Annotated in this window: 58 protein-coding genes (1 of these 58 cut by a window edge); 40 read left to right on the forward strand and 18 right to left on the reverse strand. The window is 71.3% G+C overall.

What is annotated here, in order from left to right; translation table 11 throughout:
- Window positions 1-37: 37 nt before the first annotated feature.
- Window positions 38-826, reverse strand: a complete 789-nt coding sequence (locus ABD194_RS10720; protein WP_343991094.1) for a sigma-70 family RNA polymerase sigma factor — start codon at window positions 824-826, stop codon at window positions 38-40.
- Window positions 827-1,036: 210 nt separating this feature from the next.
- Here ABD194_RS10720 and ABD194_RS10725 point away from each other — a divergent pair, with 210 nt between their 5' ends.
- From ABD194_RS10725 to ABD194_RS10735, 3 genes are read left to right on the forward strand one after another with little or no spacing between them, the layout of a single operon-like run.
- Window positions 1,037-1,789 (forward strand): (Fe-S)-binding protein, encoded by a 753-nt coding sequence (locus ABD194_RS10725; protein ID WP_343991096.1) that lies wholly within the window; start codon window positions 1,037-1,039, stop codon window positions 1,787-1,789.
- Window positions 1,789-3,279 carry a lactate utilization protein B gene (locus ABD194_RS10730; RefSeq protein ID WP_343991098.1) on the forward strand — a complete coding sequence of 497 codons (1,491 nt, stop codon included), beginning with the start codon at window positions 1,789-1,791 and terminating at the stop codon, window positions 3,277-3,279. The genes ABD194_RS10725 and ABD194_RS10730 overlap by 1 nt, the downstream gene beginning before the upstream one ends.
- On the forward strand, window positions 3,276-3,860 hold the full coding sequence (locus ABD194_RS10735; RefSeq protein ID WP_343991100.1) for a LutC/YkgG family protein: 585 nt from the start codon (window positions 3,276-3,278) through the stop codon (window positions 3,858-3,860). Before ABD194_RS10730 ends, ABD194_RS10735 begins: the two co-directional genes overlap by 4 nt.
- Before the next feature lie 30 nt (window positions 3,861-3,890).
- Here the strand turns inward: ABD194_RS10735 and ABD194_RS10740 are convergent, their stop codons facing one another.
- Complete coding sequence (locus ABD194_RS10740; protein ID WP_343991102.1) at window positions 3,891-4,058, reverse strand: hypothetical protein; 168 nt, start codon at window positions 4,056-4,058, stop codon at window positions 3,891-3,893.
- 143 nt (window positions 4,059-4,201) lie between these two features.
- Between ABD194_RS10740 and ABD194_RS10745 the strand changes: the two genes are divergently transcribed.
- From ABD194_RS10745 to ABD194_RS10760, 4 genes are all read left to right on the forward strand, one after another.
- Window positions 4,202-4,813 (forward strand): hypothetical protein, encoded by a 612-nt coding sequence (locus ABD194_RS10745; protein ID WP_343991104.1) that lies wholly within the window; start codon window positions 4,202-4,204, stop codon window positions 4,811-4,813.
- Between the two features lie 546 nt (window positions 4,814-5,359).
- Window positions 5,360-5,560, forward strand: coding sequence for a hypothetical protein (locus ABD194_RS10750; protein WP_343991106.1), 201 nt, complete (start codon window positions 5,360-5,362; stop codon window positions 5,558-5,560).
- A gap of 205 nt (window positions 5,561-5,765) precedes the next feature.
- Window positions 5,766-6,386 (forward strand): DUF47 domain-containing protein, encoded by a 621-nt coding sequence (locus ABD194_RS10755; RefSeq protein ID WP_343991108.1) that lies wholly within the window; start codon window positions 5,766-5,768, stop codon window positions 6,384-6,386.
- 7 nt (window positions 6,387-6,393) lie between these two features.
- Entirely contained in the window at window positions 6,394-7,398 is a 1,005-nt protein-coding gene (locus ABD194_RS10760; protein ID WP_343991110.1) for an inorganic phosphate transporter, read from the forward strand.
- A gap of 83 nt (window positions 7,399-7,481) precedes the next feature.
- Here ABD194_RS10760 and pstB read toward each other — a convergent pair whose 3' ends face one another.
- From pstB to mshD, 7 genes are all read right to left on the reverse strand, one after another.
- Window positions 7,482-8,258, reverse strand: coding sequence for a phosphate ABC transporter ATP-binding protein PstB (gene pstB, locus ABD194_RS10765; protein ID WP_343991112.1), 777 nt, complete (start codon window positions 8,256-8,258; stop codon window positions 7,482-7,484).
- A gap of 19 nt (window positions 8,259-8,277) precedes the next feature.
- Window positions 8,278-9,294 carry a phosphate ABC transporter permease PstA gene (gene pstA, locus ABD194_RS10770; protein WP_343991114.1) on the reverse strand — a complete coding sequence of 339 codons (1,017 nt, stop codon included), beginning with the start codon at window positions 9,292-9,294 and terminating at the stop codon, window positions 8,278-8,280.
- Entirely contained in the window at window positions 9,291-10,298 is a 1,008-nt protein-coding gene (gene pstC / locus ABD194_RS10775) for a phosphate ABC transporter permease subunit PstC (protein WP_343991116.1), read from the reverse strand. The genes pstA and pstC overlap by 4 nt, the downstream gene beginning before the upstream one ends.
- A 128-nt stretch (window positions 10,299-10,426) precedes the next feature.
- Window positions 10,427-11,554 carry a phosphate ABC transporter substrate-binding protein PstS gene (gene pstS, locus ABD194_RS10780; RefSeq protein WP_343991118.1) on the reverse strand — a complete coding sequence of 376 codons (1,128 nt, stop codon included), beginning with the start codon at window positions 11,552-11,554 and terminating at the stop codon, window positions 10,427-10,429.
- A gap of 285 nt (window positions 11,555-11,839) precedes the next feature.
- On the reverse strand, window positions 11,840-12,793 hold the full coding sequence (locus ABD194_RS10785; protein ID WP_343991120.1) for an NUDIX hydrolase: 954 nt from the start codon (window positions 12,791-12,793) through the stop codon (window positions 11,840-11,842).
- Between the two features lie 142 nt (window positions 12,794-12,935).
- On the reverse strand, window positions 12,936-15,248 hold the full coding sequence (locus ABD194_RS10790) for an RNA degradosome polyphosphate kinase (protein ID WP_343991123.1): 2,313 nt from the start codon (window positions 15,246-15,248) through the stop codon (window positions 12,936-12,938).
- A 44-nt stretch (window positions 15,249-15,292) separates the two neighbouring features.
- Window positions 15,293-16,216, reverse strand: coding sequence for a mycothiol synthase (mshD, locus tag ABD194_RS10795; RefSeq protein WP_343991125.1), 924 nt, complete (start codon window positions 16,214-16,216; stop codon window positions 15,293-15,295).
- Window positions 16,217-16,458: 242 nt separating this feature from the next.
- Between mshD and ABD194_RS10800 the strand changes: the two genes are divergently transcribed.
- Window positions 16,459-18,273 (forward strand): bifunctional metallophosphatase/5'-nucleotidase, encoded by a 1,815-nt coding sequence (locus ABD194_RS10800; RefSeq protein ID WP_343991127.1) that lies wholly within the window; start codon window positions 16,459-16,461, stop codon window positions 18,271-18,273.
- A gap of 95 nt (window positions 18,274-18,368) precedes the next feature.
- Here ABD194_RS10800 and ABD194_RS10805 read toward each other — a convergent pair whose 3' ends face one another.
- Window positions 18,369-19,076 (reverse strand): response regulator transcription factor, encoded by a 708-nt coding sequence (locus ABD194_RS10805; protein ID WP_343991129.1) that lies wholly within the window; start codon window positions 19,074-19,076, stop codon window positions 18,369-18,371.
- Between the two features lie 66 nt (window positions 19,077-19,142).
- Here ABD194_RS10805 and ABD194_RS10810 point away from each other — a divergent pair, with 66 nt between their 5' ends.
- Both ABD194_RS10810 and ABD194_RS10815 read left to right on the forward strand, forming a co-directional pair.
- On the forward strand, window positions 19,143-19,445 hold the full coding sequence (locus ABD194_RS10810) for a MoaD/ThiS family protein (RefSeq protein WP_343991131.1): 303 nt from the start codon (window positions 19,143-19,145) through the stop codon (window positions 19,443-19,445).
- 6 nt (window positions 19,446-19,451) lie between these two features.
- A complete protein-coding gene (locus tag ABD194_RS10815) occupies window positions 19,452-20,351 on the forward strand; it encodes a hypothetical protein (protein ID WP_343991133.1) in 900 nt (299 codons plus the stop codon).
- A 44-nt stretch (window positions 20,352-20,395) separates the two neighbouring features.
- On the opposite strand, the gene ABD194_RS10820 is transcribed toward ABD194_RS10815, so the two are convergent.
- Window positions 20,396-20,767 (reverse strand): DsrE family protein, encoded by a 372-nt coding sequence (locus ABD194_RS10820; RefSeq protein ID WP_343991135.1) that lies wholly within the window; start codon window positions 20,765-20,767, stop codon window positions 20,396-20,398.
- A gap of 23 nt (window positions 20,768-20,790) precedes the next feature.
- Between ABD194_RS10820 and ABD194_RS10825 the strand changes: the two genes are divergently transcribed.
- The 9 genes from ABD194_RS10825 to ABD194_RS10865 all read left to right on the forward strand — a co-directional run bounded on the left by ABD194_RS10825 (window position 20,791) and on the right by ABD194_RS10865 (window position 27,547).
- The gene (locus ABD194_RS10825) at window positions 20,791-21,288 is read left to right on the forward strand and encodes a heme-binding beta-barrel domain-containing protein (protein WP_343991137.1); all 498 of its coding nucleotides are present in this window, start codon (window positions 20,791-20,793) and stop codon (window positions 21,286-21,288) included.
- A gap of 39 nt (window positions 21,289-21,327) precedes the next feature.
- Window positions 21,328-22,368, forward strand: a complete 1,041-nt coding sequence (ygfZ, locus tag ABD194_RS10830; protein WP_343991139.1) for a CAF17-like 4Fe-4S cluster assembly/insertion protein YgfZ — start codon at window positions 21,328-21,330, stop codon at window positions 22,366-22,368.
- Between the two features lie 67 nt (window positions 22,369-22,435).
- Window positions 22,436-23,290: a beta-keto acid cleavage family enzyme gene (locus ABD194_RS10835; RefSeq protein WP_343991141.1), complete on the forward strand. Its 855-nt coding sequence runs from the start codon at window positions 22,436-22,438 to the stop codon at window positions 23,288-23,290.
- A gap of 164 nt (window positions 23,291-23,454) precedes the next feature.
- Window positions 23,455-24,003, forward strand: coding sequence for a helix-turn-helix domain-containing protein (locus tag ABD194_RS10840; RefSeq protein WP_343991143.1), 549 nt, complete (start codon window positions 23,455-23,457; stop codon window positions 24,001-24,003).
- A gap of 1 nt (window position 24,004) precedes the next feature.
- Window positions 24,005-25,036 (forward strand): hypothetical protein, encoded by a 1,032-nt coding sequence (locus tag ABD194_RS10845; protein ID WP_343991145.1) that lies wholly within the window; start codon window positions 24,005-24,007, stop codon window positions 25,034-25,036.
- 87 nt (window positions 25,037-25,123) lie between these two features.
- The gene (locus ABD194_RS10850; protein WP_343991147.1) at window positions 25,124-26,155 is read left to right on the forward strand and encodes an asparaginase; all 1,032 of its coding nucleotides are present in this window, start codon (window positions 25,124-25,126) and stop codon (window positions 26,153-26,155) included.
- A 34-nt stretch (window positions 26,156-26,189) separates the two neighbouring features.
- Window positions 26,190-26,615 (forward strand): D-aminoacyl-tRNA deacylase, encoded by a 426-nt coding sequence (gene dtd, locus ABD194_RS10855; RefSeq protein ID WP_343991149.1) that lies wholly within the window; start codon window positions 26,190-26,192, stop codon window positions 26,613-26,615.
- An 81-nt stretch (window positions 26,616-26,696) separates the two neighbouring features.
- Window positions 26,697-27,011 (forward strand): DUF2516 family protein, encoded by a 315-nt coding sequence (locus ABD194_RS10860; RefSeq protein WP_343991152.1) that lies wholly within the window; start codon window positions 26,697-26,699, stop codon window positions 27,009-27,011.
- 74 nt (window positions 27,012-27,085) lie between these two features.
- Window positions 27,086-27,547 (forward strand): phosphomannose isomerase type II C-terminal cupin domain, encoded by a 462-nt coding sequence (locus ABD194_RS10865; protein ID WP_343991154.1) that lies wholly within the window; start codon window positions 27,086-27,088, stop codon window positions 27,545-27,547.
- A 92-nt stretch (window positions 27,548-27,639) separates the two neighbouring features.
- On the opposite strand, the gene ABD194_RS10870 is transcribed toward ABD194_RS10865, so the two are convergent.
- Complete coding sequence (locus tag ABD194_RS10870; RefSeq protein WP_343991156.1) at window positions 27,640-28,443, reverse strand: class I SAM-dependent methyltransferase; 804 nt, start codon at window positions 28,441-28,443, stop codon at window positions 27,640-27,642.
- Window positions 28,444-28,613: 170 nt separating this feature from the next.
- Here ABD194_RS10870 and mshA point away from each other — a divergent pair, with 170 nt between their 5' ends.
- From mshA to ABD194_RS10885, 3 genes are read left to right on the forward strand one after another with little or no spacing between them, the layout of a single operon-like run.
- Entirely contained in the window at window positions 28,614-29,900 is a 1,287-nt protein-coding gene (gene mshA / locus ABD194_RS10875) for a D-inositol-3-phosphate glycosyltransferase (RefSeq protein ID WP_425579976.1), read from the forward strand.
- Window positions 29,897-30,454, forward strand: coding sequence for a type III secretion system chaperone family protein (locus ABD194_RS10880; protein WP_343991160.1), 558 nt, complete (start codon window positions 29,897-29,899; stop codon window positions 30,452-30,454). The genes mshA and ABD194_RS10880 overlap by 4 nt, the downstream gene beginning before the upstream one ends.
- Before the next feature lie 24 nt (window positions 30,455-30,478).
- Window positions 30,479-31,222, forward strand: coding sequence for a phosphoglyceromutase (locus tag ABD194_RS10885; protein WP_343991162.1), 744 nt, complete (start codon window positions 30,479-30,481; stop codon window positions 31,220-31,222).
- 83 nt (window positions 31,223-31,305) lie between these two features.
- Here the strand turns inward: ABD194_RS10885 and phoU are convergent, their stop codons facing one another.
- Window positions 31,306-32,028, reverse strand: coding sequence for a phosphate signaling complex protein PhoU (gene phoU / locus ABD194_RS10890; protein ID WP_343991164.1), 723 nt, complete (start codon window positions 32,026-32,028; stop codon window positions 31,306-31,308).
- Window positions 32,029-32,266: 238 nt separating this feature from the next.
- Between phoU and ABD194_RS10895 the strand changes: the two genes are divergently transcribed.
- Both ABD194_RS10895 and ABD194_RS10900 read left to right on the forward strand, forming a co-directional pair.
- Entirely contained in the window at window positions 32,267-33,523 is a 1,257-nt protein-coding gene (locus ABD194_RS10895; protein ID WP_343991166.1) for a sensor histidine kinase, read from the forward strand.
- A 64-nt stretch (window positions 33,524-33,587) separates the two neighbouring features.
- On the forward strand, window positions 33,588-34,271 hold the full coding sequence (locus ABD194_RS10900; protein ID WP_343991168.1) for a response regulator: 684 nt from the start codon (window positions 33,588-33,590) through the stop codon (window positions 34,269-34,271).
- 107 nt (window positions 34,272-34,378) lie between these two features.
- Here ABD194_RS10900 and ABD194_RS10905 read toward each other — a convergent pair whose 3' ends face one another.
- A complete protein-coding gene (locus tag ABD194_RS10905; RefSeq protein ID WP_343991170.1) occupies window positions 34,379-34,900 on the reverse strand; it encodes a hypothetical protein in 522 nt (173 codons plus the stop codon).
- 323 nt (window positions 34,901-35,223) lie between these two features.
- Between ABD194_RS10905 and ABD194_RS10910 the strand changes: the two genes are divergently transcribed.
- The 11 genes from ABD194_RS10910 to ABD194_RS10960 all read left to right on the forward strand — a co-directional run bounded on the left by ABD194_RS10910 (window position 35,224) and on the right by ABD194_RS10960 (window position 44,653).
- Window positions 35,224-35,706, forward strand: coding sequence for a CarD family transcriptional regulator (locus ABD194_RS10910; RefSeq protein WP_030199704.1), 483 nt, complete (start codon window positions 35,224-35,226; stop codon window positions 35,704-35,706).
- Window positions 35,707-35,755: 49 nt separating this feature from the next.
- Complete coding sequence (gene ispD / locus ABD194_RS10915; RefSeq protein ID WP_343994109.1) at window positions 35,756-36,430, forward strand: 2-C-methyl-D-erythritol 4-phosphate cytidylyltransferase; 675 nt, start codon at window positions 35,756-35,758, stop codon at window positions 36,428-36,430.
- A gap of 97 nt (window positions 36,431-36,527) precedes the next feature.
- A complete protein-coding gene (locus ABD194_RS10920; RefSeq protein ID WP_343991177.1) occupies window positions 36,528-37,340 on the forward strand; it encodes an SDR family oxidoreductase in 813 nt (270 codons plus the stop codon).
- A 149-nt stretch (window positions 37,341-37,489) separates the two neighbouring features.
- Window positions 37,490-37,960, forward strand: a complete 471-nt coding sequence (ispF, locus tag ABD194_RS10925; RefSeq protein ID WP_343994111.1) for a 2-C-methyl-D-erythritol 2,4-cyclodiphosphate synthase — start codon at window positions 37,490-37,492, stop codon at window positions 37,958-37,960.
- 93 nt (window positions 37,961-38,053) lie between these two features.
- Window positions 38,054-38,557, forward strand: a complete 504-nt coding sequence (locus ABD194_RS10930) for a hypothetical protein (RefSeq protein ID WP_343991179.1) — start codon at window positions 38,054-38,056, stop codon at window positions 38,555-38,557.
- Window positions 38,558-38,693: 136 nt separating this feature from the next.
- On the forward strand, window positions 38,694-39,776 hold the full coding sequence (locus ABD194_RS10935; RefSeq protein ID WP_343991181.1) for an S-(hydroxymethyl)mycothiol dehydrogenase: 1,083 nt from the start codon (window positions 38,694-38,696) through the stop codon (window positions 39,774-39,776).
- Window positions 39,773-40,444, forward strand: coding sequence for an MBL fold metallo-hydrolase (locus ABD194_RS10940; protein WP_343991183.1), 672 nt, complete (start codon window positions 39,773-39,775; stop codon window positions 40,442-40,444). Before ABD194_RS10935 ends, ABD194_RS10940 begins: the two co-directional genes overlap by 4 nt.
- A gap of 109 nt (window positions 40,445-40,553) precedes the next feature.
- Entirely contained in the window at window positions 40,554-42,077 is a 1,524-nt protein-coding gene (gene cysS, locus ABD194_RS10945) for a cysteine--tRNA ligase (protein ID WP_343991185.1), read from the forward strand.
- Between the two features lies 1 nt (window position 42,078).
- A complete protein-coding gene (gene rlmB, locus ABD194_RS10950) occupies window positions 42,079-43,050 on the forward strand; it encodes a 23S rRNA (guanosine(2251)-2'-O)-methyltransferase RlmB (RefSeq protein ID WP_343991187.1) in 972 nt (323 codons plus the stop codon).
- Between the two features lie 216 nt (window positions 43,051-43,266).
- Window positions 43,267-44,118, forward strand: a complete 852-nt coding sequence (locus ABD194_RS10955; protein ID WP_343991189.1) for a DUF929 family protein — start codon at window positions 43,267-43,269, stop codon at window positions 44,116-44,118.
- Window positions 44,119-44,146: 28 nt separating this feature from the next.
- On the forward strand, window positions 44,147-44,653 hold the full coding sequence (locus tag ABD194_RS10960; RefSeq protein ID WP_343991191.1) for a vitamin K epoxide reductase family protein: 507 nt from the start codon (window positions 44,147-44,149) through the stop codon (window positions 44,651-44,653).
- Window positions 44,654-44,761: 108 nt separating this feature from the next.
- Here ABD194_RS10960 and ABD194_RS10965 read toward each other — a convergent pair whose 3' ends face one another.
- The gene (locus ABD194_RS10965; protein WP_343991193.1) at window positions 44,762-46,006 is read right to left on the reverse strand and encodes a DUF4032 domain-containing protein; all 1,245 of its coding nucleotides are present in this window, start codon (window positions 46,004-46,006) and stop codon (window positions 44,762-44,764) included.
- A 158-nt stretch (window positions 46,007-46,164) separates the two neighbouring features.
- The gene (locus tag ABD194_RS10970; RefSeq protein WP_343991195.1) at window positions 46,165-47,268 is read right to left on the reverse strand and encodes an ABC transporter ATP-binding protein; all 1,104 of its coding nucleotides are present in this window, start codon (window positions 47,266-47,268) and stop codon (window positions 46,165-46,167) included.
- Between the two features lie 279 nt (window positions 47,269-47,547).
- On the opposite strand from ABD194_RS10970, the gene ABD194_RS10975 reads away from it, so the two are divergent.
- From ABD194_RS10975 to ABD194_RS10995, 5 genes are all read left to right on the forward strand, one after another.
- On the forward strand, window positions 47,548-48,882 hold the full coding sequence (locus tag ABD194_RS10975) for a sugar ABC transporter substrate-binding protein (protein ID WP_343991197.1): 1,335 nt from the start codon (window positions 47,548-47,550) through the stop codon (window positions 48,880-48,882).
- Between the two features lie 147 nt (window positions 48,883-49,029).
- Entirely contained in the window at window positions 49,030-50,574 is a 1,545-nt protein-coding gene (locus ABD194_RS10980) for an ABC transporter permease subunit (RefSeq protein ID WP_343991199.1), read from the forward strand.
- On the forward strand, window positions 50,574-51,515 hold the full coding sequence (locus ABD194_RS10985; RefSeq protein ID WP_343991201.1) for a sugar ABC transporter permease: 942 nt from the start codon (window positions 50,574-50,576) through the stop codon (window positions 51,513-51,515). The genes ABD194_RS10980 and ABD194_RS10985 overlap by 1 nt, the downstream gene beginning before the upstream one ends.
- Window positions 51,512-53,398 carry a glycoside hydrolase family 13 protein gene (locus tag ABD194_RS10990; protein WP_343991203.1) on the forward strand — a complete coding sequence of 629 codons (1,887 nt, stop codon included), beginning with the start codon at window positions 51,512-51,514 and terminating at the stop codon, window positions 53,396-53,398. Before ABD194_RS10985 ends, ABD194_RS10990 begins: the two co-directional genes overlap by 4 nt.
- A 1-nt stretch (window position 53,399) precedes the next feature.
- Window positions 53,400-54,413, forward strand: a complete 1,014-nt coding sequence (locus ABD194_RS10995) for a LacI family DNA-binding transcriptional regulator (protein ID WP_343991205.1) — start codon at window positions 53,400-53,402, stop codon at window positions 54,411-54,413.
- A gap of 90 nt (window positions 54,414-54,503) precedes the next feature.
- Here ABD194_RS10995 and otsB read toward each other — a convergent pair whose 3' ends face one another.
- Window positions 54,504-55,307 (reverse strand): trehalose-phosphatase, encoded by an 804-nt coding sequence (gene otsB / locus ABD194_RS11000; protein WP_343991207.1) that lies wholly within the window; start codon window positions 55,305-55,307, stop codon window positions 54,504-54,506.
- Window positions 55,304-55,579, reverse strand: partial view of an alpha,alpha-trehalose-phosphate synthase (UDP-forming) gene (locus ABD194_RS11005; RefSeq protein ID WP_343991210.1) — the end only. The gene runs 1,302 nt beyond the window's last position; 276 of the gene's 1,578 nt are visible here — the last part of the coding sequence; its start codon lies beyond the right edge, outside the window; it ends in the stop codon at window positions 55,304-55,306. Before ABD194_RS11005 ends, otsB begins: the two co-directional genes overlap by 4 nt.

The raw sequence follows: 55,579 nt of genomic DNA on the forward strand, positions 1-55,579 counted from the left end.
TGCGGGCTCTCTAGCGTGTCGGCTCAGCCGCCGGCGATCATGCGCTGATGAGCTCGGTGGACTCGAGGTGCTGGCGCAGCTCGGCGAGCACGCGGCGCAGCAGCCGGCTGACCTGCATGGCGCTCAGCCCCATGGCCTGGGCGATCTCCGCCTGGGTCATGTCGTGCTTGAAGCGCAGCTCGACGATCTTCTGGTCGCGGGGAGGCAGGCGCTTGATGGCCGTGCGGACGACGATGTCGTCGTCGAGGCCGGGGTCGGACTGGTGCTCGGCGCGGGCGTCCACGAGGTCGAGGACCGGTCGACCGCCCTCCGTGGTGGTCGCGTCGAGGGAGGCGGGGCGAAGGTTTGTCGACGCTACCTGTGCCTCCTTGACCTCCTCGAGCGTCAGCCCCAGGGCTTCGGCGAGGTCGTTCTGGTCCGGCTCGTGGCCGAGCTGCTGCTCGAGCCGGGTGCGGGTCTCGGTCACCAGCTGGCGGCGCTCCTGCAGCCCGCGCGGCGGGCGGACGAGCCACCCGTGGTCGCGGAAGTGGCGTCGCAGCTCGCCGGTGATCGTGGGGGTCGCGTAGGCGCCGAACTCAGTGGCCTGCTCGAGGTCGAAACGCTGAATTGCCTTGAGCAGCGCGAGAAATGCGACCTGCTCGAGGTCTTCGCGGTCGAGTCCTTTGCCGGCGTAGCGGTGTGCGAGGGAACGAGCCAGTGGCATGTGCAGCCGGGTCACCGTCTCCAGGGCCTGTGACCGCTCGCCCTCGGACTGGGAGGTGCGGAAGGTCTTGATGAGCTCACGGGTGCGGGCGTCCTTGCGGGGACCGCGCGAGAAGTCGGTCATGTCTGCTCCATCGAGAGTGTGCGTTGCGGCGCCTTCTTGACCGACATCGGTAACCTTAGACAAAGCATCAACATTGCACAAGCCCTCGACATGGCGACGGTGGCGGAGAGCGTGCCCCCGTGACTCGACCGCCTTCCGCGGGTCGGCGGAGAGCGGGCACGATCGCGGCGCATCGGCCAGGACGGCGGCCGGTTGTGCGAGGGTGAACGCATGCGTGTGGCGTTGATGGTGACCTGCATCAACGACGCGATGTTCCCCGACGCGGGCAAGGCCGTCGTGCGGCTGCTGCGTCGGCTCGGCGTCGACGTCGACTTCCCTGTGGCACAGACCTGTTGCGGCCAGCCGATGGTCAACACCGGCTACCTCGACGAGGCCGTCCCCGTCGTCCGCACCTTCGTGCGCGCCTTCGAGGGCTACGACGCGATCGTCACGCCCTCCGGCTCGTGCGCCGGCTCCGCGCGGCACCAGCACTCGATCGTCGCCCGCCGGTCGGGCGACCCGGGCCTGGCAGCCGCCGTCGCCGAGGTGTCGCCCCGCGTCCACGAGCTGTCGGAGTTCCTCGTCGACGTGCTCGGCGTCGAGGACGTCGGAGCGTCCTTCCCGCACTCGGTCACCTACCACCCCACCTGCCACTCGCTGCGCATGCTCGGCGTCGGCGACCGACCGGAACGGCTGCTCCGCGCCGTCCGCGGTCTGCGGCTGCTCGAGCTGCCCCGCGCCGAGGAGTGCTGCGGCTTCGGCGGCACCTTCGCGGTCAAGAACGCCGACACCTCGGTCGCGATGGGCGCCGACAAGGCCCGCCACGTCAGGGAGTCCGGCGCGGAGGTGCTCGTCGCCGGCGACAGCTCGTGCCTGATGCACATCGGCGGCATGCTGACTCGCCAGCGAGCCGGGGTGCGCGTCATGCACCTCGCCGAGGTCCTCGCCTCGACCGAGGGCCCGGCCCAGACGGAGGTCCGGTGATGAGCCGCACGTTCGTGGGTATGCCGCCGTTCCCCACCGCCGCTCGCGCCGCCCTCGCCGACACCCAGCTGCGCAGCAACCTGGCGCACGCCACGACCACCATCAGGGCCAAGCGGGCCGCCGTCGTGGCCGAGGTCGACGACTGGGAGAGCTTGCGGCTGAGGGCCGCTGCCATCAAGGACGACGTCCTGCTGCACCTCGACGAGCACCTCGTGCGGCTCGAGGAGTCGCTGACGGCGCGGGGAGCGGTCGTGCACTGGGCGCGTACGGCCGAGGAGGCGTCGGACATCGTGGCGCAGGTGGCACGTGCCCACGGCGTCGACGAGGTCGTGAAGGTCAAGTCCATGGCCACCCAGGAGGTTGAGCTCAACGAACACCTTGCGGCGCAGGGCATCTCGGCCTGGGAGACCGACCTTGCCGAGCTCATCGTCCAGCTCGGCGACGACCTGCCGAGCCACATCCTCGTGCCGGCCATCCACCGCAACCGCGCGGAGATCCGCGCGATCTTCGAGCGGGAGATGGGGCGCGTCGGCCGGCCGGCGCCAGAGGACCTCACGGATGAGCCGGCACGCCTGGCCGAGGCCGCCCGCCTGCACCTGCGCGAGAAGTTCCTCCGAGCCAAGGTCGGCGTCAGCGGTGCCAACTTCGCCGTCGCCGACTCGGGCACCCTCGTCGTCGTCGAGTCCGAGGGCAACGGCCGCATGTGCCTGACCCTGCCCGAGGTGCTCGTCTCGGTCGTCGGCATCGAGAAGGTCCTGCCGTCGTGGGACGACCTCGACGTCTTCCTCACCCTGCTGCCCCGCTCCTCGACGGGGGAGCGGATGAACCCCTACACGTCGACGTGGTCGGGCGTGACGCCCGGCGACGGCCCGCAGGAGGTGCACGTCGTCCTGCTCGACAACGGCCGCACCCGCGCCCTCGCCGACGAGGTCGGCCGTCAGGCCCTGCGGTGCATCCGCTGCTCCGCCTGCCTCAACGTGTGCCCCGTCTACGAGCGGACGGGCGGGCACGCATACGGCTCGGTCTATCCCGGTCCGATCGGCGCGATCCTCAACCCGCTGCTGCGCGGTGTCGGTCACGACGAGCAGACCGACTCGCTGCCCTACGCGTCGTCGCTCTGCGGCGCCTGCTTCGAGGCGTGCCCGGTCCGGATCGACATCCCCAGCGTGCTGGTCGACCTGCGCGCCAAGGTCGTCGACGCCCACCGCTCAGGTGTGCCCAAGCCCGAGGCGCTCGCCATGCGGGCCGCGGCCGCGGCCTTCGGCTCGGGTGGCCGGCTGGGTGCCGTGGAGCGGGCCTCGAGCCTCGCGGGCCGCGCCCTCGAGGCGATGGCGGGGCTCACCGGTCGCGGCCGTCGGGCAGGCGGCCGGCGGCTGCTCGGGCGGCTGCCCGGCCCGGGCGCCGCGTGGACCGATGCGCGCGATCTGCCGGCCCCGCCGGCGGAGTCCTTCCGGGCCTGGTGGAAGCGGACGTCGGGAGGCACGCAGTGAGCGCACGCGACGAGATCCTCGCGGCCGTTCGCGACGCCGTCGCAACGGCGCGTCGGCCCGTGGCGGTGCCCCCGCTGGAGCGTCCGGAGCGTCCCGGCGACGTCGACCTCTTCGCCGAGCGGGTTGCCGACTACCGCGCCACGGTCGTGCGGTGCGGCCCCGACGAGCTCGAGCGCGCCATTGCGGCCGCGCTGCCCGCGGACGGCTCCGTCGTCGTCCCCGACGGGTTGCCGTATGTCGTCCCGGGCGCAGTCCGCGACGACGGCCTGGCCGCCGTCGAGCTCGACCGGGTGGCAGCCGTGGTGACGACCTCGACCGTCGCCGTCGCGACCACCGGCACCATCGTGCTGTCGCACGGCCCGGGGGAGGGCAGGCGGGCGCTGACCCTCGTGCCCGACCTCCACGTCTGCGTCGTCCGGTCCGACCAGGTGGTCGACGACGTCCCGGCCGCCGTCCGGCGGCTGGACCCCGACCGCCCGACGACGTGGATCAGTGGGCCCTCCGCGACGAGCGACATCGAGCTGAGCCGGGTCGAGGGTGTCCACGGCCCGCGTACCCTGCACGTCATCCTCGTCGGCTGACGGACGGCGCGCGGGGTCCGGCGGGAGGGCTCAGCCGATGGGAGTGAGCTTGTAGTGCAGTCGAACTGCGGTGGCGGACCACATGCCCAGCTCGTGGTCGGTGCGCAGCGCCCCCGCGCGGTCCACGTAGACGTGGAAGCGCTCGTGGCCCGGGGCGTGTGCGGCGTGGTCGCCGTGTGGGACCGCCGCGCTCGTCAACCACGCATCGCCGATGCGGCACCGTCGTGCACGGACGGGTGCATCGAGCCACGCGTGTTCGCCGCCGAGGTCGACGCGGCGTCCGGTCGCGCGCCAGAAGCTGCGGGAGACCCGGTCGAGGCAGCGGGGACTAGCCTGCTGGCATGACTGAGAGCGACCACCGCGGCCACAGGAGGCCCGCCTTCTTCACCGAGTCGGCGCTCGAGGCCCACGGTCCCGCCTACGACCCGACGGAGCAGATCCACGTCGCCCACGAGACGGCCCTGGCCCTGGTGCACGCCGGCCGCGCCGCTGCCGACCCGGCCGTCACGCGCAAGCTCGTTGCGCTCGTCGACGACATCGGCCTGTCGACGCTGGCGGAGCTGTGGTCACAGCGGCCCGCGCGTTCACTGCCCGGCGCCCTGTGGCGCCTCTACGTCCTGCGCGAGTGGGTGCAGCGCGCTCCCGAGGAGGCCAGCCGCCAGTATGCCGCGGGCATCCGGTTCACCGGCCCCAACCACGCCGTGGCCGGCGCTGCCGAGCCACCCGGACCGCAGGAGATGGGCCGGGTCATCGACGAGGTGCTGCGAGGTGTCTTCGAGGGAGACCTCGCCGTGGCGCTCGAGCGGGCCGCGGCCTTCTGCAGGGTCGTGTCCGCCGGTCGTGCCGACACCTCCACGGGTGACGAGTCCGCCGAGGCGGCGGCCAACGTCCTCGGCATGGGCGAGGACCTCATGGTGTGCGCCCGGCTGTGGCGGGCCGACGCCCTCGACTGACTCGACTGACTGGACCGACTGGACCGACTGGACCGACTGGACTTGTCTCGACAGGCTCGGGCGCTTCCTCGAGCGTGCCTGCGGGCTCGTCGGCACCGTGTTCCCCGTTCTTTGGCGATCTCCGATGACGGCTTTATCCTTGAGGGGCGTCGGGCCGCGGTAGCCCCGGGTCCCAAATTCAGCCGCTACGAGCGGCCCTGTGCCGAGAGGCGCTCCCGGCCCGACGCCCCTAACTGCAGATGGGTGCTGCTTGCGGCCGTGGCTCCGAGGCCGCCCCGACACAGACCGGGGTGTGGGCGAGCATGTCGGTCTCGACCGAGAAGCGGGCCCGCCTTGCGGAGGTCGTGAAGCCACAGGCCTCGCACCGGCCGAGGACGAAGCTGCCTCGCTGTTCGAGGACCCAGCTCCCGGCCGGGCCGTTCTCCGCGGTCGGATCCGCGTCGGTGGCCATGTCATCCATGATGCACGGACCGGTGGGAGCGACGAAGCGTGCTCCGATTACTCCATCGCTTACCAATGGAGCATTGTGGGACATAGGTTGGTCCCATGACGCCCGAGGAGGAGCGGTCCGGCGACCTGCTCGATGTGCAGCTGGCCGACGAGATCGAGCTCGTGAGCGACCTCGTGGTCGCGGCCTCCTCCAGCCCCCGTCACCTCACGCCGGAGGAGATCGACCAGCTGCTGGGCGTCAGCGGTGACCGCCCGGTGGACCCCCACGCGGGCGCGCTCCCGGACTCCGCCGGCTGACACTGCTCCCGGGCCAGGCGCGGCACAGCCGACGAGGGCCCCACTCCTGCCTGTCCGCGGCGCGACAGGGTGGTCGCTTCGCCCGTGTGGATGTCTGACTCATGGGTACACGGTGGACTGTGGGTGGACGGTCGGTTACGCCCGATTGACGCCGACGCCGTAGCATCTTCCCCGGACCAGCCCTCGAACCGACCGGAGCATCCCCGTGGGTTTTCGCCTCACACCCCAGGACACGAGCTTTTTCGCCCTCTTCACCTCCTCCGCACAACTCCTCGTCGAGGCGACCCGGGAGCTGACCCGCTTCCTCGAGGTCGAGCCGTCGCAGCGGCAGGCGGTGGCCGACCGGCTCAAGGACCTCGAGCACGCGGCAGACGATGCCACGCACGAGCTCATCAACAAGGTCAACAGCTCGTTCATCACGCCCTTCGACCGTGAGGACATCCACAACCTCGCGGCCTCGCTCGACGACTGCATGGACTACATCGAGGAGACCGCCGACCTCATCGTGCTCTACCGCATGGGAGAGATCCCCGAGGGCCTGGCCGAACAGTTCGAGATCCTCGCCCGGATGGCCGAGGTCACGGCCGAGGCCATGCCCCGCCTGCAGTCCATGAAGGACCTCAAGAGCTACTGGATCGAGATCAACCGTCTCGAGAACCAGGCCGACTCCCTCCACCGCAAGATGGTGGCCGCCCTCTTCAACAACTCGCCCGACCCGATCAACGTGATCAAGGTCAAGGCGATCGTCGACGGGTTCGAGAACGCCGCCGACGCGTTCGAGAAGGTGGCGCACGCGGTCGAGGGCATCGCCGTCAAGGAGTCCTGACCCGCTGATGGACACCACCATCCCCTTCGCCGCGGTCGTCGCGGTCATCGCGCTGGCGATGGCCTTCAACTACACCAACGGCTTCCACGACGCCGCGAACGCCATCGCAACCTCCGTCTCCACCCGGGCGCTCACCCCGCGAGTCGCACTCGCGATGGCCGCCGTGGCCAACCTCTTCGGCGCCTTCTTCGGCAGCAAGGTGGCAGCGACCATCGGGTCGGGCATCATCGCCCAGCCCGAGGGCGTCGACGGCATGTGGCTCGTCGTCGCCGCCCTCGTGGGCGCCATCGCCTGGAACCTGATCACCTGGTGGTTCGGGCTGCCCTCGTCCTCCTCCCACGCGCTCATCGGCGGCCTCTGTGGCGCCGCTCTCGTCGCCGGCGTCGCCGTGCACTGGAGCGTCGTCTGGTCCAAGGTCATCATCCCGATGGTGATCTCGCCGGTCGCCGGCCTGCTCATCGGCTACCTCGTCATGGCGGGGCTGTTCTGGATCTTCCGCAGGTCCAACCCCGGACGGGTGACACGTGGCTTCCGTCTGTCGCAGACCGCGTCGGCCGCCGCGATGGCGTTCGGCCACGGCCTGCAGGACGCCGCCAAGACCGCCGGCGTCGTGGTGCTGGTGCTCAACATCGCGGGCTACCACAACAGCAACGTGGTCCCGATCTGGGTGCTCGTGCTCTCCGCCGTCGTCATCTCCCTCGGCACGTATGCCGGTGGGTGGCGTGTCATGCGCACGCTCGGCCGCCGCATCATCGACCTGACGCCCCCGCAGGGCTTCGCATCCGAGACGACCGCCGCCTCGATCCTCTACGTCGCGGGCCTCGCCTTCGGTGCGCCGATCTCGACGACGCACACGATCACGGCGGCCATCATGGGCGTCGGGGCAACGAAGCGGATCTCCGCCGTCCGGTGGAGCGTGGCCAACAACATCGTGGGGGCGTGGTTCCTCACCTTCCCCGGTGCCGGGCTCGTGGCGGTCGCCACCTGGTACCTCACGTCCGTCTTCCGCTGACCGAGCAGCACGGCATACGACAGTGCCCACTCGACCTCGAGGTCGAGTGGGCACTGCGCTGCCCGGGGGCGGTGGAGAGGGGCTCAGCCGAAGCGGCCGGAGATGTAGTCCTCCGTGGCCTGCTCGCTGGGGTTGTTGAAGATGCGGGTCGTGTCGTCGATCTCGACGAGCCGGCCGGGATCGCCCGTCTTCCTGATGTTGAAGAAGGCGGTGCGGTCCGAGACCCGGGCCGCCTGCTGCATGTTGTGCGTCACGATGACGATCGTGTAGTCGCTCTTGAGCTCGTTGATGAGGTCCTCGACGGCGAGGGTCGAGATCGGGTCGAGCGCGGAGCACGGCTCGTCCATGAGCAGCACCTGCGGCTGCACGGCGATCGCCCGTGCGATGCAGAGGCGCTGCTGCTGGCCGCCCGAGAGGCCGGCGCCAGGCTTGCTCAGCCGGTCCTTGACCTCGTTCCAGAGGTTGGCGCCCTTGAGCGAGGTCTCGACGATCCCGTCCAGGGTCTTCTTCTTCTTGACCCCGTTGAGGCGCAGGCCCGCGGCCACGTTGTCGTAGATCGACATGGTCGGGAACGGGTTGGGCCGCTGGAAGACCATGCCCACCGTGCGGCGCACGGTGACGGGGTCCATGGAGCTGGCGTAGAGGTCCTGGTCGTCGAGCATGACCTTGCCCTCGACGCGGCCGCCGGGGATCACCTCGTGCATCCGGTTGAGGGTGCGCAGGAAGGTCGACTTGCCGCAGCCGGACGGGCCGATGAAGGCGGTCACGGAACGGGGCTCGACCGTCATCGACACGCCCTCGACGGCCTTGAAGGAGCCGTAGTAGACGTTGAGGTCGCTGACGTCGATTCGCTTTGCCATGTCAGGGTGTCGCTTTCTCTTACTTCTTGACCGAGCCGAAGTGCGCGATGACCCGGCCGATGACGTTGAGCAGCAGGACGAGGAGGATCAGGGTGAGGGCGGCGCCCCACATGCGCTCCGCGGCGGTCGTGAGGGCGAAGTCGCCGCGGTCCTGGTTGATCATCATCGGCAGCGTCGGGAAGTTGCCGTTGAAGAGGTCGCGCTGGAAGTTCTTCGTGTACGGCGCCAGGATCAGCAGCGGGGCCGTCTCACCCATCACGCGGGCGATCCCGAGGAGAACTCCGGTGATGATGCCGGAGTACGCCGTGCGCAGCACGACCTTGACGACGGTCACCCACTTGGGCACTCCGAGGGCGTATGCCGCCTCGCGCAGCTCGTTGGGCACGAGCTTGAGCATCTCCTCGGTCGACCGCACGACGACCGGGATCATCAGCAGCACGAGGGCGAGCGAGGCGGCGAAGCCCGAACGACCGAGCCCGAACGTCGTGACCCACACGGCGTAGATGAACAGCGCCGCCACGATCGAGGGCACGCCGGAGAGGATGTCGACGGTGAAGCTGATGGCCCGGGCGAGTGGCCCCCGCCCGTACTCCACGAGGTAGACCGCCGTCAGGATGCCGATCGGCACCGCGATGAGCGTCGTGAACGCCACCATCTGGAGCGTGCCCTCGATGGCGTGGCGGGCGCCGCCGCCGAAGTCGTCGGAGTTGATGTTGCGCTGGTTGCCGGTCCACCACGTCATCGTCGTGAGCATGTGCACGCCCTTGGCGACCACGGTGCCGAGGATCCAGACGAGCGGGACCATGGCCAGGGCGAAGGCCGCCCACATCACGCCCTTCGCCACACCGTTCTTGACGGCGCGGGCGCGGTGCGGGTGGCTCATCTCGGAGAGCGCCTCGCGGCCGGGCCCCTCGCCCGGTGGCGTCGCGCCGTCCGCAGGAACCGCTGGGGCCCCCGACCGGGCGGCGTCCCGGAGCCCGGAGCCCTCGGAGGAGGAGCGGTCGTCGGGCGTGCGGCGGTCGATGGCGGCGGTCATTCGGTGAAGGCCTTCCTGCGCTCGATGACGACGCGGGCGATGCTGTTGACGACGAAGGTCAGCACGAACAGGACCAGACCGGCCGCGATGTAGGCGCCGGTCTTCGTGGGGTTGCTGAACTCCGCGGCGTTGTTGGCGATCTTCGACGCGAACGTCTCGCCGCCGTTGAAGAGCGACCAGGTCCACGGGCTGCCGTCCGAGAGTGCCGAGACGAGGAAGGTCACCGCGATGGTCTCCCCGAGGGCCCGGCCGAGGGCGAGCATGGACGCCGAGATGACACCGGGTCGGCCGAAGGGCAGGACCGCCGTCCGGATCATCTCCCACTGCGTCGCGCCGAGGGCCAGCGCGCCCTCCTTGTGTGCGGTGGGCGTCTGGTCGAAGACCTCGCGCGAGAGGGCCGTGACGATGGGCAGGACCATGATGGCCAGCACGACGCCGATGAAGCAGATGGTGCCGCCGCTGATGCCGGTGGGGGCGAAGAGGGGGAACCAGCCGAGCTTGTCCTCGATCCAGCCCTGGACCGGCTTGAAGACCGGTGCGAAGGCGATCAGACCCCACAGGCCGTAGACGATCGACGGCACGGCGGCGAGGAGGTCGACCAGCGTGGCGGCCGGCCGGCGCAGCCACGCCGGCGCGTACTGGGTGATGAAGAGGGCCACGGCCACCCCTACCGGCACCGAGATGAACATCGCGATGGTGGACGCGGCGACCGTGGTCCACAGGAACTCGAGGATGCCGAAGGCGGGCTTGTCGCCGCCGGGAGCCCACACCCGGCTCGTGAAGAAGTTCGCCGAGTTGTCCATCAGTGCGGGCACCGCCTGCACGACGAGGAACACGGCGATGAGCGACACGATCGCGATGACGACGATGCCGGAGACGGTCGCGGCACCTCCGAAGATCCGGTCGCCGAACCGGCCGGTGGACGCCCGGTCCCCCTGCAGTGGCTGCTGACCGTCGGGTCCGGGTGTCTGGTCGGCGGTGGACACGCCCGTCACAGTGGACACGTGGAGGCCTCTTCCTTCGCTTGCGTGTTGCTGGCGTAGGGACGGACGCCGGGTGCCGGCGCCCGTCCCTGCGCTGTCGACCCCGCCGGAACGCTCCGGCAGGACCGGGTGGAGAGTCGGGAGATCGCTCAGGAGATCGCGTCGACGGCCGTCTGGACCTTGGTGGCGACCTCGGAAGGCAGCGGGGCGTAGCCCTTGGACTCGAGCTGCTTCTGCACGGCGTCGGAGGCGAAGGTCTTGAGGAAGCTCTTGACCTTCTTGCCCGTCTGGGCGTCGGCGTACTTCGAGCAGACGACCTCGTAGGTCACGAGGACGATCGGGTAGGCCCCGGCTTCCTTCGTGGCGTAGTCGATCTTGAGCGCGAGGTCGTTGCCCGTGCCCGTCTGCTTCGCCGTGGCGATGGTCTTGCCGGCCGACTCGGCGGTCAGCTGCACCGGCCCGGAGCCGGTGTCGATCTGGGCCATCGGCAGCTGGTTCTGCTGGGCGTAGGACAGCTCGACGTAGGTGATGCCGCCGTCCTGGCCCTTCACCGCGGTGGCGACACCGGCGGACTTCTCCTTGCCCTCGCCCTTGCCGGTCCACTTCTTGGCGGGGTCGTAGCTCCAGGCGTCGCCGGCGGCGGCCTTGAGGTACTTGGTGAAGTTCTCGGTCGTGCCGGACTCGTCGGAGCGGAAGTAGACCTTGATCGGCGTGGACGGAAGCGTGACGCCCTTGTTGAGCGCGGCGATCGCAGGGTCGTTCCAGGTGGTGATCTTGCCGTCGAAGATCTTCGCCGTGACCTCGGCGTTGAGCACGAGCTTGTCGACGCCCTTGACGTTGTAGGCGATGGCGATCGGGCCGGTCACCATCGGCAGGTTCCAGGCGTCGGAGCCGCAGGCGGTCTTGGCGTCCTGCGCCTCGACCTTGCCGTCCTTCGGCGTGGTCTTCAGGGCAGAGTCGGACCCGGCGAAGTCGACCTGCTTCGCGATGAACTGCTTGATGCCTGCGCCGGAACCGGTGGGCTGGTAGTCGATGTTGGCGTCGCCGCATGCGGTCTGGTACGCCTTGATGGCCTCGTCGATGGCGTTCTTCTGGGCCGTGGAGCCCTCCGCCTTGAGGTCGCCGGAGAAGCAGTCGCCGGACGCGCTGGAGCCGGCAGCGGCTCCGGCCGCGCCCGCACCGGGCGCGGCGCCGTTGTTCTCGGACGCGCAGGCCGAGAGCGCAAGAGCGCCGGACAGGGCGATGGCGCCGAGCGCGCTGATACGCGAAACAGACACGAGTGTGATCCCTCTCGATGGGGTGTTCCTGGTGGTCGTCCGGTCACTCCGGACGGCGTTGCTGGACGTTCATCCACCGCGAAGATAGGGCGGCCGGATGACCAACCGCCCACGTGCGGTGAACGCCAGGTGAACGAGGGACGACGTCTTGGGGAGGGCGGCCGGCTCGGGATGCGGGCGGCCGCCGGCAGACCGACGATGAAGGGTTCGAGAGGGCTCGGAGGCGCGCCAAGACGCCCGGATGTCCTGTCCCCGGCAGGTCGTGACGTCTTCCGGTGGGGACGCTCAGGTGTCGACGCGCTCGACGTCGACGACGCGCGCCTGCTCGCCGCGTCCGACGACGTGGCACACGAGGACCTCGCCCTTGCGCATCGACTCACCCGCTGCTGCACGCAGCCGTTGGGCGACGTGCTCCCCACGCTCGGGCGAGGCCTCCACCCGCGCGTGGAGCAGGCCGAGCAGGGCCGGCAGGACGGGACCGTGGCTGCACAGCGCCGCGGGCTCGCCCCGCTCGAGGAGCCGCCGGACCTGGCGCGTGGCGCCGTCGCCGCTCTCGGCGAAGCCCTCCTCGGAGAGGGAGTCGCGGGTGCGCACGCGCAGGCCGCGCGCGACGGCATACGGCTCGACGGTGGAGACGCAGCGTGTCGAGGACGACGACACGACCCGGGTGACGCCGTAGGCGCCGAGCACGGCCGAGACCGTGGCGGACTGGGCACGGCCCACGGCGTCGAGCGGTCGGCCACGGTCGTCCGCGCCGTCCCACGTGCCCCGCGGGACCGCCTTCGCATGCCGGACGAAGGCCAGCGGCCAGGTGCCCAGCTCGCCGGCCCGGTCGGCACGCACGAGGGCGAGCAGCTGCTCGCGGTCGCGCGCGTAGTCGAGGCGGTCGTGCGCCGCGCGGACGTCGACCCACGCCACCTCGTCGATCTCGTGCTCGAGCCGGCCGCTGCCACCGGTGACGCACGCGGCCCAGTAGTGCACCTGCTTCGTGGCCGGCCCACCGGTCGCGTCGAGCACGGGGTACTCGGCCGACGGCAGCGGCACCCCGAGGCGGACGACGAGCCCGGTCTCCTCCAGCGTCTCGCGGGCGGCCGCCACGCACGGGTGCTCGCCGGCGTCGAGCTTACCCTTGGCCCACGACCAGTCGTCGTACTTCGGCCGGTGCACGAGGGCCACCTGCAGGATCCCGTCGCGGCGGCGCCAGGGGAGGGTCCCTGCGGCGGGGATCACGGAGGCCACGCGCGTCAGTCTGCCTGATGCGTGGCCGCAGGGCGCGCTCGCGACCGCACGACGGGCACGTCCAGCCCTATGCCGCGTGCTGCGTGGCAGCGCGTGACGCGCGTGCTCGCGTGCTGTCGTGCCGTGTGCCGGCAGGTGCCGCTCAGCGTCGGCGCGCCTTGCGGCGCCGCTTGTCGTGGCGCTCGATGAGCCTCTCCTGCAGGTCGTCGAGCGGTTCGCCGGCCTCGGAGAGGTGGTGGCGCACCCAGCGGCCGTCGGAGCCGAGGTCCCAGCGCGACGTGGTCTCGGCGAACGCGAGCGCCAGCAGGTCGGACAGCTCGGCGATGTGCCCCGGGTCGGCGATGCGCACGAGCGCCTCGACCCGGCGGTCGAGGTTGCGGTGCATCATGTCGGCGCTGCCGATGTAGACCTGCGGGTCGCCGCCGTGGTCGAACCAGAAGACGCGCGAGTGCTCGAGGAAGCGCCCGAGGACGGAGCGGACCCGGATGTGCTCGCTGAGCCCCTCGACGCCTGGCCTCAGCGCGCAGATACCGCGCACCCAGACGTCGACGTGGACGCCGGCGATGCTCGCCCGGTAGAGGGCGTCGATGAGGGCCTCGTCGACGATCGAGTTGGCCTTGATGACGATGCGCCCGGGCGCGGCGCCGCTGTGGCGTGACTCGTGCAGCGCGACCTCCTCGTCGACGAGGTCGATCAGTCCGGACCGCACCGAGCGCGGCGCGACGAGCAGGCGCTTGAACTTGCTGCGCGGTGCGAAGCCCGAGAGCAGGTTGAACAGGCGCGAGAGGTCCTCGCCCACCTGCGGGTCGGTGGTGAACAGGCCGAAGTCCTCGTAGACGCGGGCAGTCTTGGGGTTGTAGTTGCCCGTCCCGATGTGGCAGTAGCGCACCAGCCCCTCGGGCTCCTGCCGCACCACGAGGCACAGCTTGGCGTGGGTCTTGAGGCCCACCACGCCGTAGACGACGTGGACGCCGGCCTCCTCCAGCTTGCGTGCCCACGAGATGTTGTTGACCTCGTCGAAGCGGGCCTTGATCTCGACGACGGCCAGGACCTGCTTGCCGGCCTCGGCAGCGTCGATCAGGGCATCGATGATGGGGGAGTCGCCGGAGGTGCGGTAGAGCGTCTGCTTGATCGCGAGGACCTTGGGGTCGTTCGCGGCCTGCTCGATGAAGGCCTGCACCGACGTCGAGAACGAGTTGTAGGGGTGCTGGACCAGGACGTCCTTGTGGCGCACGGCGGCGAGCAGGTCGATCGCCTTGGCGCTCTCGGTCGGCGCGAAGTCCGGGTGGGTCCGGGGGAAGAACTTGGGGAACTCGAGGTCGGAGCGGTCGACGTCGGCGATGGTGAACAGCCCGCGCAGGTCGAGCGGCGTGGGCAGCCGGTAGATCTCGCGGTCGCTGATCTGCAGCTCGCGGGCGAGCATGTCGAGGACCTTGGGGTCGATGTCGGCCTCGACCTCGAGCCGGATCGGCGGGCCGAACCGGCGCCGTGTCAGCTCCTTCTCGAGGGCCTGCAGGAGGTTCTCCGCGTCGTCCTCCTCGACCTCCAGGTCCTCGTTGCGGGTGACGCGGAAGCTGAAGTGCTCCTGCACGAGCATCCCGGGGAAGAGCTGGTCGAGGTGGCTGGCGATGACGTCCTCGAGCGGCACGAACCGCCGGCGCTCGACCTCGGCGTCGACGTCCTCCTCGACGAGGATGAAGCGGGGCAGGCTCGGCGGCACCTTGACGCGCGCGAAGTGCTCGCTGCCGGTCTTCGGGTTCTGGAGCAGCACGGCGAGGTTGAGCGAGAGACCCGAGATGTAGGGGAAGGGGTGCGCGGGGTCCACGGCGAGCGGGGTGAGGACCGGGAAGACGCGGTCGGCGAAGAAGTAGTGCAGCGGCTCGCGGTCGTCCTCGTCGAGCTCGTCCCAGCGCACGATGGTGATGCCCTCGTCGTCCAGGGCCGGGCGGACGTCGTGCTGGAAGACCGCCGCGTGCTGCTGCATCAGCTCGTGGGCCACCCGGGCGATGCGCTCGATCAGCTCGCGCGGCTCGAGGCCGGCCGCCGTGCGGACCGCCAGCCCCGTGGCGATGCGACGCTTGAGGCCGGCGACGCGCACCATGAAGTACTCGTCGAGGTTGTTGGCGAAGATCGCCAGGAAGCGGGTGCGCTCGAGCAGCGGCACGGCGGGGTCCATGGCGAGCTGCAGCACCCGCTCGTTGAACTGCAGCCACGACATCTCCCGCTCGAGGTAGCGGTCGGCGGGAAGATCGTCCTCCTCGTCGGTGCGCGCACCCGAGCCGACGAAGCGGCCGTTGGGCGCGCGGGGAGGCACGCGCCGGGTGGGGACCGTGCTGGTGAACGAGCTGATCTCGGCGGCCTCGCTCGCGGACTCCTCCGTCTCGGTGTCGCGGACGCCGGCGGCCCCGGCCGCGGACTCGTCGAGGTCGGTGGGCGTGAGGCTGCCGGTGGTCATGCATCCATCGTGGCATCGAATGGTGCCGGCGGGATGTCGTCGTCTCAGCCGGGCGGTTGCCGGGCGAACTGCCGGTGGACCTCCACGTCTTCGAACCCCAGGGCGGTGTAGGTGCGCACGGCCGCCACGTTCTCCTCGTCGACGTAGAGCTCGACACGGTCGAGACCGCGCGAGCGGAGGTGGTCGAGGCCGAGGACGGTCACAGCCCGGCCCAGGCCCTGGCCCTGCCGGTCGGGCGAGACGGCGACGACGTAGACCTCGCCGACCTGCCCCTCGGGCGGGTCGACCTTGGTCCAGTGCGAGGCCGCCAGCACGTCGGGGTGGTCGGCCTCGACGACCAGGATGAGCCCCTCGGGGTCCCACCACGGCTGCGCCATGCGCAGGTCGAGGTCGGCACGCGCCCAGGAGCCCTGCTCGGGATGGGAGGCGAACGCGGCGGCGTTGAGTCGCAGCCACGCCTCCTCGTCGCGTCCGGGCTCGAAGGAGCGCACGGCATACCCGGGGGCGAGGGCTGCTGGCGGCCACGCCGGGGCGGAGCGCAGGGAGCGGCCCATGACGTGGAGGGCGCGCACGGGGACGAGCCCCCGGGCCGTCGCGAAGGCGGAGGACGCCTCGGCGGCTCTCCCCGACGCGTGGCTCCAGAGGCGTATGCCGTCGGGCAGCCGTTCCAGCAGCTCCGTGCCCACCCCGGAGCGGCGGCTCCCAGGCGCCACGACGAGCTCGGCGGACGGCGGCCTGTCGCCCGTCCGGGTCTGGGCGTAGCCGAGGAGCCGGCCGTCTGCACCCTGCGCGAGCAGGTGCACCACTCCGGCGTGCTCGGGGGCCCGCACCGAGAGGCGGAACTGCTCCGACAGCGGCTCGGAGCCGTCGGCCGCAGCGGCCTCGGCCGCGAGGGCCAGCACGGCGGCGGACTCCTCGGGGGTGAGCGGGTTCGTCGCGTCGCGCAGGGCGACCGTCTGGCGCGGCATACGGCGATTCCACCACAGGCACGCCGGTGCCCTGCCGAATGTCCGAGCTGCCCGCTAAGGTCCCTTTCCGGGGCTCGGGGGCCCCGCACACGCAGCTCACACCCGCGGTCTCGACCGTCGCCGGCCGTGTGCTCGCAGTTCGCAACACCGTTACGCAGCAAGCCCCAAACGGCACCTATCGGGCACTAGCCTCCGGGGGTGCCCCCAGGGCACACGACCCACACCGCTGACAAGGGGAAGACATGTCCCGTACCACCCGCCGCATCACGGGTGTCGCCGTCGCAGGTTTCTGCGCCGCGGCGCTCGCGGCACCGGCCCTCGCGGCCCCCACCGCTGGGCCCGACACCGGCAAGGCGCCCGGCAAGACGCAGTTCCCGATCCAGATCCTGTCGTTCAACGACTTCCACGGGAACCTCGAGCCGCCGCAGGGCTCGAGCGGCAAGATCCAGACCGGTCCCAAGAGCAGCGACACGACCGTCGTCGGCGGCGTGGAGTACCTCGCGACGCACCTCAAGGAGGCGCGCGTCGGGCACCCGAACACCGTCACCGTCGCCGCCGGCGACATGGTCGGCGCCTCCCCGCTGCTGTCCGCCGCCTTCCACGACGAACCGACCGTCGAGGCGCTCAACACGCTCGGCCTCGACATCACGGCCGTCGGCAACCACGAGTTCGACGAGGGCTACAAGGAGCTCCAGCGGCTGCAGCACGGTGGCTGCATCGACGATGGCCCCGACGGCCTCAACAACCAGAACTCCTGCGCGGCCGGCACGTTCACCGGCGCGAAGTTCCAGTACCTCGCCGCCAACGTCCTCGAGAAGGCCACCGGCAAGACGATCCTGCCGCCGTACGCCATCAAGACGTTCAACGGTGCCAAGGTCGGCTTCATCGGCATGACCCTCAAGGACACGCCGTCCATCGTCACGGCGTCCGGGGTCGCCGGCCTCGAGTTCACCGACGAGGTCAAGACCGCCAACGCCCTCGTGCCCGTGCTCAAGGCGCAGGGTGTCAACGCCATCGTCGTGCTCATCCACCAGGGCGGCAACGTTCCGGCGGCCACCCCCTACGACTTCACCTGCGCGGGCGGCGGGACCCTTTCGGCCGACTCGCCGATCATCCCGGTCGCCGAGGGTCTCGACCCGGCCATCGACATGATCATCTCGGGCCACACGCACCAGCCGTACGTCTGCAGCCTGCCCGATCCCAAGGGCCAGCCGCGCCTCATCACGTCGGCGTCGTCGTTCGGCCGCCTCTTCAACGAGACGGACGTGACCTACGACCGTCGCACGAGCGACATCGTGCGTCCGACGACCGACGACTCGCGCAACCGGCTCGTCACCCAGACCGTGGCCAAGGACCCTGCCGAGACGGCGCTCATCGCGACGTACTCCAACCTCGTGAAGGCGATCGCCGACAAGGTGCTCGGCCAGATCGTCGGCTCCTCGGTCAGCAAGGGCCAGAATGCCGCTGGCGAGTCGCCGCTGGGTGATCTGATCGCCGACGCGCAGCTCGCCGACCCGTCCGTCGTGACCGCAGGCAAGACGCCCGTCGTCGCCTTCATGAACCCGGGCGGCATCCGTTCCGACCTTGTGGCCGATGCCAACGGCAACGTCACCTACCAGTCGGCCTTCACGGTGCAGCCGTTCAACAACTATCTCGTGTCGATGGACATCACGGGGCAGGGCATCTACGACCTGCTCAACCAGCAGTTCAGTGGTGCCAACAGTGCGGGAAGCCCGAAGGTGCTCCAGGTCAGCGCCGGCTTCACGTACAGCTACACGCAGCTCGGCAAGGGCACGACGAACGTGTCCGACGACACCGCGACCGTCGACGACGGCTCCGTGAAGATCAACGGCGTGCCCGTCGACAAGGCCGCCACCTACCGGATCGTCACCAACAACTTCCTGTCGGATGGCGGCGACGGCTTCCCGGCCTTCAAGGCGGGCACCGCGAAGTACTTCGGCGGGCTCGACATCGACGGCTTCGCGGCCTACCTCACGGCCAACTCGCCGTACACGCCGCTGGTTCCGAGCCGCATCACGAGGGTGACGGTGCCGTAGCCCCTGCAACATCCCAGGTGCCCGTATGCCGTCGAGTCCGCTCGACGGCATACGGGCACCGCTGCGTTCGGCCGGGTCCCGGTCCGCTGGATCGGTCAGGAGGCGTCGGCGGGCTCGCTGGAGGGTGTGCTCGCGCGGTCGGGCACCAGGCGGTAGCCGACGTTGCGGACGGTGCCGATGAGCGTCTCGTGGTCGGGGCCGAGCTTGGCCCGGAGGCGACGCACGTGCACGTCGACCGTGCGGGTGCCTCCGTAGTAGTCGTAGCCCCAGACCTCCTGCAGCAGCTGGGCCCGGGTGAAGACCCGCCCCGGGTGCTGCGCGAGGTACTTGATCAGCTCGAACTCCTTGTAGGTGAGGTCGAGCGGCTGGCCGCGGAACTTCGCCGAGTAGCTCGCCTCGTCGATGACCAGCTCTCCCGAGGTGATCGGCAGGTCGAGGCCCGGCTCGTCGTCCTGGCCCTTCGTCAGGGCCAGGCGCAGCCGGGCGTCGACCTCCGCCGGTCCGGCCGAGTCGAGCAGCACGTCGTCGAGACCCCACTCGGCGGTCAGGCCGGCGAGGCCGCCCTCGGTGAGCACAGCCAGGAGGGGGGTGGCGATGCCGGTCGTGCGGAGGACCCGGCACAGCGAGCGAGCGCTCGCCAGCTCACGACGCGCGTCGACGATCACGACGTCGCACTCGGGCGCGTCCACGAGAGCGGTCGCCTCCGCCGGGAGGATGCGCACCGTGTGGCTCAGCAGGCCCAGGGCAGGCAGCACCTCGGCGCTGGGGGCCAGCGCGTTGGTGAGCAGCAGCAGTCGGGCCATCTCGTGCAGGATAGGCGAGACTGGACAGGGCCGGACCTCACGGCACCAACGATGAGACGGAGTGACATGGCCTCGAGCGCACCCGAGCCGGGCACCGTCGCGACACGGCACGAGCCGGGACGTGACGCATCCGCGAGCGTCACCGTTCGCTACTGGGCCGCGGCGCGAGCGGCGGCCGGCACCGACAGCGACTCACAGGCCGGCGACACCGTGGGGGCGGTCGTGGACGCCGCCGTGCGGTCACACCCGGACCTCGAGCGCGTGGTGCGGGTGGCCAGCTTCCTGCTCGACGGCCGCAAGGTCGGCCGCGACGAGCCGGTCGCGGCAGGCGCCACCGTCGAGGTGCTGCCGCCCTTCGCCGGCGGGTGATGCACAATGGCGCCCGTGCCTGAGGATGACGCGGCCCGTCCCGATCCGAGCACCCGGGAGGGTTCCCACCCTGGGACCGGCCGCGACACCGGCAGCGACACCGGCAGTGCCGTCGTCGCCGCTGGCGGGGCAGGTGATGCAGCAGCCCTGCAAGGGAGCCTGCCGGCCGCGGCCGCTGCGAGCGTCCGCTGGGTCGGCGTCGTCGCGACCCTCGTCGCAGCCGGCGCGCTGCTCGTCGCCCAGCACAGCGGGTATGCCGCCACGCTCGGCGTGACGCTCGTGCTAGCCCTCGCGCTCGCCTGGGGATGGCCGCTGCTGACGGGGTCCTACACGCCGGCGGCGACCACTCTCGTCCTCGCTGTGGCAGGCGTGGCCATCGTGCTGAGCGCCTTGCGCCAGGACCTGCTCTGGGTGCCGGCTGCTGTGGCGTTCGGGATCGTGCTGTCCTTCTTCGGCCAGCTCGTGCGCCGTTCGGGCCGGGAGGGGCTCGTGCTGACCCTGCTCTCGTCCTTCGGTGGCCTCGTGGTCGTCGCCTCGGCCACCTCCGCCGTCGTGGCTGCCAACAGCGACCGGGGTCGGGCGGTCGCCGTGGTCGCGCTCGCAGCGGTCGGTGCAGCCGTCGTCGGCGACCTGCTCGCCGGCGCGAGGGCGCTGGCGCGGGCCCTGCCCCTCGTCGCGCTCCTCGCGGCGGTCGTCGCCGCCATGGTGGCCGCGGCCCGCGTCGGGCAGGTCGGGGTGCCCGAGGCCCTCGGCATCGGGGCGGTCGCCGGAGTCGGTTCGTGGTCGTTCCGGCGCCTCTTCGCGCTCGCGCCCGCGATGGTGACGACTCGCGGCCAGGTCGGCGCCGCCACCGGCTCGGTCCTGGCGGTGGGCGCCGTCATCCACCTCTTCGCGGCCATCACCTGACGACCACCGCCCGACCGTCGAGAGGCCAGAGTTCGCCGGTCGGCTCAGTAGACGAGCGCCTGCGCTCCCGGCGCCATGACCTCCTCGACGAAGACGGCCGCGCCCTTGATGACGCAGCCCTCGACCAGCTGCTCCTGCGTCAGCTCGCGCCGCGCCGCGCACTGGGTGCACACCGTGAGCCGGCCCCCCAGGAGGACCGCGTCCCGCAGCTCGACGAGCGGGGCGGCATACGGCAGCTCGAACTGCTCGGCCCGGCCGGGAACGGCCATCCACGTCGACTCACCGGTGAGCCAGAGCGACACGTCGACGCCGCTCGCGACCGCCGTGGCGGCGACCGTGAAGGCCTGCGAGAGGCGCTCGGGCGCCTCCGTTCCGGCGGTGACCTTGACGACGAGGGAGCGAGCCGGGGTGTCCATGGCCTCAGGCTACGATCGGGCCCATGTTCAACCTCGACCAGGACATCCCGGAGCCGCTGCGACCCCTCGCGTGGCTCATCGGACGCTGGGAGGGCGCCGGGGTCGTGGGCTACCCCACGATCGAGTCGGCGCACTTCGGCCAGGAGGTCGAGGTGACGCACGACGGACGCGGGTTCCTCAAGTGGGAGAGCCGCGCGTGGATCCTCGACTCGGAGAACGGTGCCAAGGTCCGCCCCGCCGCGGTCGAGTCCGGCTTCTGGCGACCGCTCGAGAACGGCGAGGTCGAGCTCCTGCTCGCCCACCCCACCGGGATCCTCGAGCTCTACTACGGCAGGATCGAACCCGCCAAGGTCCAGCTCAAGACCGACGGCGTGCTGCGCGCCCCGGGCGCCAAGGAGTACAACGCCGCCACCCGGATGTACGGCCTCGTCGAGTCCCAGCTGATGTGGGTCATGGACATGGCCGCCGTCGGCCAGGAGCTGCAGAGCCACGTGTCCGCCACCCTCAAGCGCGTCGAGTGACACCGGAATGAGCCGTGTGCCGCGGGCGTTCCACCAGACATGAGCGACGTCCAGCTGCCCACCCGACCGGCGACCAGCCCCCTGCTGTCACGGCCTGGTGCCGTGGCCGGCGAGGCCCTCGAGGCGGGCGTCGCCCTGCACTACGGCGATCCGATGCGCGAGCAGCGCCTGCTCGAGGAGGGGCTCGCGGTCGTCGACCTCTCGCACCGCGACGTCGTCACGGTCACGGGTCCCGACCGCCTGAGCTGGCTGCACTCCCTGACCACCCAGCACCTGCTGGGCCTCGAGCCGCGCCAGTCCCGCGAGGCCCTGGTCCTCACGCCCAAGGGGCACGTCGAGCACTCGCTGCACCTCGTCGACGACGGCGAGACGACCTGGGTCACCACCGAGCCGGGCGCCGGCCAGGCGCTCGCCGAGTGGCTCGACCGGATGCGCTTCATGCTGCGCGTCGAGGTCGCCCTCGTCACCGACGGGTGGGCCGTGCTCGGCGAGCCGCACGCGCAGGAGTCCGCCGAAGGCGAGCCGCTTGCCTGGCGTGACCCGTGGCCCGGCCTCGTCGGCGACACGACGGCATACGGCCCAGTGGACGACCACCCGGGCACCGAGCGGTCCTGGCGCGAGGTCATCGTTCCTCGCGCCGATGTCGCCGCGGCGGTGGGCGATCGGCCGCTGGCCGGCCTGTGGGCGGCGGAGGCGCTGCGCATCGCCGCCTGGCGCCCGCGCCTCGGCCGGGAGACCGACCACCGCACGATCGTGCACGAGGTGGACTGGCTCCGCACGGCGGTGCACCTGCACAAGGGCTGCTACCGCGGGCAGGAGACCGTCGCGCGCGTGCACAACCTCGGCCGCCCACCGCGCCGGCTCGTCTTCCTCCACCTGGACGGCTCGGGGCACGTGCTCCCCGCGCAAGGCAGCGAGGTCCGCGCCGCCGACCGTGTCGTCGGGCACCTGACCTCCGTCGGCCGCCACCACGTCGACGGGCCCATCGCCCTGGCCCTGGTCAAGCGAAACACCGACCCCACGCTCGAGCTGCTCGTGGACGACCTCTCAGCGGCCCAGACGGTCATCGTCTCGCCCTGACCTCGCGGCCCGACACGGCCCTCCCGCCAGCAGCGCGGCAAGCCCGGGCCGCTGGCAGGATGACGCCATGAGCCCTGCACGCAGCGCCGCGAGCACGCTGATCACCGTCGCCCCCACGGGGGCCGAGAGCGCCAAGGCCGAGGTGGCCGCCCTGCCGACGACGCCGGAGGAGCTCGTCGAGACGGCCGTCGCCTGCGAGCAGGCGGGCGCGGCACTGATCCACATCCACGTGCGCGACCGGGAGCACCAGCCCACGCTCGATCCGGTGCTGCTCAAGGAGGCGGTCGACGGCGTCCGCGAGGCCACCGACCTCGTCGTCCAGCTCTCGACCGGCGGCGCGGTCACCGACCCGCTCGACCAGCGGCTCACGGTCCTCGACGCCGACCCGGACTCCTGCTCCCTCACGTGCGGCACGACGAACTTCGGTGACGGCGTGTTCCTCAACCCGTGGGGGTTCATGGTCGAGCTCTACCGTCAGGCGCAGGAGCGCGAGGTCGTGCCCGAGTTCGAGCTCTTCGAGCTCGGCCACGTCCACGCCCTGCGCCGGCTGCTCGACGAGTGCGGGCTGCCGTTCGGCGGCAAGGTCCATGTCGACTTCGTGACGGGTGTCCCGGGCGCCATGCCGGGCACGCCAGAGGTCCTGCTCGCCGGAGTCGCGATGCTGCCGCCGGAGGTCACGAGCTGGTCCGCGACGGGCATCGGGCGTGCGCACCTGCCGATCGTGGCCGCGGCCCTCTCCGCCGGTGGCCATCTCCGGGTGGGCATGGAGGACAACCTCATGTACGCCAAGGGCCAGGCCGTGAGCCACAACCGCGAGCTCGTGGCGCGGGCCGCCGAGATCGCGACCCTGGTGCAACGCCCGCCGATGTCGACCTCCGAGGCGCGCGCCGCCCTCGCCATCAAGGACCGGCGCACCCGCTGAGAACGACCGGCCCCCTCGCGTGCCGCGAAGTGCCCACTCGACCTTCGAATCGAGTGGGCACTTCCACACGTCAGTGGGCACTTTGCTGCGCCGCGGTTCGATGTGGGGCGGGTCACGCTGCCCACAGTTTGCATTCTGCTTGCTGCAGTTAGCACAATGGGGGCATGAGCAAGCTGCCGCTACCCGACCTCGGGGCGTACCTGCGCGAACAGCGCGAGAGCGCCCAGCTGTCGCTGCGCCAGCTCGCCGAGATGGCCGGAGTCTCCAACCCCTACCTGTCGCAGATCGAGCGGGGGCTCAAGCGCCCGAGCGCCGAGATCCTGCAGCAGATCGCCAAGGGGCTGCAGGTCTCGGCCGAGTCGCTCTACGTCCGGGCCGGCATCCTCGACGAGAGGGTCGCCGACGGCGACCCTGCCGCCGTCCCCGACGTCCTCTCCGCCATCGCCGCGGACCCGGTCCTGACCGACCGGCAGCGGGCGGTGCTCGTCGACATCTACGTCTCGTTCGTCGGGGAGCGCACTGCAGCAGCCGTGACCTCCCCGAGCACCGAGCCCGCGACCACCGCCACCACCGACGACACCAACGCGGACGCGAGCTCGGACACGAACCATGACGACCGCCCGCCGGCTGCTGCACCCGCAGCGTCGCGCCGCCGCCCGTCGCGCCGAGCCACCGCGCCCGCGACCCCCGAGCTCAACGAGAAGGAGAACTGAGATGGCACTCAGCAAGAAGATCACCCAGGCCGTCAAGGACGCCCAGAAGCAGGCCGAGGCCGCCGTCGCGGACGTCCGTGGCCAGCTGGGCCAGATCGACGGCCGCATGCCCGAGGTCCAGGTCGACCCGACGCCCTTCTACGCCGTGGTCGGTGCCGCGAACATCGCCATCGACACCGTGCGCACCGCGGGTGAGCAGCTCGAGGTGGCGCGCAAGCAGGCCAAGGGCGTCGACCTGCGCAAGGGCGCCCAGAAGGAGGCCAAGGAGCTGCAGAAGGACCTCCAGAAGCGCATCGTCGACCTCCAGAGCCGCACCGCCGAGCTGCAGAAGCTCGCGACGACGTATGCCGAGCGCTTCGTCGCGCAGGCCCAGGAGCTCCCGGCCCGCGTCCTCAACGACGGTTTCGTCATGGCCAGCAACGCCAAGGACCAGTACGACGCCGCCGCTGCGCGCGGCGAGAAGATCGTCACGGACCTGCGGGCCCAGGGGGAGCGCACGGCCTTCGACCTCGCCGAGCGAGGCAGCGCGACGGTGACCCGGGGCCGTCGGGTCGCCGGTACCGCAGTCACCCAGGGTGGCAAGGTCGCCCAGACGCTGATGGACGTCGTTGCCGACGACGCCGGCAAGCTCGGCTCGCAGGTGGGGGCCTCGGTCGAGGCCGTCGAGTCCGCCTCGGCGCCGATCGAGCCCACGCGCACGGCCGCCCACGAGCAGGCGATCCGGCGGTCGGCGGCCCAGCGGGCCGCCGCGACCCGCAAGGCCAACCAGGTCGAGCGCGCCACGACCCGCAAGGTGGCGGCTCGCAGCTCCGCAACGTCGGACGACGAGAAGGCCACGGCCGCCCGCAAGACGGCTCCGGCCAAGAAGGCCGCCAAGCGGACGACCCGCAAGGCGGCATCGACGGCAGGCGGCGCCGCCAAGAGCGCGACGAACAGCACGACGAAGAGCACGAGGAAGAGCACGACGAAGAGCACGGCCAGGAAGTCGACGCCGGCGAAGAAGTCGGCGACGCAGGCATCCGCCTCGAGCTGACCTCGCGAAGGGCCCTCCGGGCCTCACAGGGCCGCCACACCCACGGGGGTGGCGGCCCTGTCGCGTCGCTCGGGCATACTGCGGGACGTGTCGGATCACCTCGCCCCGCCCACGTCCGCTCTCGTCGCCGGCCGCACGGCCGACCCGGCCTCCCGCCCGGTCAGCGCGGCGCTCGCCGACGCCCCGGTCGTCGCCCACGTGCTGCGCGGTGGCTTCGTCGAGTCGGTGCACCACGGCACCGCCGTCGTCACGGCTCCCGACGGCTCGGTCGAGCTCGAGATCGGCGACTCGAGCGGCCCGGTCTTCCCGCGCAGCTCGAGCAAGCCGCTGCAGGGCCTCGCCATGGTGCGCAGTGGCCTCGCCACCGACGGTCGCCTCCTCGCGCTGGCGTGTGCCAGCCACTCGGGCGAGGACTTCCACGTCGAGGCGGCCCGCGAGATCCTCGCCGGCGCCGGCCTGACCGAGACCGCCCTGCAGAACACTCCCGACTACCCCTACGACGAGGCCGCGCGCATCGCCTGGATCTCGAGCGGCCGGCCCAAGCAGTCGATCGTGCAGAACTGCTCGGGCAAGCACGCCTCGATGCTGGCGACGTGCGTCGTCAACGGCTGGGATCTCGCCAGCTACCGCGACCCGCAGCACCCGCTGCAGCAGGCCGTCCTCGAGACGGTCCGCGAGCTGACCGGCGCCGAGCCCAGCGCCGTGGCCGTCGACGGCTGCGGTGCGCCCATCCACGCCGTGCCGTTGCGCGCGCTGGCGCTCTCGTTCGGCCGGCTGGCTGCGGCCACGGACGGCGCCGAGGCCAAGGTCGCGCAGGCCATCCGCGACCACCCCGAGTACCTCGGCGGCACCAGCCGCGACGTCACGGCCCTGATCCGCGGCGTCGACGGGCTGGTGGCCAAGGACGGCGCGGAGGCCGTCTACGCCGTGGGCCTGCGCGACGGCCGTGGCATCGCGCTGAAGGTGGCCGACGGCTCGTCGCGGGCCCGCAGCGTGCTCCTCGCGGCCGTGATGCGGCGCATCGGTGTCGGCGACGAGGAGATCCTCGCGACGCTCGAGCGCCAGCCCGTCCTCGGCCACGGCCAGCCCGTGGGTGCCGTCGTCGCCGTGGGCGTCTGAGCCGCCGGCGACGAAGCGACACGGAGCGATCGTCGTGAGGGCGGTGCTGCAGCGCGTCAACCGGGCGCAGGTAGCGGTCGACGGCGAGGTCGTCGGGTCCATCGACCGCCCGGGCCTGCTGGCGCTCGTCGGCGTCACCCACGGCGACGGCGTGGAGCAGGTCGAGCGGATGGCCCGCAAGATCGCCGAGCTGCGCATCCTTCGCGACGAGCAGAGCCTGCTCGACGCGGGTGCTCCGGTGCTCGTCGTCAGCCAGTTCACCCTCTACGCCGACACCCGGAAGGGACGTCGGCCCTCGTGGAGCGCCGCAGCGCCCGGCCCGGTGGCCGAGCCGCTCGTCGGCGCCCTGGTGACCGCGCTGCAGGAGCGCGGTCTCGAGGTCGAGCAGGGCCGCTTCGGGGCCATGATGGAGGTCTCGCTCGTGGGGGACGGGCCGGTCACGGTCGTCGTCGACGCCTGAGCACGCCTGAGCACGCCTGAGCACGCGCTTCACCACTGCGCAGGGCCGGACTGCGGCGGCCGTGCGGGTTACGCTTCCTCCATGCAGCTGTACTCGGGGTTCCAGAGCATCATCCTCGTCGTGCTCGGAGTCGTGGCGCTGGGGTGCGAGGTCTTCTCGTTCGTCGACGCGCTGCGTCACCCCGAGGCGGCCTACGTCGCAGCGAGCAAGCGCACGCGTACGTTCTGGCTCGTGCTGCTCGGTGTCGCGCTCGCGGTCGGGTTCGTGACGGTCTTCAACCCGCTCAACATCTTCGGGCTGCTGGCCTTCGTCGGCTCCGCCGTCTACCTCGCCGACGTGCGCCCGGCGCTGCGCCAGGTGCGCGGTCTCGGAGGGCGTTCCCACAACGGCTGGTGACGCCGACTCCCGCGGTCTGGCTCCGGGCGCTGCCTCGCTAGGGCAGACTGGTGGCTCATCCACGAGGGGGGAACATGACCCAGCTGCACAGGAACGGCGTGACGGTGTCGGCGCTCGAGGCAGAGCTCCACGACCACGACCTGGCCCCGGCGCACTCGCCCTTGGACTACGACCTGGGCGACCGCAACCCGGCCGAGGACATCTTCGTCGCCGAGCGGCCCTGGGGACAGTTCCAGCAGTTCGTCTCCAACGAGCAGGTCACGGTCAAGATCATCACTGTCCAGCCGGGCCACCGCCTCTCCCTGCAGCGGCACGACCACCGCGGTGAGATGTGGCAGGTGCTCGACGTGCCCATCGACGTGACCGTCGACGACCGCACCTGGTCGGCCCAGCCCGGCGAGACCGTGTGGGTCCCCCGCAACGCCATCCACCGCATGGGCAACTCCGGCGACCGTCCCGGACGCCTGCTCGAGGTGGGCTTCGGCCACTTCGACGAGACGGACATCGAGCGCCTCCAGGACGACTACGCCCGCTGAGGCGATCCAGCCGACACACCGGACCACATATGCCGCCGGGCCCGCTCGGCGGCATACGTGCGTCCCGTGACTGCCGGCTCCGGAGCGGGCGGTCAGGCGGCGGTGGCCGGTGCGACGGCCGCCCAGTCCACGGTGAGCTCGCCGAGCCGCCAGCGTGCCGGGCCGTCGAGTAGCGGCCAGCTCCGGCGCACCTCCGAGACCGCGGCGAGGAAGCGCTGGCGCGCGCCCCACGAGGCCCGGGGGGCGCTCCGAGCCCAGGCGTGGTCCAGGTCGGCCAGGAAGGCGTGTACCGGCTCACCGGGCACGTTGCGGTGGATGAGGGCCTTGGGCAACCGCTCGGCCACCGCTGATGGGCGCTCGAGCCCGCCCATGCGCAGCGAGAGGGTGAGGCTGACCGGGCCCGAGGCGTCGACGGCCACCCACGCGGCGCGGCGGCCGATCTCGTCGCAGGTGCCGTCCACGAGCAGGCCGCCGGGCGCGAGCCGTTCCTGCACCAGTGACCACGCGGCGGGCACCTCGTCCTCGGCGTACTGGCGCAGCACGTTGAAGGCGCGCACCACCGTCGGGCGCACGCCTGCGTCCAGCGGCACCTCGAAGCCGCCGCGCCGGAAGCTCAGGCCGTCCCGCTCGAGGGGTTTGGCGGCGGCCACACGCTCCGGGTCGATCTCGATGCCGACGACGTGCACGTCCTCGCGGACCGCCCGCAGCCGGTCGTGCAGCTCGACCGCCGTGATGGGGGAGGCGCCGTAGCCGAGGTCGACGACGACCGGAGGCGCCCCGCTGCGTCGCAGCCGCCAGCCCTGCGGCCCGGCGATCCAGCGGTCGCAGCGCCGCAGCCGGTTGGGGTTGGTGGTCCCGCGGGTGATGCTGCCCACGGGGCGCTGGCGGGGAGACACGCCCTGCAGGCTACGTGGAACGCCCCGGTTCGAGGTATTCGGCGATCCCGGGTGATCGCGGAATACATCCAATCGGGGGTGGGTTGAGTCGAGGAACGAGCAGGCGAGCAGATCGAGCAGTCTTGCAGGACGAAGGGATGCCGATGTCGGTCGAGCCGAGGCGCGTGGCCATGATCAGCGTGCACACCTCGCCGCTGGAGCAACCGGGCACCGGCGATGCGGGCGGCATGAACGTCTACGTCGCCGAGACCGCAAAGCAGCTCGCGTCCCGCGGCGTCGAGGTCGACATCTTCACCCGGCGCACGACCGGTGAGACCCCGGTCGAGGCCGAGCTCGTCCCGGGCGTGCGCGTGCGGCACGTGACCTCCGGCCCCTACGAGGGGCTGGCCAAGGAGGACCTGCCCGGGCAGCTGTGCGCCTTCTCGGCCGGCATCATGCAGGCGGGCCTCTCGGTCCCCGAGGACCACTACGACCTCGTGCACTCCCACTACTGGCTCTCGGGCCAGGTCGGCTGGCTCGCCGCCGACCGCTGGCGCGTCGCCCTCGTGCACACCATGCACACGATGGCCCGCGTCAAGAACCTCCACCTCGCGCAGGGGGACCGCCCGGAGCCCCGGGGCCGCGAGATCGGCGAGGTGCAGGTCGTGGAGGCCGCCGACCGCCTCATCGCCAACACCGACGACGAGGCGCGTGAGCTGATCGAGCTGTATGCCGCATCGCCGCGCCGCGTGTCCGTCGTGCCCCCGGGCGTCGACCTCGACACCTTCACCCCCGGTGACCGCCTCGCTGCCCGCCGCGAGCTGGGGCTCCCGCTCGACGGGGAGCTGCTGCTCTTCGTCGGCCGGATCCAGCCCCTCAAGGCTCCGGACGTGCTGCTCCGGGTGGCGGACGAGCTGTTGCGCCGGGACCCGTCACGACGACACCGCCTGACCGTGGCGGTCCTCGGCGGCCCGAGCGGCAGCGGCCTCGACCGGCCGCACGAGCTGGAGGAGCTGGCCCGCACCCTGGGAATCGACGACGTCGTGCGCTTCGTGCGACCCGTGCCCCGCCCGGTGCTCGCACAGTGGTACCGCGCTGCCGACCTCGTCCTCGTCCCCAGCCACTCCGAGTCTTTCGGGCTCGTCGCCATCGAGGCGCAGGCCTGCGGCACACCGGTCGTCGCCGCGCGCGTCGGCGGCCTGCCGACCGCGGTCGGTGAGGCCGGCGTGCTGGTCGACGGGCACGCGACCTCCGACTGGGCCGATGCCGTCGGCTCGCTGCTGTCCGACGCGCCCCGTCGGCTGGCCCTCGGCTCGGATGCGGTCCGCCACGCGGCCCAGTTCGGCTGGGGTGCCACGACGGACCGCCTCCTCGACGTCTACCGTCAGGCCATGCGAGAACGCGCCACCGGAAGCACCGAGACACCCGTCGACGAGGCCCGCAGCCTCGTCGGGGTCCCCACGGCGGTCATCCCGTGAGCGCCCTGCCCGACGAGGACGTCCAGCCCGCCGACACCCGGCCCGGCGCGAGCCCGGCGGCGGCCGCGGCGGCCCGGCTGACGGCATACCTCGGCTCGGCGGAGCTGGACTGGGAGCTCGGCGGACGGCCGGGGGAGTACGTCGTCACGCTGCCCGGCGAGAAGAAGCTCAAGACGGTGGTGTCGGTGCTGGTGCGCGACCGGACGACGAGCCTGAGCGCGTTCGTCATCCGCAACCCGGACGAGAACCACGAGGCCTTCTACCGCACGCTGCTGCGCAAGAACCTGCGACTGCAGGGCGTCGCCTACGCGGTCGACACCGACGGCGACGTCTACCTGCGGGGAGAGCTCGCGACCGTGGCCGTCGACGCCGAGCACCTCGACCAGCTCTTCGGCGTGGTGCTCGCGGCGAGCGACGACGCCTTCAACGAGCTGCTCGCCCTCGGCTTCCTCGGGTCGATGAAGAAGGAGTGGGCGTGGCGGGTCTCGCGCGGCGAGTCGACGCGCAACCTCGACGCCTTCCGTCACCTGCTGGACGACGGCGGAGGCGCCTGAGCGGCCCTCGCTAGGCTGGCCGCCATGACCTACACGCTCGTCCTCCTCCGCCACGGCGAGAGCGACTGGAACGCCAAGAACCTCTTCACCGGGTGGGTCGACGTCGACCTCACCGACAAGGGCCGCGCCGAGGGTGTCCGCGCCGGTGAGCTCCTCAAGGAGGCCGGCATCCTGCCGGACATCGTGCACACCTCGCTGCTGCGCCGGGCCATCACCACCGCGAACGTCTCGCTCGATGTCGCCGACCGCCACTGGATCCCGGTCAAGCGCGACTGGCGCCTCAACGAGCGGCACTACGGCGCGCTGCAGGGCAAGGACAAGAAGCAGACCCTCGAGCAGTTCGGCGAGGAGCAGTTCATGCTGTGGCGCCGCTCCTACGACGTGCCGCCGCCGCCCATCGACGAGGACGACGAGTTCTCGCAGGCGGGCGACGCGCGCTACCACGGGCTCGGCCCGGCGATGCCGGCCACCGAGTGCCTCAAGGACGTCGTGGCGCGCCTGATGCCGTACTGGGAGAACGAGATCCAGCAGGACCTCGCCGACGGCCTGACGGTTCTCGTTGCAGCGCACGGCAACTCGCTGCGGGCCCTCGTCAAGACCCTCGACGACATCAGCGACGAGGACATCGCGGGGCTCAACATCCCCACCGGTATGCCGCTCGTCTACGAGCTCGACGAGGAGTTCCGTCCCGTGACGCGCGGGGGCCGCTACCTCGACCCCGAGGCCGCTCGCGCCGCCGCCGAGGCGGTCGCCAAGCAGGGCCGCTGACGCCACGCGGTGACGCACCCGGCTCGCCCCACCACCGTTGAGTGGTGAGCCGTCCGCCCCCGGCGGCGGACGGCTGGGGGGAGTCAGAGCGAGGGGGTGGCGCCGCTCTCGAGGGTCGCGATGACGTCCGCGTCCTCCGCGTCCTCGTGGTCGTAGCTGACGTCCGCGTCGTACTCCCCGGTCACGAGGTAGACGACCCGACGGGCCACCGACACGGCGTGGTCGGCGAAGCGCTCGTAGTAGCGGCCGACGAGCGTCAGGTCGAGGATCGAGCTGCGCGACCACGACGTGTTCTCGTCGAGCAGGGCGGCGAAGAGCTCGCGGTGGAGGTCGTCCATCGCGTCGTCGTCCTTCTCGAGCGCGATCGCGGCGGCGACGTCCTTGCTCGCGATGATCGAGCCGCACTTGGCGACGATGGCCTCGGCCACCTGGCCCATCTGCAGGATGTGCGAGCGCAGCTCCGGCGGCACGGCTGACTCGGGTGTGCGCAGGCGGGCCACCTTGGCGACGTGGCGGGCAAGGTCGCCCATCCGCTCGAGGTCCGAGCTCATGTGCATCGCCGTCACGACGATGCGCAGGTCGGTGGCCACGGGCTGCTGGCGCGCGAGGAGGTCGATGGACAGCTCGTCGAGCTCGATCCGGATGTCGTCGAGCTTGCGGTCGGCCTCGATGACCGACTCGGCGAGGTGGACGTCGGCGTCGAGCAGTGCGGTCGTGGCGCGGGAGATGGCCGACCCCGCGAGCCTGGTCAGCTCGACGAGCTGGTCCGAGATCGTGTCGAGGTCCTCGTGGAACTGGTCGCGCATGGTCTTCCTGTCGGTTGCCGGTCGTGCCGCCGGATGCTGTCGAATGGAGTCGGATCTGTCGGGTGCCGCCCGAGGTGCGCGGACGGCATACGCGAGGGGACGCGGACCGCGCACGTGCAGAGGTTCGCAGGGTCTCGTGAATGCGCGGGTACGCCAAGGTGAACACTCGGTACGGGCTGCGCACGACGGGCGCCCGCGTGGTCGGTACCAGCCTGCCACCGTGCGTACCCTGAGTGTCGTGGACCCGACGACCGCGGCAACCCTGGGTGGCATCGCCGGCCTCGCCCTCGGTGGCGTGGCCATGGTGGCCGTACGCCTGTCCGACCGCTCCGCGGCAGCGGAGGTCGCTGCCCCGCCCGCCCCGCCGCTGCCCCCAGGCGTCGGTGACGTCATCGCGGTGCTCCGCTCGAGCGGCATCGTCGTCGACTCCTCGGACCGGGTGGTCAACAACTCTCCGGCAGCCGTCGCGCACGGGCTCGTCCGCGGCCAGGAGCTCGTCCACCCGGAGCTGCTCCACCTGGCGCGAGCCGTCCGACGCGACGGCGTCATCCGCGAGGCCGAGATGACGCTCCAGAAGGGCATCGGCGAGGGACGGCTCGTCGTCGCGGCCCGCGTCGCGCCGCTCGGTGCCGACCACGTGCTCCTCCTCGTCGAGGACCGGTCCAAGGCCGCGCGCGTCGAGGAGATCCGCCGCGACTTCCTCGCCAACGTCAGCCACGAGCTGAAGACCCCGGTGGGCGGCATCTCGCTGCTGGCGGAGGCGGTCCTCGATGCCCACGACGACCCGGAGGCCGTTGCCCGCTTCGCCAGGCGGATCAGCGTCGAGTCCGACCGGCTGACCCGCCTCGTGAAGGAGATCGTCGAGCTCTCGCGCCTGCAGGGTGCCGACGTCATCAAGGACCCCGCCCTGATCGACGTGGGCAGGTGCGCGCGGGATGCGACGGACCGCAGCCGGCTCATCGCCGACGAGCACCGGATCGAGCTCGTGACCGCGATCGACGACGGGTGCGAGGTGTGGGGTGACGCCGAGCTCGTGACCACGGCGATCAGCAACCTCGTCGGCAACGCCATCGCCTACTCCGACTCGGGCACGCGCGTCGGGGTCATGGTGCGGCGGGGGCGTCCGGGCGTCGTCGACGTCTCGGTGACCGACCAGGGCCTCGGCATCGCGCCGGAGGAGCAGCGGCGCATCTTCGAGCGCTTCTACCGCGTCGACACGGCCCGCTCCCGGGCGACCGGCGGCACCGGCCTCGGCCTTGCCATCGTCAAGCACGTGGCCGACAACCACGGCGGCAACGTGTCGGTGTGGTCCGAGCCCGGGCGCGGCTCGACCTTCACGATCGAGCTGCCCGCCGCCAACGCCTCCGGAGCGATCGAGCCTCCCCGGCCCCCCGAGGTGGCCGAGCCTCCCGAGCCCGCCGAGCCCGCCGAACCGATCACGTATGCCGCCCTCCCGCGCGACACCGACGCCTCCTCCCCGTCCGTGACCGCCTGAGCCCGACCCACCCCAGCTGAGCACCCCGCCAGCCCCGCGCTGGCCGACCCCGAGAGGCCCCGCCTTGAGTCGCATTCTCATCGTCGAGGACGAGGTGTCGTTCTCCGACCCGCTGTCCTACCTGCTCAAGAAGGAGGGCTACGACGTCGCGGTGGCCGAGACGGGCCCCGACGGCCTGGCGGAGTTCGACAAGAACGGCGCCGACCTCGTGCTGCTCGACCTGATGCTGCCGGGGCTGTCCGGGGTCGACGTCTGCCGCGCGCTGCGGCAGCGGTCCACCGTCCCGGTGATCATGCTGACCGCCAAGGACAGCGAGATCGACAAGGTCGTGGGCCTGGAGATCGGGGCCGACGACTACGTCACGAAGCCGTACTCGAGCCGCGAGCTGCTCGCGCGCGTCAAGGCGGTGCTCCGCCGGCTCGCCGAGCCCGAGGACCTGCTGCCCGCGACGCTGGAGTCGGGGCCGGTGCGGATGGACGTCGAGCGGCACACGGTCACGGTGGAGGGCCGGTCGACGTCGCTGCCGCTCAAGGAGTTCGAGCTGCTGGAGATCCTGCTGCGCAACTCCGGTCGGGTGCTCACGCGGATGCAGCTCATCGACCGCGTCTGGGGCAGCGACTACGTCGGCGACACCAAGACGCTCGACGTCCACGTCAAGCGCCTGCGCGCCAAGATCGAGCCCGACCCGGCCAACCCGGTGCACATCGTCACGGTGCGCGGGCTCGGCTACAAGTTCGAGGCAGGCTGAGCCGCGGTCGGGCGGGTGACTTCAGGGCGACCGGTCGATCCCACCGTTACGCACGACGCCCGGCCCACCTCGAAGGGGGCCGGGCGTCGGAACGCACCGTGCCGGGTTCAGCTGCCGGTCGGGGCCGGGGTCACCGTGGAGTAGTAGTCCGTGGGGGGCAGCAGCGGCACCTTGACGACGGTGGTGCCCCCCGTGTTGGAGGTGATCTTGACCGGGACGAGCCGTCCGGGCTTGGCGCTCACCTGGCTGAGCTGGAGCCCACGCGTGGCGAGGCTGACCTGCTCGTAGGGCTTGAGCTGCAGCTCCGAGCCGGTGGGCGGCGTGGCCGCGTTGGGGTCGGCCTGTGCCGAGATCTGGACGGTGACGTCCTGCTGCCCGTCGTTCAGGGCGGAGCCGTTGACCACGACCGTGCCGTTGCCGTCGCCGATGAGCGACAGGTCGCGCAGGGCGACGTCACCCACGTTGGCGCTGACGCCGTCGGCCGGCTGGTAGGAGATCTGGGTCTGCAGAGGCGAGTTGACCTCGCAACCAGCCGTCACGGCGGCGAGGGCGACACCGGCGAGCGCGGCGGAGACGCGGCGGGTGGACGGACGACGCCCGGGGGCCGGGACGAGGGATCGACGCTTCACGGACGACAGCCTACCCACGAGCGAGCGCGCGTACCCGCTGGGCTCCATGGTGTCGCGAGTGACGGACGCGGGGCCCAGCAGGGCCGTGTGCCAGGCGTGCTCGCTCGTCGGCGCCCTGGAGTCCGACGGCCCGTGGACGCCGACTCTCTGTCGACAGGCGTCTCCCGCATTCGCGATGCATGCCGACGGCGCTCCTGTCAAGATGTCGAGACGGGCGTCTCGAAGGGCGACTGTGGCTCTGACCTGCGCAGATGCCGCATCCTGAGATCGCGATGCGCTCTCCTTCGTGATAATCTGGAGGCCGCGAAAGGGGAAAACAGCACATGGTTTTCAAGGTCGGCGAGACGGTCGTGTACCCCCACCACGGGGCTGCACTGATCGAAGAGATCAACACACGCACGATCAAGGGAGAGGACAAGCTCTACCTCAAGCTCAAGGTCGCCCAAGGCGACCTGACGATCGAAGTGCCAGCCGAGAACTGCGACCTCGTGGGGGTCCGCGACGTGGTGGGCCAGGAGGGTCTGGACCGCGTGTTCGAGGTGCTGCGCACCCCGCACACGGAGGAGCCGACCAACTGGTCCCGCCGCTACAAGGCCAACCTCGAGAAGCTCGCTTCCGGCGATGTCATCAAGGTGGCCGAGGTCGTGCGCGACCTGTGGCGCCGCGACCAGGACCGCGGTCTGTCCGCCGGCGAGAAGCGGATGCTCGCCAAGGCGCGCCAGATCCTCGTGTCCGAGCTGGCGCTCGCGGAGAAGACCGACGAGGAGAAGGCAGAGACCATCCTCGACGAGGTCCTCGCCTCCTGAGTCGGGCAGTTCCCTGAACAACGAGACCGGAGCCGGTCGCGTCGGCGTCATCGTCGTCGCGGCCGGCTCCGGTTCGCGTCTGGGGGCATCCGTCCCCAAGGCGTTCGTGCCCCTCGCCGGGGTGCCCCTGCTCGGGCACGCCCTGCGGGGGGCGCTGTCGTGCCCGGCCGTGTCCGAGGCCGTCGTCGTCGCTCCTGCCGCCCACCGCGCAGAGGCCGAGTCGCTGTCCGAGGACGTATGCCGTCAGCTCGGGTCCGCGGCCGCCGTGACGGTCGTCGTGGGAGGGTCGGAGCGGGGCGACTCCGTCGCGGCGGGGCTCGCCGAGCTCGGTGACGCCGTCGAGATCGTCCTGGTGCACGACGCCGCGCGGTGCCTGACGCCGGTCGCCGTCTTCGACCGCGTCGTCGCGGCCGTGCGTGACGGCGCGGCCGCCGTGGTGCCGGGCACCGCCGTCGTCGACACCGTCAAGCAGGTCGACGCGAACGGCTACGTCCTCGCCACTCCCGAGCGCTCGACGCTCCGGGCGGTGCAGACGCCGCAGGGCTTCCGGCGGGAGGTGCTCGAGCGCGCCCACGCCGGGGGCAGCGCGGCCACCGACGACGCCGGCCTGGTCGAGCGCCTCGGCGAGCGGGTGCTCGTCGTCGACGGTGACCCGCTCGCCCTCAAGGTGACGACTCCCGCAGACCTCGACTCCGCCGCCCGCCTGCTCGCCGCCCGCCCCTGACGCCTACCGGCGCTGCCTTGCAACCCTCTGGTCCTGCCGGCTCCGCCGCGTGGCCCTGCAGGTCGACCGGGGCGAAGGCGCGCATATCCTCGGCAGCGTGACCGAGCAGACGACTGAGCAGACGAATGAGCACACCCGACCCTTGGCCCTCGTCACCGGCGGGGGCACCGGAATCGGCGCCGCCATCGCCAGGCGCCTCTCCCGCGACGGCTTCGACGTCGTGGTCGCCGGACGCCGCCGCGAGAAGCTCGACGAGGTGGTGACGGCCATCGAGGGCGACGGCGGGTTCGCGCGCGCACTCGTGATGGACGTGACCGACGGCGACTCGGTGGCGGCCGGGGTCGGCTCGCTGGACCGCTGCGACGTCCTCGTCAACAACGCCGGAGGCGCCCTGGGGGTCAGCCGTGTCGAGGACGGCGACCCCGAGGAGTGGGAGCGGATGTACGCCACGAACGTCGTCGGCACCATGCGGGTCGTCCAGGCCGCGCTTCCGCTGTTGCGCCGGTCCCCGCGCGCGACCATCGTCGACATCAGCTCCATCGCCGGCGAACGGGTCTACGAGGGCGGCGCCGGCTACGTCGCCGCGAAGCACGGCACGTCGGTCCTCTCCGAGACGCTTCGCCTCGAGCTCAACGGCGAGAACATCCGGGTCGCCGACATCCGCCCCGGGATGGTCCGCACCGAGGAGTTCTCGCTGACCCGCCTGCACGGCGACCAGGCGGCGGCGGACAAGGTCTACGACGGCGTGGACCGACCCCTCGCCGCGGACGACGTCGCCGAGTGCGTGGGCTTCGTCGTGGCCCTGCCCCAGCACGTCAACATCGACACGATGGTCATCAAGCCGGTGGCCCAGGCGGCCCCGCACAAGCTGCACCGCGGCCCCATCGACTGGAAGACCGCGCAGTCATGACGACCGAGCCCGTCGAGCCCGTCGAGCGCGCCGAGCCGGTCGAGGGCGCCGAGCCCGTCGAGCCCGCCCACCCCGGCGCGGGCCGCGAGCCCTCCGGGTCGAGCCGGCCGAACTCTCCCACCCAGCCGGCAGCGCTCCCGCGGGTCGGGATCGGCGTGGACGTCCACGCATACGCTCCCGAGGGGTCTGACCGCGAGCTGTGGGTCGCCGGGCTGCTCTGGCCGGGGGAGCGGGGTCTCGAGGGGCACTCCGACGCGGACGTGGCCGCGCACGCAGCCTGTGACGCGGTCTTCTCGGCCGCAGGCATCGGCGACCTCGGCGCACACTTCGGCACCTCCCGGCCCGAGCTCGCCGGCGCGTCGGGCGTCACCCTCCTCGCGGAGGCGGCTCGTCTGGTGCGCGACGCGGGCTTCGAGATCGGCAACATCGCCGTACAGGTCGTCGGCAACCGGCCCAAGATCGGCACCCGACGCGCCGAGGCCGAGGCCGCCCTGTCGGCTGCCGCCGGGGCGCCCGTGTCGGTCAGCGGGACCACGACCGACGGGCTCGGGCTGGCCGGCCGCGGCGAGGGCGTCGCGGCCGTCGCGACCGCGCTCGTGCTCGGCGACCCGGCCGGCTGACCCGGAGGGCGTCCGCTTGCTCCGGGGCCCGGACGGGTACACAGAGAGGTGGAGCGGCGACGTGCCGCCCGTCGGCATGACCAGGAGGACGGCATGACTACCAGCACCATCATCTGGATCATCGTGGCCGTGATCGTCGTGATCGCCATCATCGCCTTGGTGATGTCGCGCGGACGGGGGCGCCACGTGGAGGCCAAGCGCGACAAGGCGGCCGAGATCCGGCAGGAGGCCGCGGAGCACGACCAGCACCTCAGGGAGCGGGAAGCCAGTGCCACGGAGGCGCAGGCTCGCTCGCAGCTCGCCCGCGCGGAGGCCGAGAAGCGCCGGATCGAGGCCGAGCGCCTCGAGGCCGAGGCCCGTGAGCACTCGGGCGACGCCGAGGCGGTCCGCCGCGAACGCGACGAGCGGATGCGCCTGGCCGACCTGCACGACCCGGACGTGCGCACCGACAAGGAGGGCTTCCGGGTCGACGAGGACGGCAACCGCCTGGAGGAGACCGCAAGTACCCACGGCTTCGCCAATGAGAACCACCTGAACGACCGTCTCAACGGCACCGGGGCGCACGAGGAGACCGGCGGCACGACCCGCGAACGCTGAGGCCACGACGCGGCACACGCACCTGCCCACTCGACTTCCGGAGAAGTCGGGTGGGCAGTTCGCTACCGCTGGACAGGCGGAGCCGAGCGTTTGGCAGGATCGAACCGACCGAACCGACGAGGCCGAAGGAGCCGTCATGCCCCAGACCGTCCAGGGTGTCATCAGCCGCAGCAAGGGCGCGCCCGTCGAGGTCGTCGACGTCGTCGTCCCCGACCCGGGCCCCGGCGAGGCCGTCGTGAAGATCGAGACCTGCGGCGTCTGCCACACGGACCTGCACTACCGCGAGGGCGGCATCAACGACGACTACCCGTTCCTGCTCGGTCACGAGGCGGCCGGCTACGTCGAGGCCGTCGGCGAGGGCGTCACCGACGTGGCGCCCGGCGACTTCGTCATCCTCAACTGGCGCGCGGTGTGCGGCCAGTGCCGGGCGTGTGCCAAGGGCAAGCCGTGGTACTGCTTCAACACGCACAACGCGACGCAGAAGATGACGCTGACCGACGGCACCGAGCTGACGCCGGCGCTCGGCATCGGTGCCTTCATCGACAAGACGCTCGTGGCCGCCGGCCAGTGCACCAAGGTGCCCGAGGCCGATGCTGCCGCCGTCGGCCTGCTCGGCTGCGGCGTGATGGCCGGCTTCGGCGCGGCCGTCAACACCGGCGGGGTCACGCGCGGTGACTCGGTGGCGGTCATCGGCTGCGGCGGGGTCGGCAACGCCGCCATCGCCGGGGCGCAGCTCGCGGGCGCGACGACCATCGTCGCCGTCGACATCAGCGACGCGAAGCTCGAGCAGGCCAGGAAGTTCGGTGCGACGCACACGGTCAACAGCGCCGACACCGACCCGGTCGAGGCGATCCGCGGCCTGACCGGCGGCAACGGCGCCGACGTCGTCGTCGAGGCGGTCGGGCGTCCCGAGACGTACGAGCAGGCCTTCTACGCCCGCGACCTCGCGGGCACCGTCGTCCTCGTCGGTGTGCCGACCCCCGACCAGCAGGTCACCCTGCCGATGATCGAGATCTTCGGCCGCGGCGGTGCCCTCAAGTCCAGCTGGTACGGCGACTGCCTGCCCAGCCGCGACTTCCCGATGCTCGTCGAGCTCTACAAGCAGGGCCGCTTCGACCTGGACGCGTTCGTCAGCGAGCGCATCGGCCTGGGCGAGATCGAGGCGGCGTTCGAGAAGATGCACGCCGGCACGGTGCTGCGTTCGGTGGTGGAGCTGTGACGACCGGCGAGACCACGCGGTCGCCTGCCTCCGACGGGGGGGTCCGGATCGACCACACGACGACCGAGGGCACCTTCAGCCTCGACGGCGGCACGTGGGAGGTCGAGAACAACGTCTGGGTCGTGGGCGACGACCGCGAGTGCGTCGTCATCGACGCGCCGCACGACGCAGCGCCGATCCTCGACCTGGTGGGTGACCGGCGGCTGACCCACGTCCTGCTGACGCACGCGCACGACGACCACGTCACCGTCGTGCCCGAGCTGTTCGAGGCCTACCCGGAGGCGGTGGTGGCCCTGCACCCCGACGACCGGGTGCTGTGGGACCAGACCCACCCCGACCTCGCCCCGACCCGGGACCTGGCCGACGGCGACGTCGTGCCGGTCGGCGACGTCGAGCTCACCGTGCTGCACACGCCGGGCCACGCGCCCGGCGCCTGCTGCTTCTACGCCGCCGACCTCGGCGTCGTCTTCACCGGCGACACCCTCTTCTCGGGCGGCCCGGGCGCGACGGGCCGGTCGTTCTCCGACTTCCCGACCATCGTCGAGTCGATCAGGGACCAGCTGCTCGCCCTGCCGCCCGAGACCGTCGTCCACACGGGCCACGGGGACTCCACCACCATCGGCGCCGAGAAGGACGACGTGGAGGAGTGGGTGCGCCGGGGCCACTGACGCACGCCGGCCGGGCACCGGGCATACGCCATCGCCGGCGGCGACGGCCTGCCCGAGGGCGTATGCCGCGTGGTCGGGTGCGTCGCGCCGCGCCGATAGACTGCGGCGGGTGAGCCTACGACTGTTCGACACCGCAACCCGGGAGCTGCGCGACTTCACGCCGCGCGAGGCGGGCAAGGTCGGCATCTACATCTGTGGCCTCACGACGCAGGGCGCCCCGCACATCGGGCACATCCGTTTCGCCGTCGCGTTCGACGTGCTGAGGCGCTGGCTCGAGGTCGGCCACGGCTACGACGTGACGCTCGTGCGCAACGTCACCGACATCGACGACAAGGTGCTGCGCAAGGCCGCCGAGGCGGGCGAGCCGTGGTTTGCCCTGACCTACCGCAACGAGCGGCTCACCGCACAGGCGCTCGACGCGCTGGGCGTCGAGCCGGCGACGTACGAGCCGCGCGCCACCGGTCACGTGCCCGACATGGTCACGCTGATGGAGACGCTCATCGAGAAGGGGCACGCCTACGTCGCCCCCGACGGCAGCGGCGACGTCTACTTCGACGTGCGCTCGTGGCCCGACTACGGCTCGCTGACGGGCCAGTCCCTCGACGACATGGCCAGTGCCGACGACGCCGACCCGCGCGGCAAGCGTGACCCCCGTGACTTCGCCCTGTGGAAGGGCCGCAAGTCCGACGAGCCCGAGAGCGCCTCGTGGCCGACGCCGTTCGGCGTGGGCCGTCCCGGTTGGCACCTCGAGTGCTCCGCGATGGCGCGGCGCTGGCTGGGCGACGAGTTCGACATCCACGGCGGGGGCATCGACCTGCGCTTCCCGCACCACGAGAACGAGCAGGCGCAGTCGCGGGCCGCCGGTCTGGGCTTCGCCCGCTACTGGCTCCACAACGCCTGGGTCACCGTCAAGGGCCAGAAGATGGGCAAGTCGCTGGGCAACGCCCTCGAGGTGCGCCACCTGCTCGAGGAGACCCGGCCGATCGTGCTGCGCTACTACCTCACGGCCGCGCACTACCGCTCGACGATCGAGTACCACCCGGGCTCCCTCGAGGAGGCCGCTGCCGCTGTCGAGCGCATCGAGGGCTTCCTCGAGCGCGCCGGCCGTCGCGGGTCGATCGAGCCCGTGGCCGCTGCCGACCTGCCGGCCGACTTCGTCGAGTCGATGGACGACGACCTCGGCGTGAGCGGAGCGCTCGCCGTCGTGCACGACACGGTGCGGGCCGGCAACAGCGCCCTCGACGAGGACGACGACGAGGCGGCCCTGGCGGCTGCCGGCGCCGTCGTCGCGATGACCCAGTTGCTCGGCGTCAACCCGCTGGCCGCCCACTGGGGCACAGGCACGAGCCGCGAGGACGTCGCCGCCGAGCACGCGCTCGAGGCCCTCGTCCGCGCCCAGCTCGACGCCCGGCAGGCCGCCCGCCAGGAGCGCGACTTCGAACGCGCCGACGAGATCCGCAACGCGCTGACGTCGGTCGGCATCGAGATCACCGACACCCCGTCGGGCGCCCAGTGGTCGCTCGCCCGCCCCACCCGCGCCGACGCGCCCGCCCACGCGCGGACCTCCGGCGACTCCGCACTTCCGACCGACCTCACCAGCGCGGCCCACGGGGCCGAGAAGGCACAGGGCTGACATGCCAGGCAACTCCCAGCGTCGCGGCGCCATCCGCAAGAGCAGCAAGGGCGCCACCGTCGGCTCGGGCGGCCAGCGTCGTCGCGGCCTCGAGGGCAAGGGGCCGACGCCCAAGGCCGCCGACCGCGAGTACCACCCTGCCCACAAGCGGGCCAAGGCCGCCGCGAAGCGCTCGGGCACCGGCTCCTCGGCCGGCGGACGCGGCCCGGCACGGCCCAAGAGCCGTGGCAGCAAGGCCTCGAGCGAGATGGTCTACGGCCGCAACTCCGTCGTCGAGGCCCTGCGCGCCGAGGTGCCGGTGGCCACGATGTACATCGCCACCCGCATCGACACCGACGACCGCGTCCGCGAGGCGCTCAAGCTCGCCACCGAGCGTGGGCTCGCGATCCTCGAGACGCCGCGCGGCGAGCTGGACCGGCTCACCGACGGCGGCGTCCACCAGGGCCTGGCCCTGCAGGTGCCGCCCTACGACTACGCCCACCCGAGCGACCTGCTCGACCCCGAGATGCCTGGCATCCCGCTCGTCGTGGCCCTCGACGGCATCACCGACCCCCGCAACCTCGGGGCGATCGTGCGCTCGGTCGCCGCGTTCGGCGGTCACGGCGTCGTGGTTCCCGAACGCCGCTCGGTCGGCATGACGGCCTCCGCCTGGAAGACCTCCGCCGGCGCCGCCGCCCGCATCCCGGTGGCGCGCGCGAGCAACCTCACCCGGGCGCTCGAGGAGTTCAAGAAGGCCGGCTTCTTCATCCTCGGCCTCGACATGGACGGCGACGTCGAGCTGCCCGACCTGTCGCTCGCGAGCGAGCCGCTCGTCATCGTCACCGGCTCCGAGGGCAAGGGCCTCTCACGCCTCGTGCGCGAGACGTGCGACCAGATCGTCTCGATCCCGATGAGCTCGGCCGTCGAGTCCCTCAACGCCGGCCTCGCGACGGGAGTGACCCTCTACGAGATCGCGCGGCAACGCCGCGGCTGACGTATGCCGTCCCGCCGGCTCGGGTGCCGCCCGTCGTCCGCGGGTCGGCAGACGCCGGGGCGCCGGCTGTGACGTGGGGAACTTCGGCCGGTCCTCCCACGCTGTTCACTGCGGCGGTAGATAGAGTGCTGCCGAATGTCCACTACGCCCTGTAGTACCCAAGGGGCGCCACGCGAAGCGCTGCCGTCCGGGCAGCAGGAATCGAGGGACGTACTCGTGGCGAAGACCAACCGCGCCGAGACGGCAGCCCGAGCCGCGCAGCTGCGCGCCCAGGCGGCCCGCCAGGAACGCCAGCGCAAGCAGGTGATCGCCGCGGTCGTCGCGGTGGTCATCGTCGTGATCGCCGTGGTCGTCGGGGTCGTCATCTCCAACCGCCCGAAGCCGGCCCCCGCTGCGACCGGGGGAGCCGCCGCGCTCGCCACGCTCCAGAAGCTGCCGGCGTCGCTGTTCGACAAGGCGCCGCCGCCCACGCCGGAGCAGGCGCCCAGCAAGCTGCAGGGCGGCACCCCACTGACCCAGGACGGCAAGCCCAAGGTCCTCTACATCGGCGCGGAGTACTGCCCCTTCTGCGCGATGGAGCGCTGGGCCCTCATCGGCGCCCTCTCGCGGTTCGGCACGTTCAGCGGGATCACCGAGACCACGAGCTCGAGCAACGACGTGCACCCGGACACCCCGACCTTCTCGTTCAAGGACGCGAAGTTCACCAGCGACGTCCTGGCGTTCGAGGCGATCGAGACCCAGGACCGCAACGGCAAGCCGCTGCAGACCCTCGACGGCGAGAACCTCGCGCTGTTCAAGAAGTTCAACCCCGGCGGGGGGATCCCGTGGATCGACTACGCCGGCACGCACGCCACCGACGGCGCGACCGTCGACGCCAACGCGATCGACGGCAAGACCTACGACCAGATCATCGCCGGCATCCAGGACCCGACCTCCGACATCGGCAAGACCGTCACGCCGGCCATCAACATGATCACGGCCCAGCTCTGCGAGGCGACCAAGGGACAGCCGGCCAACGTGTGCACGAGCGAGGGTGTCCAGTCCGCGTCCGTCCTCCTCAAGCGGTGACCTCGCCATGTGCCCGTTGCGTGACGAGGTGACCGGCGAGGCCGTGGGCACGGGTGCGGCGGTCGAGCGGGTGCGGCCCGCGTGGCTGGCCCCGCTCTCCGTCGGGATCAGCCTGGTCGGGCTCGCCGTGTCGATCTACCTGACCTTCGAGCACTTCACGGCCAACGCGACGCTCGCCTGCAGCATCGGCGGCACCATCGACTGCGCCAAGGTCACCACGAGCGCGTGGAGCACCTTCCTCGGCGTGCCCGTCGCGCTGCTCGGGGTCGTCTTCTTCGTCGTGGCCCTGGCGCTGTGCCTGCCGCGGGTCTGGCGCCGACCGGAGCCGTGGCTCGACGCCGTGCGCCTCGGCTGGCTCACCATCGGCCTCGGCATGGCGCTCTACCTGGTCTGGGCGGAGCTCTACCGCATCCACGCCATCTGCCTCTGGTGCACGGCCGTGCACGTCGCGACCTTCCTGCTGTGGATCGCCGTCCTCTTCGGGCAGATCCTCTCGGGGCCGGCCGGCACGCAGCTGGGTGCCGACGCGGACTGAGGCACGCGGCATGCGCCCCCGTCCGGGACGGCCGCCGGGTGGAGGTATGCCGTCGCGCCGGGCCGCGACGCATCACCCCTGACCCCCGGCGGCTCGGAGAGCGGGGGCTCAGCTGAAGCGGCTGATGACCGGCATCTCCTCGGTGTCGACGCCGAGCACCGACTTCTCCTCCGGCTTGGACGGCAGCACCGTCGCGAGGTAGTCGCGCAGTGCCTCGTCGATGGGGGTGTCGTGACCCGCCCGCTCGCTCATGTACCAGCGGTGCTCGAGCACCTCGTGGAAGATCTCGGCCGGCTCCAGGCGGCCCCTCAGCTCGCGCGGCACCGCGCGGGTGATCGGCTCGTAGACGTGCGTGAGCCAGTCGTGCGCGACGATCTCCTCGTCCTCGCCCTGGCGGTCGGTGGCCGCCGCGTAGGAGTCGAGGTCGTTGAGCAGGCGGCGCGCCTGGTTCTCACCGACATCGAGGCCGGTGAGGCGCAGCAGGCGGCGGGAGTGGTGGCCGGCGTCGACGACCTTCGGGGTGATGACGATCTCGGTGCCGCCGATGTCGGTGGTGATCGAGAGCTCGTCGACGTCGAAGCCGAGCTCGTTGAGGCGGCGGATGCGCTCGTCGACGCGCCACCGGTCGCCTCCCTCGAAGCGCTCGCTGCCCGTCAGGGCCTCCCACAGCGTGTGGTAGCGGCCGATGATCGAGGCCGACACCTCGAAGGGGTCGGCGTGCTCCTCGAGGAAGCCGCCGGCCGCGAGGTCCATCAGCTCGCCGGCGATGTTGACGCGTGCGATGTCGAGGTCGTGCTCGCGCTGCCCGTCGGACAGCCGTGCGTGCAGCTCGCCGGTCTCCGCGTCGACGAGGTAGGCCGCGAAGGCGCCGGCGTCGCGCCGGAACAGGGTGTTGGACAACGACACGTCACCCCACCAGAAGCCCTCGAGGTGCAGGCGCACGAGCAGCAGGGCCAGCGCGTCCATCAGCCGCACGGCGGTGTCGGGCCGCAGGTTCTGGCTGTAGAGGGCGCGGTAGGGCAGGGAGAACTGCAGGTGGCGCGTGATGAGGCAGGCGTCGAGCGGCTCACCGTCCGGGCCGGTGCGACCGTGCACCACGCCGAAGGGCTCGACGCACGGCACGTCGAGGCGGCGCAGGTTGCGCAGCATGGCGTACTCGCGGTCGGCGATGTCGTCCTTGATCTCCTTGACCGCCAGCACCCGCGCGCCGCTCTTGACGAAGCGCACGACGTGGCGGGAGATGCCGCGGGGGAGCGCCGCGAGGTGGCTCTCCGGCCAGTCCTCGAGCGGGGTCGACCAGGGCAGGTCGAGCAGGGCTGCTTCGGGCCTCGCGGTGGTGATGTCCAGGCTCACGCGCTCAATCGTGGCACGCTGCGCGACAGGCGTCGATCCGCCCCGGGTGTGCGGCGCAGCCCGGTGGCTGCCCGTGCCGCAACGCGGCTGGGCCGGCACCCACGAGGGGTGCCGGCCCAGCGGCATACGCGATCGGTCGGAGCCGAAGGGGAGTCGGGTCAGTCGCCGACGCGCAGGCCCGACTCGGCGTTGAAGACGTGCACGTGGCCGGGCTTCGGCTTGAGGTAGATCTTCTCGCCCTTCTGCGGGGGGCGACGACCGTCGACGCGGGCGATGAACGGCACGGCGCCGGCGTTCTCACCGGTGGCCTCGAGCAGCTTCGTCTCGGTGGAGCCGTAGATGTAGGCGTCGGCGCCGAGCTCCTCGACGACGTCGACCGTCACCGGGATGCCCGAGGCGTCGGACGACAGCTCGAGGTCCTCCGGGCGCACGCCGAGCGTCACGTCCTTGCCGATGCCGGAGAGGTCCTCGCGGGCGATCGGCACGGTGTGGCCGTGCAGGTCGACGCCGGACTCGTTGACGGGGACGTTCATGAGGTTCATGGCGGGGGAGCCGATGAAGCCGGCGACGAAGACGTTGGCCGGGTGGTCGTACATGCGGCGCGGGGTGTCGCACTGCTGGAGGATGCCGTCCTTGAGGACCGCGACGCGGTCGCCCATCGTCATGGCCTCGATCTGGTCGTGCGTGACGTAGACCGTCGTGACGCCGAGGCGCCGCTGGAGCGAGGCGATCTGCGTGCGCGTCTGGACCCGCAGCTTGGCGTCGAGGTTGGACAGCGGCTCGTCCATGAGGAAGACCTGGGGCGAGCGGACGATCGCGCGGCCCATGGCGACACGCTGGCGCTGGCCGCCGGAGAGGGCCTTCGGCTTGCGGTCGAGGTAGGGCGTGAGGTCGAGGATCTTGGCGGCCTCCTCGACGCGCTTGCGGATCTCGGCCTTGTCGACGCCGGCGATCTTGAGCGCGAAGCCCATGTTGTCGGCGACCGTCATGTGCGGGTAGAGCGCGTAGTTCTGGAACACCATCGCGACGTCGCGGTCCTTGGGGGACAGGTTGGTCACGTCGCGGTCGCCGATCAGGATGCGCCCGGCGTTGACCTCCTCGAGGCCGGCCAGCATGCGCAGGGACGTGGACTTGCCACACCCGGAGGGGCCCACGAGGACGAGGAACTCGCCGTCCGCGATCTCGATGTTGAGCTTGTCGACCGAGGGGACCGGGTTGCCGGGGTACTGCCTCGTCGCGTTGTCGAACGTCACTGTTGCCATGGCTTCATTGCCTTCCTTCACCGGCAGGAACGTGCCGGACGATCCGTTGTAAAGGGCTGCCCGCCCGAGTGGACAGGCATCGTCATCATGTCCCAGAAGCACCCGCTTCGCCAGCCCGGCGCGTGGGTGCGCCGGATCATGGGCCTTCGGCTGGCCTTGCCCGGTTGTGTCCAGAACGTTGCAAAAACTTGCTGCAAGCGGCTGGCACCTGTCTGAAACTTATTGCTACCTTTCGGGCACCGGTGGCGGCGTGTGCCACCTGGCTTCAAAGGAGAATCCATGCACAAGCGTGCGCTCGGCGCTGCTGCCGTCACGGGTGTTGCCGCCCTGGCCCTCAGCGCCTGCGGTGGGTCCAGCCCCACCACCCCGTCCAACACGGCCGCCGGGAACGGCGCCGGCACGAGCAAGGCGGCCGCCACGACGACCGGCACCCCCGAGACGCCGAGCGGCACCGCCGCTCCCGTCCGTGACGCCAACGTCGACCTGGTCATCTGGACCGACGCGGACCGCTCGAAGGCCGTGCAGAAGTACGCGGACCAGTTCGCCCAGGAGAACGGCGTCACGGTCAAGGTCCAGATCTCGACCGACGTCCGCGCGCAGTTCAAGGACGCGACGAAGGTGGGCAAGGGCCCCGACGTCATCGTCGGCGCGCACGACTGGCTGGGCGAGCTCGTCCAGAACTCGACCGTCGCCCCCGTGAGCCTCAGCTCCGACGTCGCCGCGAAGTTCCTGCCGAGCGCCATCGCCGCCACGAAGTTCAACGGCCAGTCCTACGGCGTCCCCTACGCCGTCGAGAACATCGGCCTCATGTACAACAAGGACCTCGTCCCCAACCCGCCGAAGACCATGGAGGAGCTCGTCGCCACGGGCCAGAAGCTGGTCAAGGAGGGCAAGGCCAAGCAGGTCCTCAGCCAGTTCGTCTCCAAGGTCGGCAACGCGTACTTCGCCTACCCGTACCTCTCGGCGTTCCCCGACGGTGGCATCTTCGGCACCAAGGGCAACGGCGACTACGACCCCAACAAGCTGATCGTCAACAGCGCCGGCTCCGTCAAGGGTGGCGACGTCCTCGCCAAGCTCGGCCAGGAGAAGGTCCTGTCGACCAACGTCGACGACACCAACCAGGACGCGCTCTTCGACACGAAGGCTGCGCCGTTCATGATCTCCGGTCCGTGGAGCGTCGCGAAGGCCAAGGAGGCGGGCATCAACTACGGCATCGCCCCGCTGCCCAGCCTCGCCGGCGGCGGCCAGATGAAGCCGTTCCTCGGTGTCCAGATGTTCTACGTCTCGAGCAAGGCCAAGAACGCGACCCTCGCGCAGGAGTTCGTCACGAACTACATCCCGCGCAAGGACGTCCAGCTCGCCCTCTTCCAGGTCGGCCAGCGTCCGCCGGCCCTCAAGGAGGCCTACGACCAGGTCGCCGCGAGCGACCCCGACGTCAAGGCGTGGTACGAGGCCGGTGTCGACGGCAAGCCGATGCCGAACATCCCCGCGATGAACTCGGTCTGGGGCCCCTTCGGTCAGGCCACCGCCGACATCATCGCCGGCAAGACGGGCGCCAAGGAGCGCCTCGACGCCGCAGCCAAGGAGATCGCGGCCAACATCGCGAAGGGCTGACGCCCTTCGCTCGACCAGAGGTTCCGGGACCCGCCGTGACGGCGGGTCCCGGGACCCGGCCCGCAGAGGCCATCAGGGGGCTCCTCGAGGGCTCCCCTTCGTGTATCTACGGCAACGGCGCCGGCCCGGCGCAAAAGGACGTGTGACATGACCAAGCCCATCGCGCTGGCGATCAAGTGGGTGCTCATCCTCGCGGTGATGGCCGGCATCCTCTGGATCGCCACCCAGCTCGCCGCGGCCGGAAACACGATGGCCGTCATCGTTGCGGGACTCGTGGGGATGGGGATCCTCGCGGTCTACGCGACGCGGCGCTCCGTCCCGATGAAGTACCTCGTGCCGGGCCTGCTCTTCATGGCCCTCTTCCAGCTGTGGCCGGTGCTCTACACCGCCAACCTCTCGCTGACGAACTACGGCGACGGGCACCTCTACACCAAGGAGGCCTCGGTCAAGGACATCGTGGCCCAGTCGGTCCGCGAGGTCCCGAACACGCCGCGCTACAAGATGTCCATCGCGACCCAGGGCGGCGCCGACCCGGCCACGGGCGACCTCGTCGTGCTGCTCACCAAGCCCGACGGCTCGATGTACGTCGGCGACAAGACGGGCCTGCAGCCGCTGTCCGCCACCGGCGTCGAGAAGACGTCGCTGGGCAAGATCACCAAGGCCCCGGACTACACCGTCCTCACCGCCCGCCAGGCCAACCAGCGCAGCAAGGACCTGTCGACCATCGCCATCCCGACGAGCGACGGCGGCGGCATCAAGCCCGTGGGCCTGTCCGAGGCCTACGAGGGACGCTCCACGGTCAAGTACGACGCGGCGGCGGACAAGCTGACCGACAGCTCCACCACGCCGCCCACCGTCTACGCGCCGAAGGACGCGCGCTGGGTCAACGTCGCCGACCCGAGCCAGTCCTTCCCGCAGGGGTGGAAGGAGAACGTCGGCCTCGCAAACTACTCCCGGATCTTCACCGACTCGACGATCCGCGACGGCTTCCTCGGCATCTTCATCTGGAACGTCGTGTTCGCGGTCGTCTCGGTGCTCTCGACCTTCCTGCTGGGCATGCTCATCGCCCTGCTCTTCAACGACCCGAGACTGCGCGGCAAGGGCATCTACCGGTCCCTGCTGATCCTCCCGTACGCGCTCCCGGGCTTCGTGACGGCGCTGGTCTGGAAGGGCATGTTCAACCAGGACTACGGCATCATCAACCAGACGCTGCACATCGGCGTCGACTGGCTCGGCACGCCGATCGGCGCCAAGGCCGCGATCCTCATCACGAACCTGTGGCTCGGCTTCCCCTACATGTTCATCGTGTGCACGGGTGCGCTGCAGTCCATCCCGCAGGACGTGCGCGAGGCCGCCACGATCGACGGCGCCAACGCCTTCCGGACGCTGCGCTCGATCATCATGCCGCTGCTGCTGGTGGCGGTCGGCCCGCTGCTGCTGGCCTCGTTCGCCTTCAACTTCAACAACTTCGGGCTGATCTACCTGCTGACCAAGGGCGGCCCGTTCAACGGCCAGGACACGAGCATCGGCTCCAGCGACCTGCTCATCACGTATGCGTACCGCCTGGCCTTCTCGGGCAGCGCGCCCAACTACGGCTTCGCCGCCGCGGTGTCCGTCGTCATCTTCCTGCTCGTGGCGCTGATGAGCATCCCGGGCTTCCGTCGCACCAAGGCCCTCGAGGAGGTCAACTGATGTCGACCCTGAACGCTCCGGTGCCTGCGGGCGCCGTGGACACCCTGGAGGAGCCCCGGACGGCCACCTCCACCCCGGCCTCGCCCAAGCGCAAGGGACTCGGCGGCTCGGTCTGGTGGCGCCACGCCCTCGGCATCGTCGCCCTGATGTGGGCGCTGTTCCCGATCCTGTTCATCTACTCCGCGGCGACCAACCCGAGCGGCACGCTCAACACGGCGAGCCTCCTGCCGTCGGGCTTCTCGACGAAGAACTTCAACGACCTGTTCAACGACAGCTCCCGCCCGTTCTGGACCTGGTACAAGAACTCGATGGTCATCTCGCTGGTCGGCGCACTGGCGGCGGTCTTCCTCGGTGCGCTCGCGGCGTTCGCCTTCTCGCGCCTGCGGTTCAAGGGCCGCCGGCCCGGGATGATGGCGCTGCTGCTGACGACGTTCTTCCCTGCGCTGCTGGCGATCGTCGCGATGTACATCATCTTCGCGGCGATCGGTGACGCCCTGCCGGCGTTCGGCCTCAACACCACGACCGGCCTGATCCTCGCCTACCTCGGCGGTGCGCTCGGCGCGAACGTGTGGCTGCTCAAGGGCTACTTCGACACGGTGCCGCGCGAGCTCGACGAGGCCGCGATCGTCGACGGGGCGAGCCACGTGCGGATCTTCTTCACGATGACGCTGCGCCTGGTCATGCCGATCCTCGTGACGGTCTTCATGCTCGTCTTCGTCGGCCTCTACGGCGAGTTCATGCTGGCCAGCGTCTTCCTCACCGACGTCGACCAGCAGACGCTCGGCGTCGGGCTCTACGGCATGACGCTCGGCACCGACGCGAACGCCCTCTTCGGGCGCTTCACGGCCGGCGCCCTGCTCGGCTCGATCCCCGTCATGCTGCTCTACCTGGCCTTCCAGAAGCAGCTCGTCGGCGGCCTCACCACAGGATCCGTCAAGTGACCCCTGCCCCGGCCCGCCAGCAGACCTGGCTCAGCCAGCCGCACCACGACGGGTCGGGGCGGTACGTCTCCCACCAGACGCCCCGCCTCGGCGATGCCGTCGACGTGCTCGTCCGCGTCCCGCTCGAGGCCCAGGTCGACGCCGTGCACGTGCGCACCGCGCCGGACGGCGAGGCGACGTTCGCGGCGGCACGCAAGGTGCGCACCACGGGCGTCGACGACTGGTGGCGTGCGACGCTGACCTGCCACAACCCGGTGACGAACTACCGGTTCCTGCTGACCGGCGGACCCACGAAGTACGCCTGGCTGAACGGCACCGGCGTGCACCACCGGGACGTGCCCGACGCGAGCGACTTCCGCCTCGTCGCGCACGACGCGCCGCCGCCCGCCTGGGCACAGGGCGCCGTCGTCTACCAGATCTTCCCCGACCGCTTCGCACGCTCGAGCGGTGCCGACAAGCGCGAGACGCCCGACTGGGCGATCCCAGCGGAGTGGTCCGACCCCGTCGACATCACCCCCAAGGGCGTCGCGCACCAGCTCTACGGCGGCGACCTCGACGGCATCACCGAGCACCTCGACCACCTCGAGGACCTCGGGGTGGACGTCGTCTACCTGACGCCGTTCTTCCCGGCTCGCTCCAACCACCGCTACGACGCCTCGTCCTTCGAGGAGATCGACCCGATCCTCGGTGGCGCCCCGGCCCTGCGACGGCTCACCAAGGCCGCGCACGAGCGTGGCCTCAAGGTGATGGGCGACTTCACGACGAACCACACCGGCAACGCGCACGAGTGGTTCCTCGCCGCCACCGGGCCCGGCGGCAGGAGCCGGCCCGAGCGCGACTACTACATCTGGGAGGACGGCACCTACGTCGCCTGGCTGGGCGTGCCGTCCCTCCCCAAGCTCAACCACCTCAACGCCGCGCTGCGCCGACGGATCTTCGAGGACCCGAAGGGGGTCGTACGCAAGTGGCTGGGTCGCTCGGGCGGCCTGGACGGGTGGCGGGTCGACGTCGCCAACATGACGGGCCGCTGGCGCGACACCGACGTCAACCACGACGTGGCCCGCCAGATGCGTGACGTCATGGGCCGGGTGGCGCCCGATGCCCTGCTCGTCGGCGAGCACTTCCACGACTACACGCCCGACATGCCGGGCGACGGCTGGCACGGGGTGATGAACTACGCCGGCTTCTGCAAGCCGGCCTGGACCTGGCTGCGGCAGGAGCCGAAGAACCCGCGCTTCCTCGGCGCCCCGGTGCCGCTGCCACTGCTCGAGGCGGGCGCGGTCGTCGACACGATGCGCGACTTCACCTCGCGCATCGCCTGGCAGTCACTGGTCCACTCGTTCAACCTCGTCGGGTCGCACGACGTGCCGCGCATCCGCACCCTCGTCGGCCCCGAGTCCGTCGAGGCCGCTGCCGGCCTGCTCTTCACCTTCCCGTCGATGCCGATGCTGACGTACGGCGACGAGATCGGCATGGAGGGCACCTTCGGTGAGGACGGGCGTCGCCCGATGCCGTGGGGCGAGAACGCTTGGGACGCAGAGACGCTCGCGGTCTACCGCGGTCTCATCGGTGCGCGGAAGCGCTCGGCCGCCCTGCGCCGCGGTGGCCTGCGCTGGGTGCACGCCGAGGGCGACGCCATGGTCTTCCTCCGGGAGACGCTCGACGAGGTCGCCCTCGTCCACGTGGCCAGGGCCGCCCACGAGCCGCTCGTCCTCGAGGTCGCCCACCTCGCCGGCATCGAATCCGGTTCTGCGCTCTACGGACCCGCGCCCAAGGTGGGCAAACGTGCTGTCACACTGAGCGCCTCGGGCCCGGGCGTTCGCATCTTCACGTGGCGTCCCACGGACAACGGTCCACGGCACGTGAGACGAAGGGGGAGGTGACGTGAAGGCACGTCTGCGTGACATCGCCGAACAGGCGAGCGTGTCAGAAGCCACGGTCTCGAGAGTGCTCAACGGCAAGCCGGGCGTCGCCGAGTCGACGCGCCAGGCCGTGCTGACGGCGCTCGACGTCCTGGGCTACGACCGGGCGAGTCGCCTCCGGCGCAAGAGCGCCGGGCTCGTCGGCCTGATCGTGCCCGAGCTCACCAACCCGATCTTCCCGGCCTTCGCGCAGATCATCGAGAACTCGCTGGCGCAGAACGGCTACACGCCGGTCCTGTGCACCCAGGTGGCCGGGGGAGTGCACGAGGACGACTACGTCCAGATGCTGCTCGAGCGGGGAGTCGCCGGGATCATCTTCATCTCCGGGCTGCACGCCGACACGACGAGCAAGCCGGACCGCTACATCGCGCTGCGGGAGCGCAACCTGCCGCTCGTCCTCGTCAACGGCTACATCGAGGGGGTCGACGCGCCCTTCATCAGCAACGACGACGTCGCGTCGATGGGCCTGGCCCTCGAGCACCTCGTGAGCCTCGGCCACCGCGAGATCGGCCTGGCCGTCGGTCCCGACCGCTACGTGCCGGTCATCCGCAAGATCGCCGGCTTCCGGCACTCGATGCAGGAGCTGACCGGTCGCTCCGACGTCGACGACCTCATCGAGCGCTCGCTCTTCTCCGTCGAGGGCGGCGCGACCGCGGCCGGCCGCCTGCTCGACCGGGGAGCCACGGCCGTGGTGTGCGGGTCGGACCTCATGGCGCTCGGGGCGATCCGCGAGGCACGCAAGCGCGGTCTCAACGTGCCCAGGGACTTCTCGGTCGTCGGCTACGACGACTCGACGCTCATCGCCTTCACCGACCCACCGCTGACGACGGTGCGCCAGAGCGTCAACGCGATGAGCGCCGCCACGGTGCGGGCGCTGCTCGACGAGATCGCCGGACAGCCTTCTCCTCGCGCGGAGTACGTCTTCCGACCCGAGCTGGTCGTCCGGGGCTCGACGGGCGCGGTACGGCGCCACTGACGCACGTGGTCGGCAGGGCGGCATACCGGCGCGCCCTGCCGGCCCCGGCCTCGCGGCCGATCGCGTATGCCGGGTGGCGCGCCTCGCGCGTCAGCTCGCGGGGTGCGCGGCGGCGCAGGACTGGTGCAGCTGCGTCAGCAGCTCGGCCACGGCCTGCTCGTCGTCCACGCGGTAGCGGGCGGCGGTCGAGCCGGTGCCGACCTTGACGGTGACGTCCTCGGGGCGGCGCATCCGGGTGAAGGCGTCCTCGTCGGTGACGTCGTCGCCGAGGTAGAGCCGGGCGGCGGCGCCGACGTGTCGGCCGAGAGCGGTCACCGCCGAGCCCTTGTCGGCGTGGGAGACTGACAGCTCGAGCACCGACTTGCCCTTCAGCACCTTCACGCCCGGGTGGTCGAGCGCGACGCGGCGGGCGTCGGCGATCGCGGCGTCGCCGGCCTCGCGCGGGATGCCGCGCACGTGGACGACGACGGCCGCCGACTTGTGCTCGACGTTCGCCTCGGGATGGTGCTCGCTGACGAGCGCCTCGATGTCGGAGCGCAGCCCGGCGAGCGTCACCTCGTCGTCGGGGGTCACTGCGGCGGCCTCCATGGCCTCGCGGACGGCCGCGCTCGAGGACTCCGCACCGTGGCTGCCGATGAGCACGAGCGGCTCCTCCTCACCGATCCCGGTGAGGGTGCGCAGGGTCTCCAGGTCCCGGCCGGAGACGACCGCCACGTGCACCCCGGGCAGGGCCGCGAGCGCACGAAGGGTGTCGATGGTGCCGGGCAGCGGGGTCGCCTGCATCGGGTCCGCAACCAGCGGTGCGAGCACCCCGTCGTAGTCGGTGGCGACGAGCAGGCTCTGCACCGACGCGGCACGGGCCACCGCGTCGGAGAGCGGCTCCTGGTCCTTCACGACCGGGCCCACTCGGTGTCGGTGTCCGTGCCGCTCTCGGACGCGGTGTCGCCGTCGGCCGTCTTGTCGGAGCTGCCGTATGGGGCGCTGTCGGCCTGCGGCTCGGGCATGCGCGGCGTCGCCTCCGCGTGCGGGACCGGCCGCTGGCGCGGCTCGGGCGCCGGCAGCTCGGGCGCTGCGGCGAGGGCTGCGAGATAGCGGGCCGCCCAGCGCTGCACGTCGTGGTCGGAGACCCGCCGGCGCAGCGCCTTCATGATGCGCTGCTTGTCCTT

It is taken from the genome of Terrabacter terrae, from assembly GCF_039529575.1.
In the GTDB taxonomy this organism is placed as follows: Bacteria; Actinomycetota; Actinomycetes; order Actinomycetales; family Dermatophilaceae; genus Terrabacter; species Terrabacter terrae.

What these genes read in the sequence shown, in the direction of transcription:
- ABD194_RS10720 (WP_343991094.1), bottom strand. Translation starts at nt 826, where the DNA reads ATGACCGACTTCTCGCGCGGTCCCCGCAAGGACGCCCGCACCCGTGAG.
- ABD194_RS10725 (WP_343991096.1), top strand. Translation starts at nt 1,037, where the DNA reads ATGCGTGTGGCGTTGATGGTGACCTGCATCAACGACGCGATGTTCCCC.
- ABD194_RS10730 (WP_343991098.1), top strand. Translation starts at nt 1,789, where the DNA reads ATGAGCCGCACGTTCGTGGGTATGCCGCCGTTCCCCACCGCCGCTCGC.
- ABD194_RS10745 (WP_343991104.1), top strand. Translation starts at nt 4,202, where the DNA reads ATGACTGAGAGCGACCACCGCGGCCACAGGAGGCCCGCCTTCTTCACC.
- ABD194_RS10750 (WP_343991106.1), top strand. Translation starts at nt 5,360, where the DNA reads ATGACGCCCGAGGAGGAGCGGTCCGGCGACCTGCTCGATGTGCAGCTG.
- ABD194_RS10760 (WP_343991110.1), top strand. Translation starts at nt 6,394, where the DNA reads ATGGACACCACCATCCCCTTCGCCGCGGTCGTCGCGGTCATCGCGCTG.
- pstB (WP_343991112.1), bottom strand. Translation starts at nt 8,258, where the DNA reads ATGGCAAAGCGAATCGACGTCAGCGACCTCAACGTCTACTACGGCTCC.
- pstA (WP_343991114.1), bottom strand. Translation starts at nt 9,294, where the DNA reads ATGACCGCCGCCATCGACCGCCGCACGCCCGACGACCGCTCCTCCTCC.
- ABD194_RS10790 (WP_343991123.1), bottom strand. Translation starts at nt 15,248, where the DNA reads ATGACCACCGGCAGCCTCACGCCCACCGACCTCGACGAGTCCGCGGCC.
- mshD (WP_343991125.1), bottom strand. Translation starts at nt 16,216, where the DNA reads ATGCCGCGCCAGACGGTCGCCCTGCGCGACGCGACGAACCCGCTCACC.
- ABD194_RS10800 (WP_343991127.1), top strand. Translation starts at nt 16,459, where the DNA reads ATGTCCCGTACCACCCGCCGCATCACGGGTGTCGCCGTCGCAGGTTTC.
- ABD194_RS10805 (WP_343991129.1), bottom strand. Translation starts at nt 19,076, where the DNA reads ATGGCCCGACTGCTGCTGCTCACCAACGCGCTGGCCCCCAGCGCCGAG.
- ABD194_RS10810 (WP_343991131.1), top strand. Translation starts at nt 19,143, where the DNA reads ATGGCCTCGAGCGCACCCGAGCCGGGCACCGTCGCGACACGGCACGAG.
- ABD194_RS10815 (WP_343991133.1), top strand. Translation starts at nt 19,452, where the DNA reads ATGGCGCCCGTGCCTGAGGATGACGCGGCCCGTCCCGATCCGAGCACC.
- ABD194_RS10820 (WP_343991135.1), bottom strand. Translation starts at nt 20,767, where the DNA reads ATGGACACCCCGGCTCGCTCCCTCGTCGTCAAGGTCACCGCCGGAACG.
- ABD194_RS10825 (WP_343991137.1), top strand. Translation starts at nt 20,791, where the DNA reads ATGTTCAACCTCGACCAGGACATCCCGGAGCCGCTGCGACCCCTCGCG.
- ygfZ (WP_343991139.1), top strand. Translation starts at nt 21,328, where the DNA reads ATGAGCGACGTCCAGCTGCCCACCCGACCGGCGACCAGCCCCCTGCTG.
- ABD194_RS10835 (WP_343991141.1), top strand. Translation starts at nt 22,436, where the DNA reads ATGAGCCCTGCACGCAGCGCCGCGAGCACGCTGATCACCGTCGCCCCC.
- ABD194_RS10840 (WP_343991143.1), top strand. Translation starts at nt 23,455, where the DNA reads ATGAGCAAGCTGCCGCTACCCGACCTCGGGGCGTACCTGCGCGAACAG.
- ABD194_RS10845 (WP_343991145.1), top strand. Translation starts at nt 24,005, where the DNA reads ATGGCACTCAGCAAGAAGATCACCCAGGCCGTCAAGGACGCCCAGAAG.
- ABD194_RS10860 (WP_343991152.1), top strand. Translation starts at nt 26,697, where the DNA reads ATGCAGCTGTACTCGGGGTTCCAGAGCATCATCCTCGTCGTGCTCGGA.
- ABD194_RS10865 (WP_343991154.1), top strand. Translation starts at nt 27,086, where the DNA reads ATGACCCAGCTGCACAGGAACGGCGTGACGGTGTCGGCGCTCGAGGCA.
- mshA (WP_425579976.1), top strand. Translation starts at nt 28,614, where the DNA reads ATGATCAGCGTGCACACCTCGCCGCTGGAGCAACCGGGCACCGGCGAT.
- ABD194_RS10885 (WP_343991162.1), top strand. Translation starts at nt 30,479, where the DNA reads ATGACCTACACGCTCGTCCTCCTCCGCCACGGCGAGAGCGACTGGAAC.
- phoU (WP_343991164.1), bottom strand. Translation starts at nt 32,028, where the DNA reads ATGCGCGACCAGTTCCACGAGGACCTCGACACGATCTCGGACCAGCTC.
- ABD194_RS10910 (WP_030199704.1), top strand. Translation starts at nt 35,224, where the DNA reads ATGGTTTTCAAGGTCGGCGAGACGGTCGTGTACCCCCACCACGGGGCT.
- ABD194_RS10930 (WP_343991179.1), top strand. Translation starts at nt 38,054, where the DNA reads ATGACTACCAGCACCATCATCTGGATCATCGTGGCCGTGATCGTCGTG.
- ABD194_RS10935 (WP_343991181.1), top strand. Translation starts at nt 38,694, where the DNA reads ATGCCCCAGACCGTCCAGGGTGTCATCAGCCGCAGCAAGGGCGCGCCC.
- rlmB (WP_343991187.1), top strand. Translation starts at nt 42,079, where the DNA reads ATGCCAGGCAACTCCCAGCGTCGCGGCGCCATCCGCAAGAGCAGCAAG.
- ABD194_RS10970 (WP_343991195.1), bottom strand. Translation starts at nt 47,268, where the DNA reads ATGGCAACAGTGACGTTCGACAACGCGACGAGGCAGTACCCCGGCAAC.
- ABD194_RS10975 (WP_343991197.1), top strand. Translation starts at nt 47,548, where the DNA reads ATGCACAAGCGTGCGCTCGGCGCTGCTGCCGTCACGGGTGTTGCCGCC.
- ABD194_RS10980 (WP_343991199.1), top strand. Translation starts at nt 49,030, where the DNA reads ATGACCAAGCCCATCGCGCTGGCGATCAAGTGGGTGCTCATCCTCGCG.
- ABD194_RS10985 (WP_343991201.1), top strand. Translation starts at nt 50,574, where the DNA reads ATGTCGACCCTGAACGCTCCGGTGCCTGCGGGCGCCGTGGACACCCTG.